46 protein-coding genes and 3 tRNA genes (1 of these 49 running past the window's edge) are annotated in these 52,708 nt (G+C 49.1%); 18 read left to right on the forward strand and 31 right to left on the reverse strand.

Annotated features, from left to right (window positions below; all coding sequences use genetic code 11):
* The 4 genes from wecB to GC097_RS30710 form a co-directional block, all read left to right on the forward strand.
* Positions 1-105 carry the final stretch of a non-hydrolyzing UDP-N-acetylglucosamine 2-epimerase gene (gene wecB, locus GC097_RS30695; protein WP_171687065.1) on the forward strand. It extends 990 nt beyond the left edge of the window, so 105 of the gene's 1,095 nt are visible here — the last part of the coding sequence; its start codon lies off the left edge, out of view; the stop codon is at positions 103-105.
* Positions 95-1,084: a polysaccharide biosynthesis protein gene (locus GC097_RS30700; RefSeq protein ID WP_171687066.1), complete on the forward strand. Its 990-nt coding sequence runs from the start codon at positions 95-97 to the stop codon at positions 1,082-1,084. Before wecB ends, GC097_RS30700 begins: the two co-directional genes overlap by 11 nt.
* On the forward strand, positions 1,081-1,923 hold the full coding sequence (locus GC097_RS30705; RefSeq protein ID WP_171687067.1) for a dTDP-4-dehydrorhamnose reductase family protein: 843 nt from the start codon (positions 1,081-1,083) through the stop codon (positions 1,921-1,923). Before GC097_RS30700 ends, GC097_RS30705 begins: the two co-directional genes overlap by 4 nt.
* Positions 1,924-2,011: 88 nt before the next feature.
* Positions 2,012-3,070 (forward strand): hypothetical protein, encoded by a 1,059-nt coding sequence (locus GC097_RS30710; protein WP_171687068.1) that lies wholly within the window; start codon positions 2,012-2,014, stop codon positions 3,068-3,070.
* 39 nt (positions 3,071-3,109) lie between these two features.
* Here GC097_RS30710 and GC097_RS30715 read toward each other — a convergent pair whose 3' ends face one another.
* Genes GC097_RS30715 through GC097_RS30740 form a run of 6 tightly spaced genes read right to left on the reverse strand, consistent with a single transcriptional unit; the run spans position 3,110 to position 10,456 of the window.
* Positions 3,110-4,126, reverse strand: coding sequence for a CotS family spore coat protein (locus tag GC097_RS30715; protein ID WP_171687069.1), 1,017 nt, complete (start codon positions 4,124-4,126; stop codon positions 3,110-3,112).
* Positions 4,116-5,165, reverse strand: a complete 1,050-nt coding sequence (locus GC097_RS30720) for a CotS family spore coat protein (RefSeq protein ID WP_171687070.1) — start codon at positions 5,163-5,165, stop codon at positions 4,116-4,118. Before GC097_RS30720 ends, GC097_RS30715 begins: the two co-directional genes overlap by 11 nt.
* A 32-nt stretch (positions 5,166-5,197) precedes the next feature.
* Entirely contained in the window at positions 5,198-6,352 is a 1,155-nt protein-coding gene (locus tag GC097_RS30725; protein WP_171687071.1) for a glycosyltransferase family 4 protein, read from the reverse strand.
* A 31-nt stretch (positions 6,353-6,383) separates the two neighbouring features.
* The gene (locus GC097_RS30730; RefSeq protein ID WP_171687072.1) at positions 6,384-8,192 is read right to left on the reverse strand and encodes a hypothetical protein; all 1,809 of its coding nucleotides are present in this window, start codon (positions 8,190-8,192) and stop codon (positions 6,384-6,386) included.
* Positions 8,193-8,220: 28 nt separating this feature from the next.
* Positions 8,221-9,087, reverse strand: a complete 867-nt coding sequence (galU, locus tag GC097_RS30735; RefSeq protein WP_171687073.1) for a UTP--glucose-1-phosphate uridylyltransferase GalU — start codon at positions 9,085-9,087, stop codon at positions 8,221-8,223.
* A gap of 43 nt (positions 9,088-9,130) precedes the next feature.
* Positions 9,131-10,456 (reverse strand): UDP-glucose dehydrogenase family protein, encoded by a 1,326-nt coding sequence (locus tag GC097_RS30740; protein ID WP_171687074.1) that lies wholly within the window; start codon positions 10,454-10,456, stop codon positions 9,131-9,133.
* Between the two features lie 261 nt (positions 10,457-10,717).
* Here GC097_RS30740 and GC097_RS30745 point away from each other — a divergent pair, with 261 nt between their 5' ends.
* From GC097_RS30745 to GC097_RS30770, 6 genes are read left to right on the forward strand one after another with little or no spacing between them, the layout of a single operon-like run.
* On the forward strand, positions 10,718-11,485 hold the full coding sequence (locus GC097_RS30745) for a glycosyltransferase family 8 protein (RefSeq protein WP_171687075.1): 768 nt from the start codon (positions 10,718-10,720) through the stop codon (positions 11,483-11,485).
* Between the two features lie 43 nt (positions 11,486-11,528).
* Positions 11,529-12,650, forward strand: a complete 1,122-nt coding sequence (gene glf / locus GC097_RS30750; RefSeq protein WP_171687076.1) for a UDP-galactopyranose mutase — start codon at positions 11,529-11,531, stop codon at positions 12,648-12,650.
* Between the two features lie 27 nt (positions 12,651-12,677).
* The gene (locus tag GC097_RS30755) at positions 12,678-13,454 is read left to right on the forward strand and encodes a hypothetical protein (protein WP_171687077.1); all 777 of its coding nucleotides are present in this window, start codon (positions 12,678-12,680) and stop codon (positions 13,452-13,454) included.
* An 11-nt stretch (positions 13,455-13,465) separates the two neighbouring features.
* Entirely contained in the window at positions 13,466-14,245 is a 780-nt protein-coding gene (locus tag GC097_RS30760) for a hypothetical protein (RefSeq protein ID WP_171687078.1), read from the forward strand.
* Between the two features lie 13 nt (positions 14,246-14,258).
* Positions 14,259-15,029 (forward strand): hypothetical protein, encoded by a 771-nt coding sequence (locus tag GC097_RS30765; protein WP_171687079.1) that lies wholly within the window; start codon positions 14,259-14,261, stop codon positions 15,027-15,029.
* Positions 15,030-15,054: 25 nt separating this feature from the next.
* Positions 15,055-16,023 carry a GDP-mannose 4,6-dehydratase gene (locus GC097_RS30770; protein WP_171687080.1) on the forward strand — a complete coding sequence of 323 codons (969 nt, stop codon included), beginning with the start codon at positions 15,055-15,057 and terminating at the stop codon, positions 16,021-16,023.
* A 471-nt stretch (positions 16,024-16,494) separates the two neighbouring features.
* On the opposite strand, the gene GC097_RS30775 is transcribed toward GC097_RS30770, so the two are convergent.
* The 4 genes from GC097_RS30775 to GC097_RS30790 all read right to left on the reverse strand — a co-directional run bounded on the left by GC097_RS30775 (position 16,495) and on the right by GC097_RS30790 (position 26,633).
* Positions 16,495-17,637, reverse strand: coding sequence for a glycosyltransferase family 4 protein (locus GC097_RS30775; RefSeq protein WP_312875751.1), 1,143 nt, complete (start codon positions 17,635-17,637; stop codon positions 16,495-16,497).
* Between the two features lie 25 nt (positions 17,638-17,662).
* On the reverse strand, positions 17,663-18,796 hold the full coding sequence (locus GC097_RS30780; protein WP_171687081.1) for a glycosyltransferase family 4 protein: 1,134 nt from the start codon (positions 18,794-18,796) through the stop codon (positions 17,663-17,665).
* A gap of 170 nt (positions 18,797-18,966) precedes the next feature.
* On the reverse strand, positions 18,967-25,362 hold the full coding sequence (locus tag GC097_RS30785; RefSeq protein ID WP_171687082.1) for a WIAG-tail domain: 6,396 nt from the start codon (positions 25,360-25,362) through the stop codon (positions 18,967-18,969).
* Positions 25,363-25,466: 104 nt separating this feature from the next.
* A complete protein-coding gene (locus tag GC097_RS30790; protein ID WP_312875752.1) occupies positions 25,467-26,633 on the reverse strand; it encodes a glycosyltransferase family 4 protein in 1,167 nt (388 codons plus the stop codon).
* A gap of 224 nt (positions 26,634-26,857) precedes the next feature.
* Between GC097_RS30790 and GC097_RS30795 the strand changes: the two genes are divergently transcribed.
* A complete protein-coding gene (locus tag GC097_RS30795; RefSeq protein WP_171687083.1) occupies positions 26,858-27,958 on the forward strand; it encodes a YheC/YheD family endospore coat-associated protein in 1,101 nt (366 codons plus the stop codon).
* A 98-nt stretch (positions 27,959-28,056) separates the two neighbouring features.
* Here GC097_RS30795 and nagZ read toward each other — a convergent pair whose 3' ends face one another.
* Complete coding sequence (nagZ, locus tag GC097_RS30800) at positions 28,057-29,064, reverse strand: beta-N-acetylhexosaminidase (RefSeq protein WP_171687084.1); 1,008 nt, start codon at positions 29,062-29,064, stop codon at positions 28,057-28,059.
* Between nagZ and GC097_RS30805 the strand changes: the two genes are divergently transcribed.
* Complete coding sequence (locus tag GC097_RS30805; protein WP_171687085.1) at positions 29,063-29,383, forward strand: hypothetical protein; 321 nt, start codon at positions 29,063-29,065, stop codon at positions 29,381-29,383. The genes nagZ and GC097_RS30805 overlap by 2 nt on opposite strands.
* A gap of 16 nt (positions 29,384-29,399) precedes the next feature.
* On the opposite strand, the gene GC097_RS30810 is transcribed toward GC097_RS30805, so the two are convergent.
* Positions 29,400-29,696, reverse strand: coding sequence for a transposase (locus GC097_RS30810; protein WP_171687086.1), 297 nt, complete (start codon positions 29,694-29,696; stop codon positions 29,400-29,402).
* A gap of 195 nt (positions 29,697-29,891) precedes the next feature.
* Here GC097_RS30810 and asd point away from each other — a divergent pair, with 195 nt between their 5' ends.
* Positions 29,892-30,680, forward strand: coding sequence for an archaetidylserine decarboxylase (gene asd, locus GC097_RS30815; RefSeq protein ID WP_171687087.1), 789 nt, complete (start codon positions 29,892-29,894; stop codon positions 30,678-30,680).
* Between the two features lie 29 nt (positions 30,681-30,709).
* Positions 30,710-31,963, forward strand: coding sequence for an MFS transporter (locus tag GC097_RS30820; RefSeq protein ID WP_171687088.1), 1,254 nt, complete (start codon positions 30,710-30,712; stop codon positions 31,961-31,963).
* Between the two features lie 234 nt (positions 31,964-32,197).
* Here the strand turns inward: GC097_RS30820 and GC097_RS30825 are convergent, their stop codons facing one another.
* Together GC097_RS30825 and pdxR are read right to left on the reverse strand one after the other, a co-directional pair.
* Positions 32,198-33,637 carry an NAD-dependent malic enzyme gene (locus GC097_RS30825; RefSeq protein ID WP_171687089.1) on the reverse strand — a complete coding sequence of 480 codons (1,440 nt, stop codon included), beginning with the start codon at positions 33,635-33,637 and terminating at the stop codon, positions 32,198-32,200.
* A gap of 77 nt (positions 33,638-33,714) precedes the next feature.
* Positions 33,715-35,217: a MocR-like pyridoxine biosynthesis transcription factor PdxR gene (gene pdxR, locus GC097_RS30830; RefSeq protein WP_171687090.1), complete on the reverse strand. Its 1,503-nt coding sequence runs from the start codon at positions 35,215-35,217 to the stop codon at positions 33,715-33,717.
* Positions 35,218-35,348: 131 nt separating this feature from the next.
* Between pdxR and GC097_RS30835 the strand changes: the two genes are divergently transcribed.
* Positions 35,349-35,939: a GNAT family N-acetyltransferase gene (locus GC097_RS30835; RefSeq protein WP_171687091.1), complete on the forward strand. Its 591-nt coding sequence runs from the start codon at positions 35,349-35,351 to the stop codon at positions 35,937-35,939.
* 114 nt (positions 35,940-36,053) lie between these two features.
* Positions 36,054-37,364: an aminotransferase class I/II-fold pyridoxal phosphate-dependent enzyme gene (locus GC097_RS30840; protein ID WP_171687115.1), complete on the forward strand. Its 1,311-nt coding sequence runs from the start codon at positions 36,054-36,056 to the stop codon at positions 37,362-37,364.
* 92 nt (positions 37,365-37,456) lie between these two features.
* On the opposite strand, the gene GC097_RS30845 is transcribed toward GC097_RS30840, so the two are convergent.
* Entirely contained in the window at positions 37,457-37,660 is a 204-nt protein-coding gene (locus GC097_RS30845; protein WP_171687092.1) for a hypothetical protein, read from the reverse strand.
* Between the two features lie 276 nt (positions 37,661-37,936).
* Between GC097_RS30845 and GC097_RS30850 the strand changes: the two genes are divergently transcribed.
* Complete coding sequence (locus GC097_RS30850; RefSeq protein ID WP_171687093.1) at positions 37,937-38,344, forward strand: cytochrome-c oxidase; 408 nt, start codon at positions 37,937-37,939, stop codon at positions 38,342-38,344.
* Positions 38,345-38,369: 25 nt separating this feature from the next.
* Here the strand turns inward: GC097_RS30850 and GC097_RS35115 are convergent, their stop codons facing one another.
* From GC097_RS35115 to GC097_RS30880, 6 genes are all read right to left on the reverse strand, one after another.
* A complete protein-coding gene (locus GC097_RS35115) occupies positions 38,370-39,866 on the reverse strand; it encodes a sensor histidine kinase (protein WP_171687094.1) in 1,497 nt (498 codons plus the stop codon).
* Between the two features lie 153 nt (positions 39,867-40,019).
* Positions 40,020-40,241 carry a hypothetical protein gene (locus GC097_RS30860; RefSeq protein WP_171687095.1) on the reverse strand — a complete coding sequence of 74 codons (222 nt, stop codon included), beginning with the start codon at positions 40,239-40,241 and terminating at the stop codon, positions 40,020-40,022.
* Between the two features lie 427 nt (positions 40,242-40,668).
* Positions 40,669-40,866 (reverse strand): twin-arginine translocase TatA/TatE family subunit, encoded by a 198-nt coding sequence (gene tatA, locus GC097_RS30865; protein ID WP_171687096.1) that lies wholly within the window; start codon positions 40,864-40,866, stop codon positions 40,669-40,671.
* A gap of 76 nt (positions 40,867-40,942) precedes the next feature.
* Entirely contained in the window at positions 40,943-41,674 is a 732-nt protein-coding gene (tatC, locus tag GC097_RS30870) for a twin-arginine translocase subunit TatC (protein ID WP_171687097.1), read from the reverse strand.
* A 39-nt stretch (positions 41,675-41,713) separates the two neighbouring features.
* Complete coding sequence (locus GC097_RS30875; RefSeq protein WP_171687098.1) at positions 41,714-43,435, reverse strand: GMC family oxidoreductase; 1,722 nt, start codon at positions 43,433-43,435, stop codon at positions 41,714-41,716.
* Between the two features lie 34 nt (positions 43,436-43,469).
* A complete protein-coding gene (locus GC097_RS30880; RefSeq protein WP_171687099.1) occupies positions 43,470-44,243 on the reverse strand; it encodes a gluconate 2-dehydrogenase subunit 3 family protein in 774 nt (257 codons plus the stop codon).
* 203 nt (positions 44,244-44,446) lie between these two features.
* Between GC097_RS30880 and GC097_RS30885 the strand changes: the two genes are divergently transcribed.
* The gene (locus GC097_RS30885) at positions 44,447-44,815 is read left to right on the forward strand and encodes a c-type cytochrome (RefSeq protein WP_171687100.1); all 369 of its coding nucleotides are present in this window, start codon (positions 44,447-44,449) and stop codon (positions 44,813-44,815) included.
* Positions 44,816-44,858: 43 nt separating this feature from the next.
* Here GC097_RS30885 and GC097_RS30890 read toward each other — a convergent pair whose 3' ends face one another.
* The 10 genes from GC097_RS30890 to GC097_RS30935 all read right to left on the reverse strand — a co-directional run bounded on the left by GC097_RS30890 (position 44,859) and on the right by GC097_RS30935 (position 52,640).
* The gene (locus tag GC097_RS30890) at positions 44,859-46,565 is read right to left on the reverse strand and encodes an adenine deaminase (protein ID WP_171687101.1); all 1,707 of its coding nucleotides are present in this window, start codon (positions 46,563-46,565) and stop codon (positions 44,859-44,861) included.
* A 21-nt stretch (positions 46,566-46,586) separates the two neighbouring features.
* Complete coding sequence (locus GC097_RS30895) at positions 46,587-47,648, reverse strand: ABC transporter ATP-binding protein (protein ID WP_171687102.1); 1,062 nt, start codon at positions 47,646-47,648, stop codon at positions 46,587-46,589.
* Positions 47,649-47,663: 15 nt separating this feature from the next.
* The gene (locus GC097_RS30900) at positions 47,664-48,452 is read right to left on the reverse strand and encodes an ABC transporter permease (RefSeq protein WP_171687103.1); all 789 of its coding nucleotides are present in this window, start codon (positions 48,450-48,452) and stop codon (positions 47,664-47,666) included.
* 4 nt (positions 48,453-48,456) lie between these two features.
* Positions 48,457-49,278, reverse strand: a complete 822-nt coding sequence (locus GC097_RS30905) for an ABC transporter permease (RefSeq protein ID WP_171687104.1) — start codon at positions 49,276-49,278, stop codon at positions 48,457-48,459.
* A gap of 27 nt (positions 49,279-49,305) precedes the next feature.
* Positions 49,306-50,238 (reverse strand): nucleoside hydrolase, encoded by a 933-nt coding sequence (locus tag GC097_RS30910; protein WP_171687105.1) that lies wholly within the window; start codon positions 50,236-50,238, stop codon positions 49,306-49,308.
* 73 nt (positions 50,239-50,311) lie between these two features.
* The gene (locus GC097_RS30915; protein ID WP_171687106.1) at positions 50,312-51,406 is read right to left on the reverse strand and encodes an ABC transporter substrate-binding protein; all 1,095 of its coding nucleotides are present in this window, start codon (positions 51,404-51,406) and stop codon (positions 50,312-50,314) included.
* A gap of 258 nt (positions 51,407-51,664) precedes the next feature.
* Entirely contained in the window at positions 51,665-52,015 is a 351-nt protein-coding gene (locus GC097_RS30920) for a DUF2294 domain-containing protein (protein WP_167067937.1), read from the reverse strand.
* A 366-nt stretch (positions 52,016-52,381) separates the two neighbouring features.
* Positions 52,382-52,463, reverse strand: a tRNA-Leu gene (locus GC097_RS30925).
* 15 nt (positions 52,464-52,478) lie between these two features.
* Positions 52,479-52,550, reverse strand: a tRNA-Gln gene (locus GC097_RS30930).
* 17 nt (positions 52,551-52,567) lie between these two features.
* A tRNA-His gene (locus tag GC097_RS30935) sits at positions 52,568-52,640 on the reverse strand.
* Positions 52,641-52,708: the final 68 nt, after the last annotated feature.

Below are 52,708 nucleotides of genomic sequence, written 5' to 3' on the forward strand. Positions count from 1 at the left end.
CTGCAGCCTCACCCTGCATGGCAGTGCCCGGAAGGCTATCTGGATCCGAACGTATCGAGCAAAGTTGTCAAAATTGTACTAGGAGGACAGAGCTATGTTTCATAATCAAACCATCCTCATCACGGGAGGAACCGGATCTTGGGGGCAAGAACTTACCCGCAGTCTCCTGCAAGAGATGCCTAAGGAAATTCGTATTTTTTCCCGCAACGAATTTTCGCAAGTGAAGATGCAGCGCGACTTTTCTTTCCATCCTTCCCTCACTTTTATGATCGGTGATGTCCGTGACCAGGAAGCCGTTGAGGACGCCTGCCGGAACGTGGATTATGTGTTTCATCTGGCTGCCCTCAAACACGTACCCATCTGTGAGGCACAGCCGGATGAAGCATTGAAAACGAACGTAAAAGGAACTGAAAATGTAATCAGAGCCAGTATTCGAAACGAGGTCAAAAAGGTTATCGACGTCTCCACGGATAAAGCCGTAGATCCGATCAACTTTTACGGCATGACGAAAGCGCTGGGAGAGAAGCTGATGGTTCGGGCGAACGATCTCAGCTCCACGACCCAGTTTGTCTGCATTCGAGGCGGCAATGTGCTGGGCACCAACGGCAGCGTCGTCCCTTTCTTCAAGAACCGCATCTTGCAAGGAGAAGATCTCCCGCTTACCCACGAGGACATGACCCGCTTCTTCCTGACGCTTCCTGAAGCGATCGGGCTTCTGTTAAGTGCGGCCAAAGCGGCCGTAGGCGGAGAAACTTTTGTTATGAAAATGAATGCCTGCCGCATTCTCGACTTGGCTCAGGTGATGATGAAACAGCTGTCAGACCAACCTCTGCCTGTGAGGGATGTCGGCATCCGCCCTGGAGAGAAGCTGCACGAAGTGCTGATTTCCACACATGAAATTCCCTTTACCTATCAATATGATGAAAAATATTTTGTTATCCTGCCGGCGAATGCGGCCTCCTCCCTGTATAACTTCTACAGCCATCTGCCTAAATCCACCTTTACGCAATATGCCTCCAACGATTCACTCATGACGTCGGAAGAAATTTTAGAGATGCTGCTTAAAGGAGGATTCCTTCCTTGAAATTACTTATTATCGGCGGTCATGGCATGGCCGGCCACATGTTAAGGGACTATTTCGCCCGGCAGCATGACTATGAAGTCTGGACTACCGTGCGGTCGGCTGATCCGTCGGATACCGGGGCCCTATCGCTCGACGTGAGAAACGATGAGCATCTGCGGCACCTGCTCAATCAGATAAAGCCGGATGCCGTCATCAATGCGGCCGGCTTGCTGAATGAAGAAGCCCGCACGAGGCAAGCGGAAGCCATTTATGTCAACAGCTTGTTTCCTCATCAACTCGCTATGTATGCGGAGCAGTATCTCTTCCGTCTGTTCCACATCAGCACGGACTGTGTTTTTTCCGGCTCGCGCGGGGATTACACCGAATGGGATCCTACGGATGCTTTATCCGTTTATGGGAAAAGCAAGAGTCTCGGCGAAGTTTACAGCCCTAACGCCGTAACGATCCGCACTTCCATCATCGGGCCTGAGTTGAAACAGAGCGGCATCGGGCTTTTTCATTGGTTTATGCAGCAAAAGGGCGACATTCAAGGATATCGCCGAGTGTTCTGGAACGGGGTTACGACACTCGAATTAGCCAAGGCCATCGAATGGTGCTTCCATCATCCCATTCATGGCCTTGTACACCTTGCCGGTCAGCCTAAGCTGTCCAAATACGAGCTGCTCCTGATGCTTCAGCAGCAATTTCATCATGACGCCATCACCATTCACTATAACGACGACATGAAGTCAGACAAGAGCCTGGTCTCTACGCGAGCCGATTTCACGTACCCGGTTTCTTCCTATCCGCAAATGATTGCCGACTTGCACGCTTGGATGAATCAACATCAACCTCACTAGCCTCACACACTTTGCCGGCTCCGGAATATGATAAGTACAACTGCTGTTGCAACGAACAAATCATAAGGCGGTGTGTGTCGCAATGGATATGACCCCTACCCACATAGAAGAGCTAATCCACAAAAGATTCATCGTCGTAGTGATTGCTCATGAGAACGAGCATGTATTGGCGGCACAAATCGAAAATATCCATTTTTTTAATCCTGAAGCCGGCATCCTTCTCTACAACGGCGGACACAACCCCGATTTTGGAAAAAACGTGAACGTTTGGTCCTTTCCGCACAACCATCCCTTAAGAGCCGGAATTATCGTCCCCGGCATGTGGGACATCATGAAATGGTTGGAAGAGATCGGCGCAGGCTATGAATATCTGATGTCGATGGATCATGATATGCTGTTTGTTAAGCATGGCTTTCAGTCCTTCTTGGATGAAGCTATGGCGGAGTCCGACAGCATGGGTTGGAGGCTTGAAAACGATCGGGATCATCCGTACTCGCTTCCCGTGCAGAACATGAGGAACGAATGGCATTTATGGCAGCCCGTCTTCCGGACGGACGGCTTTCTGACTTACTTTAACCCCGGTCAGATCTATAAGCACGATATTGTCAGGCGTATGCTCGCTCATGTGGATCATGCCGCCGTGGATCACCTGCTTGGCATCTCGGAAGCTGCCGCCTTGGAAGAAGTCTTTTTTGTCACGCTGGCGAGTGCCTGCGGAGGCAGGGTCCGGGAATACCCCGAAGGAAGCAAGTATAATGACATGGTTCGCTGGGGCGAAAACATTACCTTCGAAAGCGTGCAGCAGCATAGAGCGCATCCCTACTATTATTGGATTCATCCGGTAAAAGGAGATAAACTGCTGGAAATGAACCAGCAGTTGCTCCCTAGGCCGGAAGTGCCGCCTGCCAACCAACCCCCTGCTGTAAGGGGCGTGCCCGCTTCCCGCCGCACAGCACTCAGAAAGAGGAAAAGACTCAAACGTAAGTCCCGCCTGAGACGAGGCTATCTTCGAAAACGGACGAAACGGCGCATCCTTAGGAAGCGAAGCCGCAAAAAAACGAACAAGTTCGCCAAAAGGCACCTGCGTCCCAAGTCTGCGGCTAAACGAACTTCTACCAAACCCAAAAAAAGGACGAAGCTGGGATAGTCTCCCGCTTCGTCCTTTTATCTGTTTGACCCTCTCACCTTACATTCCTTTGATCAGCTTCTTGAGGACAGGCAGCTTCTCCATTTCAAACGCTACGATGTTCTGCAGCTTCTTTTCGTCCCCTGGCACGCCTTTCTTGAAAGGTGTTTTCACATACCCATAAAGCTTATGCGGGAAAAGCAAATCAATATAAAGCACCTGCATTTGCTCCGGTGTAAACGGAAGAATCGCTTCATAATAGCTCATACACTTTTTCAGCTCATTGGCATCCCATCGTCCCAATTGTTCCATGCGTTTCAATAGGAGTTTGCGGATATCGCGCAGCGGAATGTCATAAGTCAAATTATCCAAATCCAGCACACAAACGCCCCCGGACGTTTGAAGGGCATTGCCTTTGCCGTAATCCTGATGACACATGTAACCGTACTTGCCGATGTCGGCTACCCATTGCCCGTAACAGGAAGCTTCCAGCAATTTGACGGCACGATCAGCCATCTCAATCATTGCGTCCCCATTCTTCACATAAGAGAGATGGAATGGCGATTTTTCCTGCATGGCTTGCTCCTTCCACAGGATAAACTCATCGCGCATGCCGCTAAAATGTTTGCCCCATACTCCCATCCGGTCATAGATGTCACAATCTTCAGGAGGGATAAATCCCAGAGTGTCTTTATGGAACTGTGCGAGACCCTTCAGCCCCGTATACAGATGCTCAGGAACCCGATCCATCTCCAGATCGCTGCCTTGCACCCAGGCATAGAGGACGAGCGCATACCCTTCATGGACAAAAAACAGCCGTTTATCCTTCGTCGGAATAATCTTCGCAACAATGGCCCCTTTTTTGAACAAATAATCTTGCGCCGCCGTCGTGAACTTCACGATCCCAATGGACTTTCGGATCCGTTTCAGGCAAACGGTTCCTGCGGATGTCTCCAGCTTCCAGACCGTTTTAACGCCTCCGCTTTGAATGACCCGGATGTTCTTGACCGCGATCTGCGGGTAATTGGCGGCCATGAGACGCTTGCCTAATTTCAGCTCTTCCTGATTAAGATCCACGTTTCACCACCTCATCCAAACGTCCGAGGAACGACTTGAGCACATTATTTTTACTAAGCTCGGTGGAGATCATGTCTTTTAAACGGGCAATATGCTTATTGACGGGCCATGAATCCTCTCGGTTTTCATAGTATTTGGACACTTGTCCATAGAACAAATGCGGAAACTGAATATCTGCCCCCAGCACCAAATACTGATCTTTCGTTAAGGGATTGACCTGCTGGTAAGCTTTCATCATCTTGAGCATGGTCGGAAGACTCCAGCTGCCTCCCTTCTTCATGACCTTATTTAATATTTTTCTCAGATCCCGCACCGGAAGATCTACCGTCAGCGAATCCATATCGTAAACATACAGCTTCCCATCTCTGCCTACAACGAGATTGCCTGCCGCAAAATCTTGATGGCACAGCGTTTTGGTGGCCTCGGTTTCCTTCACCCACTGTACAAAGCAAGGCTGATTCAGCGTCGTAAGCGCTGCTCGGGCTTGCTGCAGGAAAGTATCCACATTGGCCAAAAACAAACGGTCAAACTCGTTTTTATTTTTAACCTGCTGGCGCTGTTCTTTCCAGGTCGCCAGGCGCTCCATTCTTGTCTGCAAGTCTGATTTCCATTTCGTCAAAAGATAGGAAGGGTAGAATCCATTGGGAGATTCGATCCCTCTCGATGCCCGGTGGAAGTTCGCCATTCCTTTTAGAATAAGGGATAAGTCACTGTCGTTCTCATATTCCGGCGATCGTCCGTATACGGTTTCAAATAAGACGAAGTACTCTCCGTCCAGCTTCACATAGCCTTGGCCCGAGCCGGTTTTGAGCACATCCGGGGTGTTGACGCCATTTCCTCTAAGATACCGAATCGCATGGAGCATGAAATCAATATGCGTTTCATCAAAAGGAACTTTTTTCATGATCAGTTCGCCCTTGTCGGTTTGGATGGACCAGACTGCTTTTTTTCCTTTATCGGATAACAGGGAGATCGACTTCACTTTCAAAGGATATTGCGAGACCACCTTCTTCAAGATGTCCGAGAAAGTAGTATCCATGCTGACACCTCCGTCATGATATGGCTTTAAGGTCATTTTTTGTTTTCCGGGGCGTACAGGCTCTCAAGCCGTTTCGCCACATGCTCGAAGCCGAAGTTGCCTTCAACAGCCGCTCTGGCTGCTTTTCCTAACCGCAACGCCTCGCCAGGGTTGTTTAACATAAACGTTATGGCCTTAACAAAGGCTCCAGGATTGCTGTAATCCTCGATTACCATTCCGTTGGCATTCTGCTTAATAATTTCCGCATTTCCCCCGCGGTTGGTCGTAATAATCGGAAGTCCTGCGCCCATAGCTTCAAAATGAACTCTGGCCAGAGGCTCCTGCCACTGGGACGAACAGACGAAAATATCTCCCAGCAAATAATGGGCCGGGATTTCGCTAGGGGGAACAAAGCCTGTGAAGACGACTCGCTCGCCGAGCGCTTTGGCAAGCCGGCGTAGGCTTGCTCCGTACTCATCCAACTGCTCATTATGGAACCATTTGCTGCCGATGATGACGAGAACGACATCTTTATGGGTTTTGCTGATTTGCTCGACGGCTTTGATCAGCACGTCCGGCCCTTTGTTTTTGCTTAAACGTCCTACGAAAAGCACGACTTTTTTATTCTCGAGTCCGAATTTTTTCCGGAGTTCCTTCCTGACGGCTTGCGCTTCCGGCGTCCAGATCGGTTTATAATGCTGCAAATGGATGCCCGAATACACGGTCTTCACCTTGCCTTTAGCGGAAGGGAAACGCGTAGTGATCGTTTGGCCGATATAATTGGAGATCGACATGATCCTATCCACCGTTCGAATCACGGAGTTTCCCGTTTCCATCGATATTTTCCCGTCCTTGAACATCTCGTTATGGCAGCTGACAACAAAGCGGGAGTTCGGCATAGCAGCTTTATACGCTGGAACGGTTTTCGGACGGTTAAACACATGGATGACATCGTACTTTTTATTGCCGGCATGGAGCTTTGCGAGTTCTTTGGCAACACCGTTCACATAATCTTCGGGCGGAACCCGAATATACTTGACGCCACCTACCACTTCCCGATCAGGAAGCTCCCGGTCCGTAATGCAAAAAATAGTGAGATCATGCCTACTGCCAATATGCGGTGTCACGCCATTGATTAAAATTTGAATGGCGCCCCCTCGAATCGGCGGAACGGTAAGCTTTTCAGTGCAAATAAATGCAATCTTCATCGTTACCACTCCAATCGTATTTCTATACGAACTACGCCGCATTTTTAGTTTTACGTGCCAGCTTCTTGCCAAACCTGCTCCATACATTCACTCTCGGTTTGGACCGTTTTTTCCCTTTTTTGAGTCTGTTAGAAAGGGACATTTTCAATCTCTTCCTGATCGGCGTTTTTCTTGTTTTCAGCACTCTCTTTCCTCTACCAGGCGCTCCCTTCAGCATCGGCTTCTTCTTACGAAGCAGCCGTTTCTTAGAAACCATGCGCTTGACCCGCCTTGCCCGCGGATGCTTCACATGCGCCAAGGGACTCGGCTGCAGCTGCGGCGGATTCGGATCCACATAAGGGATGTCTCCGGACATCAACTGTTCGTGCAGGTTAAGAAGGCGATCGCCTTTGACGGGATGAATCGTGTGATACATATAATGATGCATGGCGGCGTGCGCCTCGTTCTGCTCAATCTCATGCTCATGCCGCATCACATTCAACCGGTCGTCGCGCGGGAACTCCCGGCATTTTCCACCTAATGCAGCAGCGAATGTAACAAAGAAAAATTCTTCCAATGCAACCACATTGCTTTCAGAGAGCCACCCATCAACCAGCGAAACGTCCGCTTCTTCAAGCATCTTCTTGACGATGCCGCGCCGGTAAACTTGTGTCGGATTAAAATAGCGAATGAAGTGGTTCATTTGGAACAAGGATCCCCAACGTCCCCATTCCTGCCACATCGACCGCTTATTGATCGTATCCGCATCTTTGACGCTGCGGCAGATCTGCATATCCCACCCCATACAGTCGTAACCCTGCATCGTTTGATCCAGATATGCCTCAAAACCTGGCTTCACAAAGAGCACATCATCATCGAGATTGACCAAATACTCGTATTCAACCTGATGCTCATCCAGCCACTTCATCACATCCCACAGGAATGGTGCCAAGTGTCCCCAAATGAGATGCCGGCTGTACTCGCAAGTAGCCGCATTCATGCCTCTGCCGAAACCGCTCTCGTCTCCCCCGTTATACAGCACAATGCCGGCTTCCGGGTTGAATTTGCGAATATTTTCAATCTGTGCGGCAAGCACATGCTCATCTTTGTGGGCCAGCAGCGCGAACATGAGCCGTTTGCCCTTCGGTATGCCGCCGTAATGGTTCATTCTGAAGTTAACGGGAGCATCATACTCAGCTGTAATGCGATACAAATCGTCCCACTGTGAACCCGATATATTTTTATAGAGTTCGCCGCCTCCGACGCGTCTTGTATGTTTGACGGCCACCTCGTCGATGACTCCTAATTTTTGATAGGGATAGCCCAGCACCTTAGGCCAGACAAAATCGAGTCCCCAGCCCGATTCGCTCTTTTCAAATGTAGGCAGCAGCTTTTGGAATGTCTCTCTGGTATACAGAGGAACCATAGGCTCGACAAAGTGGGAATATCGCAAATAATAATTGCTGTTTTGCAGGGTAATTCCATGCCCGTAGTAAGAGTCTCGCGTTAAACTCGGCTGGGCCAGTTCGAGACCCTGCTCCATGAAAATCTCAAACATGCGATGAATGTCACGGGCACTCGCGCTTATATCGTCATCCGGCATCCAGATGGCATCATAGTGAAGGATGTCATCTCCGAATGCTGCAATCGTATCCTTCACTGTGGGCCATTTCAGCCCCGGGATCTCATGATAAAAGTCACAATCATTCACATACTTTTGTGGCGTATTACCGAAATAACTAAGACAAAGATCGAAGTTTTTATACTCCGCAGGCTGCAGCCATTGTTGATGGATTGAGGTATCGCCCACTCTGCCGATTACAAGAAACCTCTTGTCACCTTTGACTTGAAATGACGTCATTTCGCTCGCTCCTTTTTCTAACCACTCGTTATTTCCTTTCCATGAATCGGATATATTCCAAAATAGGCTGCCTCAAATCTTCCCGCTGCACGGATATGTCCAGAATCGCTTTCACATAGCCCAGATGATCCCCAACGTCGTGCCACACACCGTCAATCTCGCATGCGTGAACCGCCTCTTCCTCATTAAGCTTCGAGATCGCGTCGGTCAGCTGAATTTCTTGCCCGACACCCGGCTCCTGCTTCTCCAAAATTCCGAAAATAGCGGGCGTCAATATATACCGGCCGATCATGGCAAGGTTGGACGGAGCGTCCTGCGGCCTCGGCTTCTCCACAAGCTTCGTAATATTGTAAAAGCGGTCGAACAACAGCTGGGCATCGATAATGCCGTAGCTCGAAACATCCTTCGGATTGACAGGCTGCACCCCGATAATCGACGTTTTGTACCGGTCGAAATAGTCCATCATCTGCTTTAAGCACGGAACGTCAGACTGGACGAACGTATCGCCAAGCAGCACAGCAAAGGGTTCGTCATTAATAAACTTTCTTGCGCACCAGATCGCATGACCCAAGCCTTTCGGCTCTTTTTGACGAATGTAGTGGATATCGATGAGCTGAGCAGGCTCCTGCACCTTCTCCAGCATTCTCAGCTTCCCTTTTTGCTGCAAATGATGTTCAAGCTCAAAGGCGTTGTCGAAATGATCCTCCAACGCACGTTTGCCTTTTCCCGTCACAATAATGATATCCTCAATGCCTGATGCAACAGCTTCCTCCACGATAAATTGAATCGTCGGTTTATCAATGATCGGCAGCAACTCTTTTGGCATCGCTTTGGTTGCCGGCAAGAACCGGGTCCCCAGACCTGCTGCGGGAATGATTGCTTTCCGAACTTTCATAGCGATCATCATCCTTCTGTATGAATTGTGACAGGAAGAACGATCACTTCATCCTGCCAATGCTTTGATAGACGAATCCCTCTTTTTTCATCTTTTCGGGATCGAATAAATTCCTTCCGTCAAAAAGAACCGGATTCTTCAGCAAGCTCTTGATTCGGCTGAGATCCGCCGACCGGTACTGCTTCCACTCTGTAAAGATCAACAAGGCATCCGCATCCATCAGAGCCGGATAGAGCCCCGTGAAATACTGGATGTTCTCCTCTCCCAGAGCCTGGTACGCATTCTGCAGAGCGACCGGATCGTGCACATGAATCTGAGCGCCGCGATTTCTGAGTTGTTCGATGGTCTCGATGGACGGCGCTTCACGAATATCATCGGTTTCCGGTTTAAAGGACAATCCCCATACCGCCAGCTTGCGTCCGGTCAAATCTTCTCCGAAATAGCCGACGACCATCTCCAGCAATTTTTTCTTCTGCTTGTGGTTGACTTTATCGACGGCTTCTAAGATGTGCGTTGGAATATTCCGCTCCGTGGCGCTTTGGATAATAGCCCGTACATCCTTAGGGAAACAAGAACCGCCGTACCCAACCCCGGCCGATAAAAAGTAACTGCCGATCCGATGGTCCAATTCCATTCCCTGCCGCACACGCTCAATATCTGCACCGACCGACTCACAGATACCGGCAATTTCGTTCATGAAGCTTATGCGTGTCGCCAACATCGCATTGGAGGCATACTTGGCAAGCTCAGCGGAAGCAATGTCCATGTGAATCAGAGGGAATCCCTTGCTCGTAAGCGGCAAATACAGCTTCTCCATGTAAGCCAAAGCCCGGTCGTTGCTACTGCCGACCACGATCCGGTTCGGGTTCAAAAAGTCATTAATGGCAGAGCCTTCCCTTAGAAACTCCGGATTCGACACAATATCGAATTCCAAATCCGCGAGCCCCCGGATCGTTAACTGTTCCTCGATCATGCCGCGTATGCGTTCGCTGCTGCCGATAGGAACCGTTGATTTCGTAATCACAATGGCATAATCTTGCATGCTTTCGCCGATTTGCTGTACGGCTTTCATCACGTAAGTAAGATCGGCGGAGCCATCTTCGGCCGGAGGCGTTCCGACAGCGATGAAAATAAATTGACTCTGCGCAACAGCTTGGCTGATGTCCAGCGAGAAATTTAACCGTCCCTCCTGCACATTTCGTTCAACCATCCGCGTAAGTCCAGGTTCGTAAATGGGTACTTGTCCGTTAGTCAATGCGGATACTTTGGCCGGATTGTTATCCACGCAAATGACTCCATGCCCCATTTCCGCCAAACATGCCCCAACCACGAGTCCTACATAACCAGTTCCAATCATGCAAATCTTCATGGCCGCTCTCCCTCGTCGTGTAGAGTTCATTGCTGCTAACCGCAACCGCTGGTAGACATTAATCACTGTCATCTTAAAGTGTATGCGCCTTGTCTTACTAGAAACTCGGACGGATAACTACGCACTGGGAAAAATCAACTTTTACCTACGCGGATCAGCTTTATTCTGTTTTTGAGGACAAACGTACAATCCACCCTTTCATTCCGGTAATACAAATATCTAGACGGGTAAAAACCAATGTGTTACGAAGGAGGACTACGCTTGGAGAGAATTCATATCGTCGTAGCTGCAAACAACAATTACGTGAAACACTTAGCGGTGATGCTTACTTCCTTATTCGAACATAAATCAGAGAATCGGCCCGCTTCGATCTATGTGATCGACGGCAATCTGTCTAAGGAGAATAAACAGAAACTTCTTCATGCCCTGAAAGCATTTCAAAAGGAGCTTGTATTCTTAACGGTGGATGATTCTTTATTCCGGGATGTCGTCGTTCGTTATCATTTGAGCAAGGAAACCTACTACCGCATTGCGATTCCGGCCCTTTTGCCAAACGATATACGAAAAGCGCTCTATTTGGATTGCGACCTCATTGTGAAAGAGGATATTGCGAAGCTATGGGATGTCGATATCGAGAAATATCAACTCGGCGCCGTACAAATTCCCGGCAAAGTCCTCCGTTACGAGGAGCTCGGTATTCCGGAAAGTTCCGGCTATTTTAACGCAGGCGTGCTGCTCCTTAACTTGAAAAAGTGGAGAGACAACCAGACCTCCGAGAAAGTTTTACATTATATGAAAAAAAATCCGGAGAAGCTCAAATACATGGATCAGGACGCTTTAAACGCAGTTCTCCAAAACAAATGGCTAAAGCTGGACCCCAAATGGAACTATCAAGTGCACCGCTCCCATCATCAGCGTTTCGAGCCGGCCATCATACATTACACAACCGACAAAAAACCTTGGAACAGCCATCACAATCCGAAATTTAAAGATGAGTATCTCAAATATGCGCGTAAAACCATCTGGTAGCCAGGCGAGCAGCGCAAATTTCAAACGATCAGGAGGTCATGGAATGAAAACAGATTGGTTAATCATCGGCGCAGGCTTTACAGGCGCAACGCTGGCCGAGCGAATTGCCTCCCAACTGGGGCAGAAAGTTCTGATTGTCGACAAAAGAGATCATATTGGCGGAAACTCGTATGATTGCTATGACGAACACGGCATTCTGATTCATAAGTACGGCTCACATACGTTCCATACCAACTCCAGCATGGTTTGGAACTACCTTTCCCAATTCACGTCGTGGCGTCCCTACTTTCATGAAGTCCGTGTGGTCATTGACGGCAAGAAGGTGCCTGTCCCTTTTAATCTCAATTCCATCTATGCCTTGTTTCCTCCCAAATATGCCGAAAAGCTGGAAGCGCTGCTGATCGACCACTTCGGTTATGGCGTTAAAGTCCCGATCTTGAAGCTTCGTGAAAGCGCAAGCGGCGAACTAAGCGACTTGGCCGATTTTATATATCAAAATGTGTTCTATAAATACACCCTTAAGCATTGGGAATTAGACCCGGAACAGCTCGCTCCTTCTGTGACTGCAAGAGTTCCCGTTTACATTTCCCGGGATAATCGCTACTTTCAAGACACTTATCAGGGCCTTCCTAAACACGGCTATACGCCTATGTTTAATAAGATGCTCAAACATCCCAACATCAAAGTGCTGCTGAATACCGATTACCAAGAGATCATCCAGGAGATCGATTGCAAGCGGATGGTCTATACCGGTCCGATCGACGAATACTTCAACTATATGCACGGACAGCTTCCGTACCGCAGCATGCGCTTTGAATTCGATACCCTCGATACGGAATACCATCAGGAAGTCGGGACGGTCAACTACCCGCACGAATACGACTACACCCGGGTGCTGGAGCAGAAGCATTTGACCGGCCAGCAATCCCCCAAAACAACCATTTCTTACGTGTACCCTGAAACCTATACCATTGGAAAAAATGAGCCGTACTATCCGATTCCGCGCGACGAGAACAAAGAACGCTACAGGCTGTACCAAGCGGAAGCAGACAAAATCAAGGATAAAGTGCTGTTTGCGGGAAGATTGGCCGATTACAAATACTACAATATGGATCAGGCCGTAGCTCGTGCGCTAACGCTATTCCATAACGAGATTCACAAATAAGGCGTATAGGCAGAGGAGGCTGCATTCATGATTTGTATGGCTTTGTTAGCCCACGAGGACGAACATGCATTGCGGAATCAAATCCGAAATATTCGCAAATATAACCCTCAGGACGTCCAAATCGTCTTCTACAATGGCGGACAGGATGCGAATTTCGGCAAAAAGATTTGTGAAGAAGAAAAAGTCATGTACTGCCCCTACAGCCGTCCTTTGCAGCAGCGGACCAGCGGCCGGTTTTTCTACGATGTCATGAGATATCTCGAGGATAAAAAGGTTGAATATGAATACCTGGTCTATATGGAATACGACATCATGTTTGTCAACTCGGGGTTTCGGGAGTACCTGCTGGGCAAAATGGAAGGCTGCGATTGCCTTATCAAAATGATCCGCAAAGAAGTCGATCCGAACCAAGCCTCGTGGCCTCCGGCTAAAGACATGTGGAAAGACTGGGAACGGTGGAAGACGATTTTCAACTCCGATTCCTTCTACCGCACCTCCTCCCCGATGTCGGTCTTCCGGCATGGCATTATTAAACAGATGCTCGCCGGACTCAATAAGAAGCGGCTGGAGCGGCTGTTCGATTCGTCGAATATTCCTTGTCTCGGGGAAATGCTGTACATTACCTTAGCTAAAAAATACGGCGGCAAATGTAAAATTTACGGGGATAATACCAAACGGTTCCTCCGGTTCAGACCGGCCATCACGCTGAAAGAAATCAAAGAAGCCAAAAAACGGCCGGAGGTTATGTTCGTCCATCCTGTGAAGGACGCCGGAGTGCGTGAGTGGATTTTCAACCAATCCTAGGAGGCGGAAACATGCTTTGTTTTGCACTATTAGCGCATGCCGACGAAAACGCCCTTCGCCAGCAAATCCGGAACATTCGCAGATATAATCCGAATAACGTGCTCATTGTTTTGTACAACGGCGGACAGGATGCGAACTTCGGCAAAGCCCTTTGCAGAAAAATGAAGGTCATGTACTGCCCGTACAGCAGGCCGCTGCAGAAAGGAAAGACCGGACGTTTCTACTACGACGTGATGCGGTGGCTGGAGGATAGTAACGTCAACTACGACTATTTGGTCTATACGGAGTATGACGTGATGTTCGTCAATTACGGGTTTGAACAAATGGTCGAGAGTGAACTCAAGGATCATGACGGCCTGGTGAAATTAATTCGGCACGAAAAGAGCGCGAGGCGCAACTGGTGGATTCCCGGCAAAACGATGTGGAAGGAATGGAGCCGCTGGAAGCCCTTCTTCAAGCGGGAAGATTTCTACGGCACCTTCAATCCGATGCAAGTGTACCGGCGTTCCATCCTGAAGCAAATGCTATCCGTCATTGACAAAGGGATGCTGGAAGAGCTGTTCACCCATACGAATGTGTATGCCTTGGGTGAGATGCTCTACATTACGCTGGCCAAAAATTGCGGCGGCCGCATGAAGGCTTATCCTAAGCCGAGCGTCGAATACCTCCGCGTGTACCATCGTATTCGCTTGGAGGATGCCAAAGAGGCCAGCTTGAAGCCTGAAGTCATGTTCGTTCATCCGGTCAAAGACGCCGAAGTGCGCGACTGGATTTTCAACCTAAAAAAATAGAGGAGGAAGCCGCATGATTTGTTTCGCTCTGTTAGCACACGAGAACGAACCTGCGCTTCGCCAACAAATTAGAAATCTTCGCAGGTTTAACCCGAATGCCTTTATCGTGCTGTATAACGGCGGCAGTGACCGGAGCTTCGGCAAAGAGGTGTGCCAGAGCGAACACGTCCTCTACTGTCCCTACAGCAGGCCTTTGCGAAGAGGACGAACCGGAAGATTCTTCTATGACGTCATGAGATGGCTGGAAGATATGCGAATTCCGTATGAGTACCTGGTTTATACCGAGTATGACGTGATGTTCATTCACGACGGCTTTGAAGCCTTTTTGAACCATCACATGGAGGGTTACGATTGTTTAGTGGAGGCTTTGAAGACAGAGAAGACGCCTCACAAAAGCAATTGGACAACCGCTTTGGGCATGTGGAAGGAATGGGGGCTTTGGCAGCCGTTTTTTCAAAGCCATCACTTCTACGGCACGTTCAACCCGATGCAGGTTTACCGCCATAGCCTTGTGCGGAGCATGATCGCGAGGGTTAACAAGCCGATGCTGGAAGAAATCCTGGCCAAGACGGATGTCTTTGCTCTGGGGGAAATCTTATACATGACGCTTGCCATGCAGTGCGGCGCCAGATGCCAGGAGTACCCCAGCAAGAACAGGCAGTGCTTCCGCTACCGGCCCAATATCGCCCTGCAAGAAATTCAACATGCCTCACAGAAATCAGAAGTCATGTTCGCCCATCCGGTCAAAGACGAATCCGTACGCGCCTGGATAAGCGCATTATGATCTGGAGGCCTAGGAGGAAACCATGATGAAACAAAGGATTCTGGTTACTGGAGGGGCAGGGTTCATCGGAAGCCACCTGGTGGACTCTCTCCTCTTGGACGGCAACTGCGAAGTGCTTGTGATCGATAATTTTGACGACTACTACGATCGCAAAGTGAAGGAGAACAACATCCGGCAGCACTTGCGCTCGCCCGGATACGAGTTAGTGGAAGCCGATATTCGGGACAGAGCCGGCATGGACCGGATTTTCGGCTCCTGGAAACCGGACGCAGTCGTCCATCTGGCAGCCAAAGCAGGCGTCCGTCCCTCGCTCGAAATCCCGAGCATATATGTCGACGTCAATCTTGCAGGCACGGTCAACCTGCTCGATGCGTCGGTCAAATACGGCGTCTCCAAGTTTGTTTTTGGATCGTCGAGTTCTGTATACGGCCTGAATGACAAGGTGCCGTTCTCCGAAGCCGATCCCACCCTGCTCATCGCCTCGCCGTACGGCGCCACCAAAGCTTCAGGCGAAGCCTTATGCCGAAGCTACAGCCATTGTTTCGGCCTGCCGATCGTCGCGCTGCGCTTCTTCACCGTCTTCGGTCCCCGGCAGCGGCCGGACCTCGCGATTCATCTGTTTGCCAAAAAGATGGCGATGGGGAAGCCGATCTCCTTATTTGGAGACGGCACAACGAGTCGCGATTATACGTATGTAGCCGATATCGTAAACGGCATTCGTAGATCCATCGATTTCGACCATCCCGGCTACGAAGTATTCAACCTTGGGAACGACCATCCGACCAGCTTGCTGGACCTTATCACGGTGCTGGAGAACGCGATGAACAAGAAAGCGATCATTGAGTGGAAGCCGATGCAGATCGGGGACGTCCCCCGGACATGGGCCAACTTCGAGAAAGCGCATCGTCTCCTCGGCTACACGCCGTCTACGAGCTTGGAGGAGGGCATTGGCCGATTTGTGAAGTGGCTGGAGGAAAGCCAGCCGCTGGCATAAAAGCCGAACACTCGCATATGCCGGCTGTTCCCGCTGCATGCTAAACACTGGCACAAGCTCACGGCTACCACTGCTTGCCGAGGCAAAGGGCTGTTATGCTTCTTTGGTCAAAATAAAGGAAAAAATCCCCTCTAATTTGACTGCAGAAGCTCGTAAGATGCATTTAGCCGGAAAAACTCCCTCTATTTGCACCGATTTCGTGAGAGTCTACGAAATCCGGTCAAATTAACGGGAGTTTTTTCCTTTTATTTTCCTGCGAGGCCATCTTTCGAGCGGTTTAGGGGGAGATTTTCCAGTTATCTTCCTACCGTCGCCCAGGGAAGGGAATCCCCTTCCCACATTTAAGCTTGTTTTAACAGCGCTAACTTCAACCTTTTGCCCTCTCCGCCTACTTTTACGCTGAAAAACGACGTCTCAGCACCTAACATCGGGGATTTTTCAGCGATCGCTTTATCTCCTTCTATCCGCAAGCTATACATACAATTCCAGCAAACGCTTGGCGACATGCTGGAACCCATAATTGCCTTCCACAAATTTGCGGCCGGCCCTGCCTAGTTCATTCGCTTTCGAAGGGTGCGTGAAGATGTGGCTGATCGAATTGGCAAAAGCCCACGGATCCGTATAGGCACTGATGACAATACCGTTCTTGTGGTTCGATATGATCTCGGCATTTCCCCCGCGATTCGTCGTAATGATCGGAAGGCCTGCGCCCATGGCCTCATAATGCACTCTCGCCAGCGGCTCCTGCCACTGCGAGCTGCAAACGAACACATCCCCCAACAGGTAGATGGAAGGGATTTTGCTCGGAGGCACAAAGTTTGTGAAGACGACTCTGTCTGTGCCCAGCGAATTGCCTAGCTTTCGCAGACTGGAAATATACCCGGTTACGCGATTATCGCTGAACCATTTGCTTCCGACAATGACCAGCACGGCATCCTCATGCTTTTGGATAACCCTCTGCATCGCCCGCAGCAATACATCAGCCCCTTTGTTAGCGGATAGCCTTCCAACGAACAGCACAACCTTTTTATTCTCGACGCCGTATTTCTTGCGCAGTGCCGTTCGTTCCGCTTGCGCGTCTTCTCTCCAAATCGGTTTGTACCGATCCAAATTAATGCCGGAATAGACCGTTTTCACCTTGCTTGCAGCCTCAGGGAAACGATTCACGATTGTGCTTCCGATATAGTTAGAAATGGACATGATGTTGTGGGCTATTTCTACAACACGGCGCCCCTTGTCATCCGGCAGCTTTTCTTTGCGAAACATCTCGTTATGACAACTCAAAACAATCCGGCTTCCAGGCATAGCTTCCTTGATGACGGGCACGTTTAGTGGCCGGTTAAACACATGAATGACGTCAAAAGTCCGGTTGCCTGCCGTTAGCTTTTTCAGCTCTCTGGCTACATTCATTAAGTAGTTGTTCTTCTCAACCCGAATGTAGGTTACGCCTTTTACAACCTCACGATCGCGAAGGGCGTTGTCTTTTATGCAAAATACCGTTACTTCATGGTTCGCACTTAAATAAGGAATGACACCATCGATGAAGATTTGAATAGCTCCTCCTCTTATCGAAGGAACAGTCAGCATTTCCGTACAAATCAAGGCAATCCTCACCCTGTTCACTCCAATCCTATACGGTTCATTTGGCTTCGTACAGCTCCGATAAACAGCAGGCGTATTTTTCAAAATTGTACCGCTCTGCGATCAGCTTCCTATTCTCGCGGCCTATTTTGTCACACTTCGCTTTGCTGCTTAACAACGTGCTAATGGCCTGGGCATATGCCTCCGGTGTGTTATAAAGATCGATAATGTAACCGTTTTTCTCGTTTTGAACAACTTCCGGATTTCCTCCGCGGTTTGAACTGACGACCGGTATTCCTGCAGCCATAGCTTCGTATTGCACCCTGGCTAACGGCTCCTGCCATTGGGAAGGACAAACAAGCAGATCGCTCATCGTATAATAGCTGGGAAGCCTGTCTACCGGCATGAAATTGGTAAAATAGATAGATGCGGACACGGCCTGAGCCCTTCTTTGGAGACTCGTCACATAATTGCTGACGGTCCGGTCACCATACCATTTACTTCCGACAATGACCAAGGCGGTTTTGGGATGCTTTTTGATAACGGTCTTCATCGCCTCGATCAGATGGTGGCACCCTTTTTTAGGCAGCAGTCTGCCGACAAAGAGGACAACGTGGAAATCAGCAGGAATACCCAATTCATGCTTTAGCTTCTCCGCGATCTTTTTACCTTTCTTGCTGAAATGAGGCGTAAACCGCTTGGGGTCTTCCCCCGTGTATAGGGTCGAAATTTTGCTTGCGACTGTAGGAATTACCTTGAGAATATCCTGTTCAACGAATTGACTGACAGTTAGGATATGATCGGCTAATTGGAAGGCGTTCAGAAGCGTTTGATCATCGCTTTGGCGCTTAAGCAACAAGTTGTGAAGCGATAAAAAAACACGGGCATCCGGCGCTGCTCTCTTCATGTCTTCAACCCAATTCGGTTTGTTAAATAATTGAATAATGTCAAATGAGTGCGTGCTGCAGTAGCTCTGCACTTCCTTGAAGTATTGGGCTTTGCGAAAACGAATAAATCTGACGCCATTTATCCACTCATCATTATCAAAGGAAGAATCCTGAATAGAAAAAACCGTAACCGAGTGACCTAGCTTGGTTAAGTTTGGAGCTATCCGGTCGATCAATAATTCAATGGCTCCGCTTTTGATCGGTGGACAAGGCAGAGAATCCGGGCAGATTAAGGCAATTTTCATGAAAGTCCTCCTCTCATCGCGGATAAATGTTTTACAGCGTTTCTCTATTCTATTCGTCAAGACACATAAATGTTTGTACAAAATCAAAATCTGCTCCGCTAAACACGACCTCACTCAAAGAGAAAGGTCAAAAAAAGGACCATGCATAAAGGCATGATCCTTCGAAGAAGTTAAGCTTTTGATCCTACGGAAATCCAGTTAATGATGCCGTACGCATCCGGCGAAAAGCGGGATCGCACAATGTTCAACTGCGCAGTGTTCGTTTGTTTTTGCTTAATAACCGCGTAACAGGCAGGGTGGCTGGTTGTCGCAGTCAGAACATAATTGACATCGGCATACGGTTCGTCAAAGAGGATCGATATTTCCACAATTTCATCCTGAACTTTTAATTCAAAAGGAACGAGCCCGAATTGCTGAACGACAGCTTTCTTAACCGGAGGAACCTGTATGGCATGGAAGCTAAGCTTGCTCTCATCCACGCTGCCTGCTGCCAGCTTCGTTCTGTCTACGGCCCCTTCAGTCAGATGTTCCCCGCTGACCGTGCCGGCAGCTAATTTACTGCCGTCTACACTGTTCGGGGACAGATGGAAGCTGGTGATCGCCTCGTACACCAACTTGCTGCCATCGATACTTTGGGCCCTGATCTTAGAGCCGTCCAAGACACCGTCGGCAAGGTGCTCGTTGCCTACCGAATCGGCTGCCAGCTTGCTGCCGTCGACGCTGCCCTCGGATAAGTGCCAGCCGCTGATCGCACCTCTCGCTAGCTTACTGCCGTCTATGCTGCTTTCCGCCAGCTTCGCGCCATACAATGTGCCGTCCGCCACATGATCTCCCGTCACCGCTCCCGGGGACAATTTGCTGCCGTCCACACTGCCAACTGCCAGCTTGCTGCCATCGATGCTGCTCTCGGTTAAGTGATACCCGCTGATCGCACCTGACGCTAACTTACTGCCGTCTATGCTGCCTTCCGCCAGCTTCGCGCCAAATAATGCGCCGTCAGCCACATGTTCCCCCGTCACCGCTCCCGGGGACAATTTGCTGCCGTCCACGCTGCCAACTGCCAGCTTGCTGCCGTCTACAGCTCCGTCAGCAAGATGATTGCCGCTCACAGCACGATCGGTCAGCTTGCTGCCATCGATGCTGCTTGCTTGGATCTTAGCGCCGTCCAAAGCTCCTTCGGCAAGATGCTCGGCGCTGACCGCACCGGCTGCCAGCTTGCTGCCGTCGACGCTGCCCTCGGATAAGTGCCAGCCGCTGATCGCACCCGCCGCTAACTTACTGCCGTCTATGCTGCCTTCTGCCAGCTTCGCGCCAAACAATGTGCCGTCAGCCACATGATCTCCCGTCACCGCTCCCGGGGACAATTTGCTGCCGTCCACGCTGCCAACTGCCAGCTTGCTTCCGTCTACGCTGCTCTCGGTTAAGTGATACCCGCTGATCGCACCTGCGGCTAACTTACTGCCTTCTATGCTGCCTTCCGCCAGCTTCGCGCCAAACAATGCGCCGTCAGCCACATGTTCCCCCGTCACCGCTCCCGGGGACAATTTGCTGCCGTCCACGCTGCCAACTGCCAGCTTGCTGCCGTCTACAGCTCCGTCAGCAAGATGATTGCTGCTCACAGCACGATCGGTCAGCTTGCTGCCATCGATGCTGCTTGCTTGGATCTTAGCGCCGTCCAAAGCTCCCTCGGCAAGATGCTCGGCGCTTACCGAACCTGCTGCCAGCTTGCTGCCGTCCACGCTGCCTTCGGATATGTGATAGCCGCTGATCGCACCTCTCGCTAGCTTACTGCCGTCTATGCTGCTTTCCGCCAGCTTCGCGCCAAACAATGCGCCATCAGCCAAATGATCCCCCGTCACCGCTCCCGGGGACAACTTGCTGCTGTCTACGCTATTCGCTGCCAATTTGCTGTTGTCAATCGCACCGTCCGCGATATGACTGCCGCTCACTGCGCCGGAGATCAACTTACTGCCGTCTACGCTATTCGCTGCCAGCTTGCTGCCGTCGACACTGCCTTCGGATAAGTGATGGCCGCTGATCGCACCTGACGCTAACTTGCTGCCGTCTATGCTGCCTTCCGCCAGCTTCGCGCCAAACAATGCGCCGTCCGCCACATGATCCCCTGTCACCGCTCCCGGAGACAATTTGCTGCCGTCCACACTGCCAACTGCCAGCTTGCTGTTGTCAATCGCACCATCCGCGATATGACTGCCGCTCACTGCGCCGAAGATCAACTTGCTGCCGTCTATGCTGCCGTCCGCCAACTTCGCGCCAAATAACGCGCCATCGGCCACGTGATCCCCCGTCACCGCTCCCGGGGTCAGCTTGCTGCTGTCTACGCTGCCAGCCGCCAGCTTACTGCCGTCTACAGCTCCTTCAGCAAGATGATCGCCGCTCACAGCACGATCGGCCAGCTTGCTGCCATCGATGCTGCCCGCCGCCAGCTTAGCGCCGTCCAAAGCCCCCTCGGCAAGATGCTCGGCGCTTACCGAACCGGCTGCCAGCTTACTGCCGTCCACAGCTCCCTCCGCAAGATGATTGCCGCTTACCGCGCCGGAGGCCAGCTTCGTGCCGTCTACGCTTTCGTTTGCCAACTTGCCGGCATTGACACTGCCCGGAGCCAGCTTGCTGCCGTCCACGCTGCCAGCGGTTAAGTGATAGCCGCTGATTGCGCCGGAGGCCAGCTTGCTTCCATCAATGCTGCCTGCCGCCAGCTTGGCGCCAAACAACGCGCCGTCCGCCAAGTGGTCCCCCGTCACCGCTCCCGGGGACAATTTACTGCTGTCAACGCTGTTTGCTGCCAGCTTGCTGCTATCTATCGCTCCATCCGCGATATGGCTGCCGCTCACCGAGCTTGCTGTCAACTTGCTGCCGTCGACACTGCCAGCCGCTAGCTTCGCAGCATCCACCACGCCGTCTGCGAGGTGATAGTTGCTTACAGCGCCGGATACCAGCTTGCTTCCATCTACGCTGTCCGGCGCCAGTTTCGCGCCCGTCACGGCGCCGGCGCTGATGTGCTCGCTGCTCACGGCGTTATCCACGAGCTTGCTTCCGTCAACGCTGCCAGCCGCCAGCTTGCTTCCGTCTACGACGCCTGGCACGATATGCTCGCCGGCAACAGCGCCGGATACCAGCTTGCTGCCATCCACGCTGCCCGGCGCCAGCTTCGCTCCGCTGATCGCTCCGTCGATCAAGTGCTCCGTTGTTACCGCGCCGTCCGCCAGTTTGGAGCTAATTACGCTGTTATCCGCGAGCTTTGACACATCGATGACTCCTGCGGCCAGATGGTTTCGATGCACAGCCCCTTCAGCCAACTTGGCGGAATCAACGGCGCTGTCTGCAAGATGCTCCCGCCCAATTGCGTTTGGAACCACTTTGCTGCCATCCACGCTGCCTTTCGCCAGCTTACTCCCGTCAATGGCTCTGTCCACGATGTGCTCATGATGCACGCTGCCTGCCGTCAGCTTGCTGCTGTCCACGCTGCCTGTCGCCAATTTCGCGCCATACACGGAACTATCCGCAAGGTGGTAGTTGCTGATTGCGCCTAGCGTCAGTTTGGTGCCATCCACGGAATTCGCCGCCAAGTTGCTGTTCTCGACCGCTCCCGCAGCCAGATGTTCATTGGCGATAACGCCAATTCCCAGCTTTGCTCCGCTGACCGAGCCGTCCGCCAGTTTATCGCCGGTTACCGCACCTGCAGTCAGCTTCGAGCTGTCGACAGTTTCTTTCGCAAGCTTGGCGCCGGTGACAGCCCCATCGGCGATATGCTCGCTGCTGATGGCCCGCGCAGCCAGCTTCGCGCTGCTGATCGCGCCATCGGCGATATGCCTTGAACTCAGCGCGCCGGCAACCAGTTTGCTGCCATGGATGCTCTCGTTAGCCAGCTTCGCCGCAGTGACAGCACCGTCTGCGATATGCTCGCTATGCACGGATTTGCCGGAGATTTTGCGGCCCGTTACACTGGCGTCGGCTAACTTAGCTTCTGTAACGGCATTATCGCCTAGTTTGCCTGCCGTTACGGCTTGCTCCTGCAAGCTCCGGGCCGAGACCGCTCCGGGCTGCAGATGCTGCGGGCCAACTGCGCCGCTCGCCAGTTTATCTTCTGTCACCGCTCCTTGGGCAAGGGTTTCACCTGTAATGGACTGCTCAATCAGCTTCGTTCCGTCTAAGCTCCGATCAGCAAAAATATTAAGCGTAATCGAGCCGTCCGCGAGGTGCTGGGACGAAATCGACCCAGGCTTAAGATGACTGCCGTCGATACTATTTTCTTGCAGATGGCGGGAGTCGATGGACATGGAAGCTATTTTGGTGCCTGTCACAGCTTCCTCCGCAATTTTGCTTGTCGTGATCGTTTGATCCTGCAAATGCTGAGTCGTTACGGCCTCCTCGGCAAGGTGATCGCGATGAATCGCCGAATACCCGATTTGCTCTTCGCCAATTACGCCATTCCCGATATGCTCGGAGCGAATTGCCCCTAAGCCCAGTTTCTCACTCGTAATGACGCCAGGTTGCAAATGCGCCGTTCCAATCGTCCCCGGCGAAACGTGTTTGCCAAGCACCGCTCCATCTGTTAAATGCTCGCTGCCAATAATGCTTTGCTGCAGGTGTTCCGTCGTGATTGCATTTGCAGCAAGCTTATCGGATGTCACGCTTTGTTCCTTCAGCTTCGATGTATCCACGCTGCCTGCCGCCAACAGGTCGTTCGTCACAGCTCCTTCTTCCAGCTTGGAAGAAGAAATAATGCGTTCGGCCAAATGAAACTGCGAAATGGCTCCTTCGCTAATATGTCTTTCTTCAATTATTTTCTCCGTTAAATGGCTTGATCCGATGGACTGGCTTTGGATTTTCGAGCCGGAGATGATGCTGTCAGCCAAATGCCAGCTTTGAATCGCCTGCTGCCGGATATGTTTGCCTTCAATCGAACTTTCAACCAGCTTCGAGGAAGTGATCGATTCATCCTGCAGCTTCGTGTTTGAAATGATATGATCTGCGAGATGTCCGCTCTGAATCGCCTGCTGCCAGATATGTTTGCCTTCGATTGAGCCTTCCGCCAGCTTCGAGGAAGTGATCGATTCATCCTGCAGCTTTGCGTTTGAAATGCTGTCGTCTGCGAGATGTCCGCTCTGAATCGCCTGCTGCCGGATATGCTTGCCTTCAATTGAACTTTCAGCCAGCTTCGACGAAGTAATCGATTCATCCTGCAGCTTCACGTTTGAAATGATATCGTCTGCGAGATGCCCGCTCTGTACCGCTTTCGGAAGAATATGCCTATCTTCGATCGTATTTGGAGCCAGTTTGGCCGATGTAACAGAGCCATCCTGAATCAGCTTGGCGTGCACGGAGCCTTCGGCCAGATGCCCGGCTTGTATCGCGCCGGGAGCAAGATGCGAAGCCTGGACGGAACCGTCTGCAAGATGCTCCGTTCGGATCGAAGCGCTGACGATATGCTTGGATTCGATGGATTGAGGGGCGATTTTCTGATTCGTAACCGCTTGATTGGCAAGCTTTTCCTCGGTGACCGACGCTTGCGCCAGTTTATCCTCCGTAATCACATGACTTTCCAGATGATAACCTTCAATTGCGGCATCCGCGATATGAATAGATCCAATTTGTCCCGGCGCAATACTGTGGCTCTGGATGCTGCCATCCGCCAAATGCTCGTTGAAAATAACTTTATGTTGGAAATGAACGGAGCAGATGCTCTCATTCGCAATTTTTTCTTCCGTAACCGCTTGATCCCTTAGCTTATCCGTTGTGATCGCAGCATCCATCAGTTTGGCGGTGTCAATGCTGTAATTGGATAAATGTTTCGCCTGAACGGCGCCGCTGCGTATTTTGTCCGCTGAAATCGATTGGTCGTCAATCAACTCATTCGTTATCACAAGCTCGGATAAATGCTGAGATAAAATAGAACCGTCCGCCAGCTTAAAGGAATCAATCGTTTGATCGGCGAGTTTATCCGCTGTAATGCTGTTATCCAGCAGCTTGCTGCCCGGAATCGATTGATCCTGTATTTTCTCGCCGGAGATGCTGTGCGGAGCCACATGTTCATCGTGAATGCTGTGACCCGCGATCTTATCTCGCGTCACACTCGCTTGCGCCAGCTTCGATTGATCGACCGCGAAATCCTTAATCACTTTCGTGCCGATGCTTTGCGGCTTGATTTTACTTTCGTCCACCGAACGATTAGCGATTTTCTCCCATGTTACCGCCTCTTCCACGATATCATCCGTGTACACGACCGGATTTACGAACTTGCCCGTTTTACGCTCAGAGAGCATAAGCAGCGGTGGGGCGGGCACTGAAGTGTGAGATACGTTGACCTGTGAAGCAGGTAGTTTGTATCCTTTGCCCGTCTCAACAATCGTTCCTTTCGCTGTCGACGCCTTGGCGATGTTCGGCTCAGCGAGAGGAATCGCTTTGGGGGTTGCTTCCAATTTCTCCTGCTTAACCGGAGCAGGTGAAGGCGGTTCACTTTCGTCGAGCCATTTCAGCTCATTCGTTCGGGAGTTCACTTTTTGCACATAAGGCCTCTCTCTGTTGCTGCTGCTCTTACGCTTACTCATAGACTCCTCTCCATTTCCACATAAATTGGTCTTTTGTAACATATTCAAGCTGAATAATAGATGTACGTTAGCCCGTAAAAATGTGCGGACACCCAGATAAATAGTTACCTCCCCAATTTGTCCTTATATAAGTCATGCCGCTGCTCGGCTGCTTTATCCCACGTGAACAATTGCTGGGTGCGCTGAATGCCTTGCTCCCCCATGGCTCGACGCAGCTCTCCATCTGCCAAAAGACGCAGTAAATAACGCGGAAGGTCCGATTCCACTTTATCTAAATCAACTAAATATCCGACAGTCCCGCTCTTAATAACCTCACCAATACCGCCTGAGTTTGTCGCTACGACGGGGACTCCGGAAGCCATCGCTTCGATGTTCACAAGTCCAAAAGCTTCCCCTTCTCCGGAAGGAACGACGACAACGTCTGCAAGTTGGAACCATTTCGGGATATCGGCATGCGACATGTAGGGGATAAACTTCACATTCTGTGGCATCTTGCTCCCTTCCCGATACAGGCTTTTCACATATTCCGTCAACCTCTTGGATCCATAGAAGGCGCCGCCGACTAGAATTAAAACCGCATCCGGTTCCTTTTCGATCACGGTTTTCATCGCTTTCATGAGATGATGCACGCCTTTTCTCGGGATAAGCCGTCCTACATAGAGGATAATTTTGCGGTTCTCGTAGCCTAGCTCCTGAAGCTTTTTGATGCGAGATTCGCTTCCCTCCGGGGACCATCTTGACGTAAATTTGGAAACGTCCACACCCAGATGCTGCGTGACAATTTTATGTGCGGCAGACGGCGCCTTCTCCTGCACCGCCTGTTTCATATAATCGCTGTTAACGATAACGACATCTGCTGCGGCTAAACATGCTCTTAAGAATTTCTTTGAGATGTACGGCTTGGAAATAAATATTTTGGAATGCAGCACCAGACTAATCATGCTTCTTGGATAACGCTTGCGCAAAATGTGGACGAAGTGCGGCCGGTTTTCAACCTGAATAATGCCGGGCTTCAGCTTGGCAATTTGTTGAGATACGGCGGAAATATAGGAACGAGAACCCCTATATGGCACTCTGATATAGCGGCATCCTCCCCGTACTTCACTCTTTGGTTGATACGCCGTTCTTCTCCCCAGTACATAAACGGGCATGAATTTCACGAGCTTCTCGGCAGTTTTCTCGACAACTTGCTCAACGGAAGAGCTTTTTCCTGAGGGAATGGGAAAAGCACCTGGCGTAACAATGACAACACGCATAGGTCTCTGGCTCACATGTAACTCCCCCTTCCTTCTTCTATACATATGCGGATATAGAAGCAAAGTTTGGGCATCTGCCCCCACCGTGTCAAAAGTATCGGCATCCGTACAAACAAGCTGCACAGCTTTTCCATAAGCTGTATTGGAGCCGTTAGCGTATGTCGCCGCGTTGGCACAATGCAGATTAATAGGCTCTCGATGCCAGTTTTTCTGGCGAAGACCGCTAAGGAGTGAAGCTGATGGTTAATCCCTATGTGGGTATATTAATTAACGATTCCTTGTACGCAGGCATTCCCCTAGGGAACACAAAATATGAAGCCATTCATTTCTACAGTGACGCCGGCAAACAATTTGGCATTACCCCCTGCTACTTCCGCATGCAAGACGTTCACATCCATACGATGAGAGTTCATGCCTATGTGCAAAGAGGAATTCACTATATTCGGGAATGGATTGACATGCCGAAAGTGATTCATAACCGGGCCGTTTATTTGGACCCTGGTTCGGATCAGGAGCTGGAAAGCTGGACACAGCACGGCATTCACGTTTTTAACCGTTGGAATCGGTACAGCAAGCTGCAAATTCACGAAATACTGCTCCAGGATGAAGTCATTAGACCCCATTTGCCGGCCACCTTCCCCGCTACCCTCAAAAATATGAAAGTCATGATGAGCGCCTATGACTCTATCATTATTAAACCTACAAACTCTAGCATCGGGCGCGGCGTTATGAAAATGGATCGGACTCCCGCCGGCTGGCAGCTTATTTATCCCGCAACACTCAAAATCAACAATAAAATTTGGCGGGAGGTCCGCTTTCGCAAACAATTGCCCCTCACCCTGCTGCGCAAAATCCAAAGCCGCGCCTATCTCGTGCAGCAGCGCTTGCCTCTGGCTACCTACGACCGCCGTCCTTTCGATCTGCGCATAGCGGTGCAGCGCGGGGCCTCCGGCGATTGGGGCGTGACGGGGATCGTCGCCAAAGTCGCTTCCCACAAGCTTTTCTTGACCAATGTCGCACAGGGTGGCGAAGTGAAGACATTGACCGATATTTTGGCAGCCGAGTATCCGTCTCTTGACCCGTCTGCCGTGTTTGAGCAAATTACAGCGTTCGCCCTCCGGGTAGCGAAGTTTTTGAGCATGCATCTGCCGCATTTGGCGGATCTTGGCCTGGATGTCGGGATTACCACCGCAGGCTATCCGTTATTCATTGAATGCAACGGCAAGGATCAGCGTTATAGCTTCCGGGAAGGAAATATGCTGGAAGCATGGAAAGCAACCTACTATAATCCGATGGCTTATGCCAAATTTTTGTTGGGCGGCGGCACGCCTGTGTATTAGCCCCCTTCACGAACTCAGAGCAAAAATTGCACAATCAAAAAGAGGTGTCCCACTAGTCAAAACATGACTAAGGGGTACCCCTTTTAATGGATGGTATGCTATTTCGTATTCAGCACTTGCTGTACAGCCTTATTGAGAGCAGCGGTATCGACCGGCCCTGCGCTCTCGTCCTTCAGCTTGTATTTTTGCTTCAGTTTCTGAATCCTCGCCACACTCTGATCAATCGTTTCCTGCGGAATTCGCTTGTCCTGAACCGCTTTACGGAGCGCCTCGATAACCGTGACGACTTTATTGTAATCGTGGCCGACCATGATCACATCCGCTCCTGCCAACACCGATTTCACGGCGGAAGCGCCGAGATCATAGTTTTTTTCGATGGCGCCCATCGTCATATCGTCGGTCATGATCACTCCTTGGAAGCCCATCTCCTTGCGCAGCAAGTCCGTCATGATTTTCTTCGACATCGATGCCGGGTTCTGGCCATCCACCTTTGGCAGCAAAATATGGGCAACCATCACGGCATCTGCATCTTGTTTAACAGCTTCCGCGAATGGAAGCAATTCGAATTTGCGCAGCCTGTTCAAATCGTTCTGAACAACAGGCAGCCCCACATGCGAGTCGACAGATGTATCCCCATGGCCCGGAAAATGCTTGACGACGGATGCGATCTGCTGATCCCGAAGTCCTTTCATCATTTGCATGCCCAGCGTATTCACGAGGGAAGCGCTCGCGCCAAAAGAACGGTCGCCGATCACCGGATTTTTCGGATTGCTGTTGATATCCAGAACCGGAGCGAAATCGACATTTAACCCATACGCGCGAAGCTCAGAACCTATCAAGCTGCCAACATTATAGGCAAACTGCTTGTTATTTTTCTTGCCGATCTCTTGATTCGTTGGCGTTTTCTTAATCTCGTCCGGCAGGCGTGTCACCCTGCCCCCTTCTTCGTCCACGCCGATCCAGAGCGGCAGCTTATTCGTTGCATTCTTTTGCTTCAGTTCATTCACCAGCGAAGTCAATTGGCTTGAATCTTTTATATTCGGCTTGTATAAAATAATGCCGCCCACGCGGCGCGTTGCAAGCAGCGCTTGGGTATTTGCATTCATGCCGTATCCATCTATGCCTGCGAAGATCATCTGCCCGATTTTCTCGTCCAACGACATCGTCATATTGCTAGTTCGTACCGGAGTCGGTGTCGGTGTTGATGCCGGTGTTGGGACAGTCGTAGCCGCTGAAGATGGCGCCAGCGAAGCAGATCCGGCTGGCGGAGCATTATCTTTTGGATGGGACGTGCATCCGATCACAAGCAAAGATAACGCAGCCGCGCACACCGTACTGTTGATTAATCTAGAACTCATACGTTTCACGTTCGCTCCTGCCTCTTTTTTTCCGTCATACTTAATAGACGATCCGAAAATGAAATAGTTACCGCGGTCACGGGCTACTCGCTCCTAAGCTCCCGAAACAGCCATATCCACAGCGTGTAGATCCCATAGCTTCCTAAATAAGCTCCGCTCATCAGAAATAACCGATTCTTGAAAACAGCATGAATATTCGTCATAAATACCGTATCGTCCCGCAAAATCTCATACACCGCCAATGCGGTAATGATACCAAACGCATACGCGCTCACCACTGCCAACAAATGAAACAAAATACGGCAGGTCGCAAAAAGCCAAGCACCAATTAACATACAAGCCGGGATCAAACATATTAACAGCACGATCATGAAAGACATTGTGCAAGTTCACCTCATTAATAGCATTGACAAGCATATTTCACCTCAAACAGCCTTCAGGCTGTTTTTTTAGCCACCTACCTTGCCGTTCCTTCTCCATTCGACAATTGATTCTTTTACCTTTCTGTGGCAAGATTAGCGAAGAACCATATATAGGGATCTTTGCCTAACCACGAATGAACAGGAGTTAATTTAATGTCAAAACCGTTTTTTAAATTGCTAACCGAGCTCTCCTCACGCAAATGGGTATCCCAAGTGACAGGAGCTTTTGCCAGGTCCAAAGCAAGCAGGATGTTCATTCCTCGTTTTGCCCAAACCTACGGTATACGTATTGAAGATGCTGAGAAGCATGTAAAGGATTATAAATCCTTGAATGATTTCTTTACTCGCCGCTTAAAACCGGGATTACGCCCGATTCACGAAGACCAAACCCGCGTCGTCAGTCCGGTTGATGCCATGATTACAGGGATCGGCGACATTAAAGAAGGCTTGATCGTCAATGTCAAAGGTCAAGACTATACGATTGAGGAGCTGCTGAATCGCTCGCCCCGTACGGTCAATTACAAAAACGGATTCTATTTCGTCCTGTACTTAAGCCCAACGGATTATCACCGCATTCATTCGCCGGTAACGGGAGACATCCTTGAGAAAGAGCATGTACTCGGTAAAGTGTATCCCGTGAACGAATTCGGCCTTCGCCATATGAAGCGGGTACTAAGCCGAAATGAGCGATTAATCACATTCATTCAGCATAATGCGGGTGAAGTTGCGGTCGTAAAGGTCGGGGCGCTGAATGTAAGCTCGATTCAATACGTTAAGCCTCTCCCCAAAACATTGGAGCGCGGTCAAGAACTAGCCTATTTCGAATTCGGCTCAACCGTCGTGCTCCTTTTTGAAGATGATATGTTTGAACCTCGCCCTGACTTGAAACTTGGATCCAAAGTGAAAATGGGAGAAGACCTCGGTCGTTTCCTGGATAAATAGAGGATTCGCTATCACGAGAGGAGCGCATCATGGCTGCCACTACAACACCGTCTTCCGGCTCCAAAAGCTTGCAGGGCACCGGAGATATTAAACCGACTGTGTACCGAATTTTATTTGCAATCGGCCTTGTCCATTTGCTGAACGACTCGATTCAATCTGTTATTCCTGCGATCTTCCCGATCCTGAAAAGCGAGATGGGCTTAAGCTATTCCCAGGTTGGATGGGTACAGTTCGCTATCAATTTCACGGCTTCCATCATGCAGCCCGTTGTCGGACTATATACGGACCGCAAGCCGTCTCCCTATATGCTGCCGATCGGCATGGCATCTACATTAACGGGGATGCTGCTGCTGGCTTTCGCTCATTCGTATTGGGTCGTCCTGCTGTCCGTATGCTTTGTCGGGCTGGGCTCAGCCGCTTTCCATCCGGAAGGCTCCCGGGTGTCGCATATGGCTGCCGGGGGGCGCAAAGGTCTCGCGCAGTCGATCTTCCAGGTCGGCGGCAACTTCGGCCAGTCCTTGGCGCCGGTCATGACCAAGTGGATTTTCATCCCGCTTGGACTCTTCGGGTCCATCTGGTTCACCGGCGTTGCAGCGGTCGCGATTGCCGTACAGCTGTATATTGCCCGCTGGTACAAATCCGTGCTGGTCACTGCTCCGGTCAAAGCCAAGTCCGCCGTGAAACGGACCGTCAATCCCGTACACCGCAAACGCGTGATGTTCGCTATTTACGTATTGATCTTTCTTGTTTTCATTCGGTCTTGGTACGGCGCAGCAATGAGCGGCTACTTCGCTTTCTTCCTGCAGGATACCTACGGCATGTCAATTAACCGTGCGCAGGACTTCATCTTCTTGTTCCTCGCGGCTGGCGCGGTGGGAACTTTTTTTGGCGGCCCGCTCGCAGACCGATTCGGTAAGCGCAACGTCATTTTCTTTTCCATGCTGGGCTCAGCGCCTTTCGCCTTGATGCTGCCGCATGTCGGCATGACTTGGTCTTATATTTTACTCGTCGTCATTGGTGTAATTCTGTTATCCAGCTTCTCTGTCACCGTTGTTTACGCCCAAATGCTGTTCCCTGGAAAAGTAGGGACCGTATCCGGACTGATTACCGGATTAGCCTTCGGACTGGGCGGTATCGGCAGTGTAGTGCTTGGAAATCTCTGCGACGCGATCGGAACGACGAAAGTGATGGAATTATGCGCGTATCTGCCACTCCTCGGCATTCTAACCTTCCTGCTTCCGTCTGATCGCAAGTTAAGAGAATGGACAGAGGAAGAGATTTAAAAAAACCTTGCTCAGCAGGCTCGAAATAGCTGCTTGGGCAAGGCTGTGAAGCACACGCCGCTTTTCTTGATCCAGCATTGACTGCTGAATCTAGGGGAGCGGCTTATTTTATGCAGATTGCTACGCACTGGGGGAGCAGGGAATCACGGTCGGGGAGCGGGGCTGTCCCCAAACAGCAAAAAAAGCCCGGTGCGCTCTTCTAAGAGCTGCACCGGACTGCTATGTTCATCACGTCTATTCGTGGTGGGAATCTTGCGTCTCACGCTGACTGCGGCGGCGGGCCACACCTGATTCATAGGCGGCTTCCATTACCGCTTCGCGCACTTTTTCAACGACTGCATGGTTGAATACGCTCGGAATAATGTAATATTCATTCAGCTCATCTTCATTTACCACAGAAGCAATCGCTTTAGCAGCGGCAAGCTTCATTTCCTGCGTGATACGGGAAGCACGGCAATCCAACACGCCGCGGAAAATCCCCGGGAAGCAAAGCACATTATTAATTTGGTTCGGATAATCCGAGCGGCCTGTCGCCATTACGCGTACATATGGCTCCGCCTCTTCCGGCGTAATTTCTGGTGTCGGGTTAGCCATGGCGAAAACGATCGGATCAACAGCCATTCTCTTCACATCGTCGGCTTTAAGCACGCCCGGGCCCGAAAGACCGATAAAAATATCAGCATCGGCAATCACATCAGACAAGGTGCCTTTTTGTGAAAAAGGATTCGTATTGTTCGCATACCAGTCCCAAGCAGAATTCGTATAGCTTTCTCCGCGGACAATCGCGCCTTGACGATCTACGCCTACAACGTTGGTGACGCCAGCAGCAAGCAGCATTTTGGTACAAGCAATTCCTGCCGCACCGATACCCGTGATGACTACTTTACAATCCTCCAGCTTCTTGCCTACCAACTTGACTGCGTTAAGCAAGCCTGCAAGAATAACGACCGCAGTTCCGTGCTGGTCATCATGGAATACAGGAATATCCAACTCATTAATTAATCGTTCTTCAATCTCAAAACAACGCGGCGAGGAGATATCCTCCAGATTAATGCCGCCGAACGCAGGTGCGATTGCTTTCACGGTACGGATAATCTCTTCTGTATCCTGTGTATCGAGACAGATCGGGAACGCATCAACGCCCGCCATTTGCTTGAACAGCATGGCTTTCCCTTCCATTACAGGCATCGCCGCTTCCGGTCCGATGTTGCCCAGCCCAAGTACCGCGGTCCCGTCGGATACGACAGCAACCGTATTTCGTTTAATCGTTAACGAGTGCGCTTTAGCCGGATCTTCATGAATCGCCATACAAACACGGGCGACTCCCGGCGTATATACACGGGACAGATCGTCCCGATTTTTAATCGGCATTTTCGGAGTGACTTCAATTTTGCCGCCCAAATGCATAAGGAACGTTTGGTCGGAGACATTAATTAGCCGAACACCGGGAATTCCCTTTAATACTGCAACAATAGCTTCGGTATGTTCCGGGTCGCTTACTTGAACGGTAATATCCCGTGTTGTTGTTGTTTTGCTGGCTCGCGTTACGTCAACCGCGACGATATCGCCTCCTGCATCGCCTATGGCTGTAGCAATTTTCCCAAATGTGACTGTTTCTTTATGTATTTCCAAACGCACAATCACGCTTGTGCCTCCACCATTTAATCCTGCCATTTCGGGATCACTCCTACAATAAAATGATTAATTGACCACATGTTAGATCATAGCATACTCTGACAACCATGCCAAAATCATTTTGGTGATTTTGTGACAATTTCATATGCCTCACTCAGAACGGCAACGCCGAGGCGTATCTCCTCTTCCGTGAGATGGGCAAACCCAAAGCATGCCCCGGCTTTGCCTTCGGGGATGCCGTAGGAGCCGGCATCGCTCCATGTGACGCCGGCTTTACGGCACTCAGCTGCATAAGCGGCATAAGTGCGGGCGTCTCCCCGCCACCAGCCGAACAGATGCAGCCCCGCATCACTCTCCACCCATTCGAAGAGGGTGGAGAGCCGCTCCTGCAGCAGCGCTTGCAGGAGCAAGAACTTGCTCGCGTACACCCGCCGCATGCGCCGCAGGTGCCGCTCGTAGCCGCCGCTCGCCATGAAAGCGGCGAGCGAGCGCTGTTCGAGCAGCCCCGAAGGGTGCGGCTCGTATAGCCGCTTCGCGGCCACAAAAGCGTCGTGCAGCGCCTCCGGCAGCACGACATATCCGATGCGCAGGTCCTGCAGCATCGTTTTGGAAAAGGTGCCGATGTAGACCACTCGGCCCTCCTGGTCCAGCACCTTGAGCGGCTCAATCGGCCGCCCGCGGTGCCTGAACTCGCTGTCATAGTCGTCTTCGACGATGACAGCGCCCTGCTCCGCCGCCCAGCCCAGCAGCTGCTGGCGGCGCTCCAGGCCCAGCACCGCCCCCGTAGGGAACTGGCGGCTGGGCGTCACGAAAAGCAGCCGTGCGTTCCACGGCTGCGGGACAAGCCCCTGCCCATCCACATCCGCGTGGATGGGCACCCCGCCGGCCGCCAGCACAGCGCGGCTGGCGCCTTGGTAACCCGGGCGCTCCACGATGACGGGATCGCCTTCGTTCACGAGCACCTGGGTCAGCAGCGCGATCGCTTGCATCGACCCGTTCACGATGACGATGCGCTCTGGCGGTGCATCGATGCCGCGCATCCGCCTAAGGTGCTGTGCGATCGCTTCGCGAAGCGCATAATGCCCCTCGGCGACGTAAGCCTCTTCCTGCGGCGACTCCGTCATCCGCCGCACCTGCTCATACATCCCGCGGTTCCACAGCTCCCGCTGGAACTCATCCAAGTGCGGCCGACCCATCACAAACGAAATCTCTCTCAGTTGCTCTCGCTCTTGCTCTTGCTCCTGCTCCTGCCCTAGCTCTCTCCTCTGCCCGCGCCCACGCCAATCCCGCTCCGCCTCACAAACCCGCACCCCCCAGTCTGAAAGCCGAATATCCTTCCCCTTATACGGCTGCCGTTTCTCCTGCTCCCCGCTGTAGACGACAAAAGTTCCTTTACCAACTTCAGCCTGCAAATACCCTTCAGCAATCAGCATATCGTAGACCTGATTAACCGTTCCCCGCGACAGCCCATATAGAGCAGCCAACTCGCGGCTCGATGGGAGCTTCGTATCGCAGTGCAGTTTATTCGCCAGGATGCTGTCATGCAGAGCATGATACAGAGCGGCATATTTGCCTGCATACTGATTTCGATAGGCGTGATAAGGGATGTGAAACTCCATACTTACTCCTCCTTCCTCGTTTAATTGGTATACAAAAAGACGCACAAATTGGATCTTTTTATTACTCCAATATTCTATTATGCTAACTAAAATCTCATATATCTGACACTTTGACAAGGAGAATTATGCCAATGAATTTCCAGCCTATCCTTTTAGAAGGAACACAAGTCGTTCTGCTGCCCATGCAGGAATCCCACATTAGCGGTCTTGCAGAGGCAGCCTCGGATCCCGCCATCTTTGCTTACATGACCCCGCTGCTTCACCTTTCAGCTGTTGAACAGTTTGTCCGTCAAGCACTCGATGAGCAAAAAGCAGGTCTGGGCATTCCTTACACCGTCTATGACAAACAAACCGACACCTTCGTCGGCAGCACGCGTCTATTCGATTATTCTTCCGCCAATCGCCACGTAGAGATCGGGCATACCTGGTACAACCCCCGTGTGTGGCGGACTAGAATTAATACCGAATGCAAGTATTTGCTGCTGCAGCATTGCTTCGAAACTTTAGATCTGCTGCGTGTTCAAATCAAAACAGACCTGAGAAACGAGCGCTCCCAAGCGGCAATTATGCGTTTAGGCGCCCAAAAAGAAGGCGTACTCCGCCAACATCGCGTGCTTCATGACGGCTTTGTGCGAGACACGGTCATGTTCAGCATCATTGCTTGCGAATGGCCGGATGTGAAGCTGCGGTTAGAGGGATTTTTAAATCAGGTGCGGGTCTAGATTAAGAAGCAATCATTTCCAAAAATAATTGTTTCACGCCGTGACGTACGTAAGCATAAGTGGTATAATAACTGCAAAAAATGAATAGCTCATTGGAAGGAATGACCCATGCTTATGAATCCTCTGGCAAGACAGTTAAACGAGACCCTGGAACGTGAAAATTCTCACGTATTTGACATGCTTTCTGCATTAGGTAAATCGATTTACTTCCCGAAAGAAGGCATTCTCAGCCAATCTGCTGAAGCTAAGGCAAAAGCCAAGAAATACAATGCGACAATCGGCATTGCCATCGAGAACGGTCAGCCGATGCATTTGAAGGTCATTCAAGATACTCTCTCCACCTACGCACCAAAAGATATATACGAATACGCGCCGCCAGCCGGCAAGCCCGAGCTTCGAACGGCATGGCGCAAAAAGATGCTCGAAGAAAACCCTGAAATCGGCAGCAAACTGATCGGCAACCCGATCGTAACGAATGCATTGACGCACGGCCTCAGCATTGCCGCTGACCTGTTCGCAGATGTTGGGGACGCCGTGATTATTCCGGACAAAAACTGGGAAAATTACGAGCTCACATTCGAAATCCGCCGCGGCGCGAAAATTGTGAACTACCCGCTATACAACGAGGATCAAAGATTTAATGCCGCCGGCCTCCGCGATGCGCTGCTCGCTCAGCAATCCAAAGGCAAAGCGATCGTTGTCTTGAACTTCCCGAACAATCCAACGGGCTACACGCCTGGGGCTGAAGAAGGCAATGAAATTGCAGCTGCCATCAAAGAAGCTGCTGAAGCCGGAATCAACGTCGTGGTGCTGACAGACGATGCTTACTTCGGACTTTTCTTCGAAGGCTCGCTGCACGAGTCTTTGTTCGGTAAATTAGCGGACATTCACCCGCGCGTGCTTGCGGTCAAAATCGACGGAGCTACCAAAGAAGAGTACGTCTGGGGCTTCCGCGTCGGTTTCGTCACGTATGCCGGCCAAAGCGAAGCGCTGCTTAGCGCTCTGGAACAAAAAACGATGGGCATCATCCGGGCAACGATCTCCAGCGGCCCTCACCCATCCCAAACGTTCGTGCTTCATGCGCTTAACTCCCCTGAGTTCAATCAGCAGAAGCAAGAGAAGTATGAGATTATGAAAGGCCGCGCTAACCGTACGAAGTCCATTTTGGACTCCGGCAAGTTCGATGATGCATGGGGCTACTACCCATTCAACTCCGGATATTTCATGTGCTTAAAGCTCAAAACCGTTGATGCCGAAACATTGCGTGTGCACTTGCTGAACCAGCATGGCGTTGGCACCATCGCGCTAGGAACGACCGACCTCCGCGTCGCTTTCTCTTGTATCGAAGAAGGCAGCCTGGAAGAGCTGTTCAACCTCATTTATCAAAGCGTTAAAGAAATAGAAACCGTCTCGGCCAGCAAATAACCGAACGACAAAAGGCTGTCTCAATGGGTCTGAAATGACCTATGAGCAGCCTTTTTTTCGTATGCTGTTATTCAACATCTTGCGATCGTCATTTAACCTGCTTCCGGATCAAGATGAAAATAATAAAGTTCTAATGCTACAGGTGATAGAGGATAGAAAGCTGTTTCGCCATACTCGTCGTGTTCTGTTCGTTCCTGCCGGTTCGCCATAACTTTCTGAAAGTCGTAAGGACGTTGGCGTGAAAAATGTTTAAAATTTTTTCTCTCGAACTCCATCGAAGATGCCAAACTGCTCATTACCGTCTCTCCCTTCACTCTTGCCAATGTATTATTACATTCATTAATATATTATATATTGTATAACAAAATAATTACACTGTGCAATAATAAAATGTGAAATTTTTAATTATTATATAACATTAAACTTCCGACTTCGCTGCCATTCTTCCGTTTTATTCTGTGCAGACATCCTTTAAAAAAATGTTACATCTATTTTGTTACCTGGCACCTTGCATTTAGTCGTATTTAACTTACAATAAATGACGAAGCAAAAATTTGGGAGGTGTACGCCACATGGCCAAAACATTTTTAAAAATTGCTGCGATTTATATCACGCTAGGTGTTCTGCTGGGAATGACGATGGGTATCATTCAAGATTTCAGACTCGCCTCGGTCCATGCGCACGTGAATTTGTTGGGTTGGGTATCCATGGCGATATTCGGTCTCATCTATCACTTTTATCCGCACGCCGCAGAAACACGATTAGCTAAGCTTCATTTCTGGTTGCACAACATAGGCCTGCCTGTTATGCAGGGCGGACTCGCAATCGAGCTTATTTCCGGCAATTCAGCCATGCTCCCTATCGTCATTGTCAGTTCCTTGGTCGTCGTTATCGGCATTATCCTCTTTACCATTAACTTGTTCCTGCAGCTTGGAAGCGCCAATGTGAAACAAGCAAAGGCAAAAGATGTGACCATATAAACATCTTCATACACACAAAACCTCGTCATTCTCTTCCGGAATGACGAGGTTTTTTTATACTAGTTTCAATATAAATAGGCAACCATATCTTAAAGACAGAGCCTCTACCTTTATAACTAGTGACTTCAACGGTTCCGTCATGCTCATCTAATATCCATTTTGCAATCGATAACCCTAATCCGGTTCCTGGGGTTTTTCCTCTAGAAGAGTCTGCGCGGTAAAATCTATCAAAAATGTGGATTAATTCGTCACTATCCATTCCTATGCCGGTATCCTTAATAATTAATCCTATCCTGTTCCCATTTCTTTCAAATTCCATTTTTACATACCCTTGATACGTAAACTTAAAAGCATTATCGATAAAAATGAATAATAACTGTTGCATATAATCCCTGTAGGCTAAGATGTATACCCCCAGCAATGATTCTATATTTTCTACTGTCCAATCAACTGTTTTTGGAATAAACTCAGACTTTCTTACCACTGTTTCAACAATAGGTTGTAATTCATAAACTTCTTTGTTTATCTGAAGACCTCCATCAGCTCTCGCCAGTGACAAAAGATCGTTCACAAGTCTCCCCATTCTTCTTGACTCGTCTGTAATATCATTCAGTGCTTCTAAAGAAATTTCGATTTCTTCTCTTTCAGGTAGATCACACAGTTTTTCATGCAAAGATTTCATCAGTTTAATAAGAAATTCAGCATTTCCATTAATAGTTGTAAGTGGTGTCCTAAGCTCATGGGAGGCATCGGCAACAAACTTTCTTTGAGTGGCTGATGATTGTTCCAATTCACCATAAATTGAGTCTATACGTTGAAGCATGCTATTCATCGTTTCACTTAGTAATCCAATTTCATCCTGTGGACCTTTATAATTTATCCTTGTTGAAAAGTCTTCACTATTTTTAATGTTTTTTGTTGCATTTATTAAAAAATACATTGGTTTTAAGGCTCTTTTAGAAAAAAGCCACCCCATAAACATAGCAAGCAGCACCACAAAAACTGATAACATACAAAGTATCCATTGCAAACTAGAAAGGAAATTCCTTATAACACCGACGTTATACGCAGCCTGTAGAACACCAACTAACTTTCCATTTAAGATCAGCGGATGATTGTATATTAAAAAAGGAGAGTTATGAATACTTACCGAGGAATAAAAACCCTCTTTCTTCTTTTGTAAATCCTCCGTTGAAAATGGTAGATCAACATTCCATAAATTAGATGATTTTGTCTTGTAGCCACTAGTGATATTAGTTATCTGCATAAAAATACCCGAGCCAACTGTATCAAAATCATCAAGTCGGATAAATAAATTCCACCCATTAGGGGAAAGTTCTAATTGATAGGCTACATTCTTTTGTATAAGATCAGTCTGGTTCCTTAGTGATTTTTTTAAATCATTAAATATATAAAATTGTAAAAAAAAGTAGAGTGCTATGCCAAAAACCAATAAGGCAAATCCCAAAATAGTTGAATAAAGCAAGGTTAGTCTTAAACGAATAGTCACTTGTTTTACCACATCCAGATTACGACTTATTCCTTAATTATCCATATTTTGATTAATTTAATATTAATATAAAATGAATTTTTCCAGAATCGGGAGGATTATTTCTTTTTAAAATAAAAAAAGCCCCTTTTTTGGGGAACACTTCTGAGGATCGAATTGTTATATTCAAAACATCATCTGGCACTGCGGCGGCAAAGTCACGACAAATATCGATTGACTGCGGGAAAATCGTTGGCTGCCCACTTGAACCTCATTATCGTTGTATGCCTCCACAAGTCCCCCACCGGTCATTATGCCGTCCGTCAAGACCATCACGTATTGGCAAAACAACATGGCGTTATCAAACTCACAATCCAGATGAATCGCCCTCATGTGAATATCCCACATCCCGTTACGCCCCTCCCGCACGATCCCATATTTACGTATAAACTCCTATATTTTTCAATAGTTAAAGTATACCATCGGGCGAGTTACATAAAGGTTACAATCATTTTAAAAAACCTTAAAAAAACCATCAGGCAAGTTTCCCCCTGACGGTCCTTTTAAGATTGACGTATACCCGCTTCGAGGATTTCCGCTTCATTTGCTGCCATCTCAACTTGAGATTCAACTGATGGGAACTCCATTCCCTTATTTCGGCGAAAAGCGTAATTTCGGGCACTCGAGGGGAAGTACAGGATCCTATTTCACATCAATCATCTAACTATCTGCTCGAAGTGGTAAAATAGCGGACTCTAGTTCCCTTCCCCTTGTCCAAAGGGCTGTTTCTAGCAAAATAGCGCCCTGTAGTTCCCCATCTGCTTAGGTTCGCGCCTTAAAACGGCTTCTTACCCTCGTTCTCAATCAAATTCTCCCGATCGCCTTCATCAATGATACTACGCGTAGAGTTACGGAACTCTCGCAGGGTATCTCCGAACGCTCTACCTAGCTGCGGCAGTTTGGAAGGACCGAAGACGATTAAAGCGATCGCCAGAATCAGGATTAAACCTGACACACCAATATTGTTAAACATGAGTATTCTCCTTTTATACAAACTTATGTTATTAATCTTAGCTCTTCCTCTTAGCTCTTCATCCTATCCATTCACCCTAACCATTGCTCGGACTGCTCTGCCTCATCGCCCGCCATTGCCAGTTGGATGCCAATGCGCTGATTTCAAACAACAGAAGCAAAGGAACCGTAACCGATAGATGCGAAACCATATCCGGAGGCGAAATGCATGATCCTGTAATCGTTAACGCGATGTAGGCATACTTCCTGGACATTTTCAACCGCTCTGGGGTGAGCAAGCCAATTTTAGTCAAAAAGAGAAGTATCACAGGCAGCTCAAACGCGATCGCCATCGGAAATACAATTTGAAAGAGAAACCCGAAATACCGGTCAATCCCATAGGTCTCCACTGCACCGATCGTTTGATTCATCCGCATCATAAAGCGAACCATCATGGGGAACACGACCCAGTAGCTGAACGCTACCCCGATAATGAACAGCGCAAAAGCCACAGGGATGTACGGAAGGGCGCTTCTAGACTCCGCTTCTGTAAGCCCGGGCCGGACAAAAGCCCATAATTGATAGAGCAGCACCGGCACTGTAAACAACAAAGCAAAGAGGAAAGCGCACTTCATATAGATCATCAGCCCATCCGTAAACGAAAACACATTCCACTTAATTTCACCGATCATGGGCTGCGATTTCAAATACAGCAAGATGTCACTTGAGACATACAGTCCGGCGCAAAGCACAACCACAAACCAAGCCAAAACAATAATCAACCGCTTGCGCACTTCGGTCAGATGCACAATCCAATCTTCTTGCCCCATGCCATCCCTCCCATCTATAGGCTCATGTCCGCGACTGAATTAAACGACCATACCGCCTTGTTTCAAATATTTCGCGATCCCCTCAACGGCTCTATAGGCTAGCGCTCCAACCGTACCTGTCGGGTTGTAGCCACTGTTATGAGCGAAAGCCGACGCTCCGACGACGAACACATTTTCGGCATCCCACATTTGTAAATAGGAATTTACAGCAGAGGTAGACGGGTCCGCACCCATTATAACGCCGCCGGTATTATGCGTCGATTGATACGGCACGATGTTGTAAGGCCCCAGCTGGTCGGACGAGCCAATGGTGGTGGGATTCATCTCCTTCATAATCTCTGCCGCTTTCCCGCTCACGAATTTGATCATCTGCCGGTCCTGCTCTTCGAAATCAAACGTGATACGCGGCAATGGGAGCCCATACGCATCTTTATAGGTGGGATCCAGGTCTACATAATGATGCTTCCACGGTAAGCTTGAGCCTTGAGGGGATACGGCCAAAACACTGTTCGCATATTTAAGCGATTTCTGCTTAAAATCTTTTCCCCATGCAGGTGTGCCTTTAGGTACCGAGTTGGTGGCAATCGGTCTTTGTCCGGTTTGCGAGATCCGAATGCCAGCTCCGTGAAGGAAATTGAGATTGCTATGATCGAAATTGTCACCGTTAAAATCAGGAATCTCCATCCCAAGCGATCCGGCGCCGGCAAACAAATTGAACGCTTTGTCATCAAAAAAGCCGGTAGCGGAGCCTCCGTTCGTTTGATAGCAGTAGTTTTTGCCGATTACGCCTTTTCCGGAAGCCGGGTCATAGGGTTTACCCAATTTGGAGGTGAGCAGAAGCTTAATGTTGTTGAACACATAGCTGGCCATAATCACAACATCAGCAGGCTGCTCAAATTGTTCGCCTGTAACCGTGTTGACATAAACCACTCCGCTAGCCTTTTTGCCGTCATTTAACACTTGAATGACATTGGAGTAAGACCGCAGTTCGAAATTGCCCGACTTTTCAGCGACTGGGAGCACCGTAACCACAGCATCGGCCTTCGCTCCATACTCACAACCAAAACGTTCGCAATATCCGCAATACTGGCAAGCCGCTCTGGTTATGCCATCCGGGTTCGTATACTGCTCCGACAAATTCGCCGATGGCATCATATAGGGGTGATAGCCTAGTTTTTTCGTTGCATCCTCAAAAAGCTTCAAAATCGGCGTTTTCACCATGGCCTTCGTCGGGAAGGGATTCGAGCGCTTGCCGACCATCGGATTCTGATCCGGATCACCCGATATGCCGGCTAACTTTTCAAACTTGTCGAAATAGGGCTCCAATTGATCGTAGGTAATGCCCCAATCCTGGATGGTCATGCCATCCGGTATTTTTTGCTTCCCGTACCTCTCAACCGTTTTACTATAAATTTCAAAATCGTAAGGAAGGAACCGGTACGTTTGTCCGTTCCAGTGGATACTCGCTCCTCCAAGCCCCTCGCCGAGCAGAAATGAACCGTACTCACGCATCGGGACAGCCGCTACTTTATCCGTATTACGGAACGTTACGGTTTCCTTGGAAAGATCCTGCATCAGATCGTATCTGGATGCATAGCGCAGCTCGTCGTGCACCATGTAGTAGTCCTGTGTGCTCCTTGGTTTCCCGCGCTCCAACCCAACCACCTTTACTCCTTGCTTCGTCAGCTCGGCGGCGATGATGCCCCCTACCCATCCCATGCCAACAATTACTACCGGAACTTTCGGCATTTTAGTAGCCATACGCTTTATTCCTTTCCCTCATTGGATTTCATTCTTAATGAACAAAATGATCATGCAAGCTACGCGGTTCCATAGCGGCAAATTGATCCTTGTCGATGATTGTTACATAACTCATCTGATTGCCCGGATATTTCCGCATTTTCCAACCCTGCATATCCTTGTTCCCCCCGTAAAGCGGGTCCGCATATACGCCTTCCATCACGAGTACGCGGAATTGATTGAAGAAGGTTTTGCCTGTTACGCCATTTACAACGTTAATTTCGCCTTTCTCCATGGAGGTAAGAATGGCATCCTGCTCCTCGGGAGCCAACTCTACGAAGGATTTCGTATACTTCGCCTTGCTCGCATCCTCCATGCTCTGCAATCCCATCGTAATCAACTCGTGGCGCTCAATACTTAAGTAATCCCCTTGTGTAGCTTCACCTTTAACAAAAGGACCCGTCCGATACGTGCGGGCATTCACTCCCCAAGGACTTGCCAACTGATGGTCAATGTAAAAAGCAACCCCCAGCTCACTAGCGCCCGGTCCGTTATCATCTTTTGGAAAAATACGTTCGGCAGCAGCTTCCGTCATCTGCAGCTGCGCTTGATTGAAAAACATCGGGGCTCTGTTATAGTCCATTCCTGCTTGCACTTGCGGAGATGCGGATGGTGAAGGGCTAGGCGTTGTCGACTTTTTCGTAAATCCACCAGAAATTGCGCTGCCGATTACTCCTCCTACAACCGCTCCGCCTATAGCAGTTCCGGTATACTTCAAGAAACTGCGTCGCGACGGGTCAGGGGAATTTCCCACATTTTTCTCAGCCATATTGATGCCTCCTTGGATTTTTATGAACAATAGGTTAGTTATGGTAGTTATGGATATCATGAGCCTCAGCTATTTTTCTTATTCATGTTTTGCATGAAAATTAGAAATACGGGCAATGTAAAGTTACAGACATTAGCGCAGAATTTTACATGCTATCAATGGCTGTCTTGTTCTTGAACCTACTCATATGAGGAGAAGTCCACATGAAGAAAACCTTATTAGTTCTTACTCTGCTGCTGGCCGGATCTCTAGCTGCTTGCGGCAAGAGCCCAACTACACCACAGGCAAGTCCGTCCGCATCAACAAGCCCAACAGCGACTCAAAGCTCAGGAGGGACAAGTACAACAAAAGTCGACGCACAAGCTGTGTTCAAAGCCAATTGTGTAAGCTGTCATGGCGTCAACTTGGAAGGTGCCGTAGGGCCTAATCTACAAAAAGTAGGAAGTAAACTGTCCAAGGATCAAGTTTCTACAACCATTACGAACGGAAAAGGGGCCATGCCTAGTTTCAAAGGCAAGCTTTCAGACGATGAAGTTTCTTCCCTCGCTACTTGGCTTGCCGACAAGAAATAGACGCAAAAAATCCCGCCTCTTAAATGAGTGCGGGATTTTTATATTAGATGATCAGCGGTACAACTTTGCCGCTATTCACATCGATTAAACCATGGTCTGTAATTTTCAAGGCAGGACTAACAGGTAAAGAATGCGTGCTAATAGACATGATAGGATTATAATGGCAGTAGCCTAACGACTCCATCGCCTTACGCAGCTGTTCTACTTCCTTGGCTACTTGCTCGAGGGGAGCTTCCGTTAAAATTCCCCCGACAGGCAGCCTAAGCGAAGCAATAACCTTACTGTCTTCTACAACGCTAAAGCCGCCTTGATTGCGAATCACTTCATTAGCGGCGATTACCATATCTAGCGGATTGCGACCGACAACAAGCAAGTTATGATTGTCATGGGAATACGTCGTCGCTATCGCTCCGCGCTTAATCGTATCGCCGTCAATTAGACCATAAGCCCGATTTCCATTTTTGCCATAGCGTTCGAAAGTAGCAATAAGCCCTTTACCGCTTTCCTGCCACATAAGCTCCCCGGAACGAACTTGAACCTCAGCCCGATGCTCTTCTGTGAATGTAGAGCCGTTCTTGACCATCATCACGCGGCAGTCATAACGGCCATCCATGATTTCCGTTTTGACTGAGAAATCCGCTTCCGTTAATGGCGGCATCTGGACACTTTGATAGTAATGCGCCGGAAAAGCAGGTGATTTTGTAATCGGGGCATACGCCTCTTGAGCATCATAAACTTTTCGTCCGTGCTTGAACACTTGGTCGATCGTCAGTTCTTCCAGGTTGGAAATTAACTGAAAATCGCCAATTTTGCCCGGAGCAATAACGCCGCGATCATACATCCGCATTCTTTTGGCCGGAGAAAGGGTACTCGCATAAATCGCATGCTCAGGCTTCATGCCCATTTCAATGGCTTTACGCACAATATGATTCAAGTGACCTCGCCGCTCGAAAGAGTCAGCCATCACATCATCGGTCACAAAGCAAAAGTGCTCAGACACTTCTTGCTCCACCAAATACGCCATCACTTCAGGCGTCATGGATTTTTCCTGAATTTCAATAAACATGCCTGCAGCGATCCTGGCCTCCATGCCCTCAATCGTCTGATGCGTGTGATCGGAATCCACCCCGCTGTATATCATCCTATGCAAATCCAAATCCAGCAGTTTCGGTACATGCCCCTCAATAATAAGATGAGGATAGTTCGTGCGGATATGATGGATGATGCGATTCGTTTTGCAATCGGGATCCGTTATGACGTCAACGTAGTTCATGATTTCGCCTAAACAAATAATCCGTTCGGTTCGCAAAAGCTCGTCCAAGTCCTCGATTTCAATCGAGCCGCCGGACGTTTCCATCGATGTGGCAGGAACCGAGCTGGGAATGGCATAGAACATGTCCGCCACACATTGGCGGCTTGCTTTGATGAATTCCTTTACCCCGTCTAGCCCAAAAACATTGGCGATTTCATGAGGCTCTGGAACGATCGTCGTAACACCATTGCGAATGAGGCCGTAGGAGAACGTTTCCGGCGTGACCATCGTGCTTTCAATGTGCAGATGGATATCGATGAGGCCGGGGATCATGTAGCGCCCTTTTCCGTCCAAGCGCTCTGCGGCTGCAAAGCTTTCCGCGCCTTTTTTTCCGATATATAGAAACTTGCCGTCTAGAACGGCTGCGTTGCCTTCAATGAATGTTTTAAAATAACTATTATAAATCCGTACATTTTCGATCAGTAAATCAACCTGCATCTGCCTTTACCTCCAAGTCCGCTACTCTACTAAAACTAATTTTTCGCTTGGAAAAAGAAGCCGAACCTCTTGACCGCTCGGATACGAAAATTCCATTTCTTTATTAACGGTAATGTCTCCGAGCATTGTCTCAACGACGTATTGATAGCTTCTCCCTAAGAAGGTGCTCACCTTAACGCGTCCCGTCAATCGATTTGGCCCTTCCTCAATTTCGCCCGGCATACCGATAACCACATCATCCGGACGAATAGCTCCTTGCATACCGGGCTGTTCTCCCTTGCTGGCATGTTTGGTTACGGTAAACATTTGGTCCTTTACTTTCAGCGTGATCAACTCGTTGTCATCATGCCTTGTATCGAAGGCGATAAAATTCGTGAAACCAATAAACCGAGCGACAAACTCCGTTTTCGGATATTTGAAAATCGTTGCCGGGGCTCCGAGCTGCTCAATAATCCCTTTGTTCATAATGGCTACCTGATCCGATATCGAGAAGCACTCTTCCTGATCATGGGATACATAGACCGTAGTGATCCCGAGCTCCTGCTGGATACGGCGAATCTCAACCCGCATGTTGATGCGCAGATTGGCGTCCAGATTGCTTAGCGGCTCGTCAAAGAGCAGCAGTTCAGGCTCAATCACGAGAGCCCGCGCAATAGCTACCCGTTGTCTTTGGCCTCCTGACAGTTCTTTCGGATAACGCTTCTCGAAGCCGGACAAGCTTACCGTATCCAGAATGTTCCGGACGCGTCGGTCCAGCTCAGCCCCGCTCACCTTCCGCAGACGAAGGCCGAAGGCTACATTATCGTAAATCGATAAGTGCGGGAACAAAGCATAACTCTGAAACACGAATCCGAAGTTGCGCTTGCTAACGGGAATCCGTGTGTAATCTTTACCGTTTAATGCGAACTTGCCTGCCTTAGCTTCTAAAAACCCGGCGATAAGCCGTAAAGTCGTCGTTTTCCCGCATCCGCTTGGACCGAGAAGAGATATCAAGTTTCCTTTTTCTACACTTAAATTGAAGTCCTTCAGAATATATTGCTGGTCGTAGGCAACCGAAATATTTTCCAGAGTTAGCAATGCCATGGATGAAAGCCTCCGTTATCGTTTGGTGAAGTAGGATAATCCCATCAACCGTTCAATGATGAACATAAGTACCGCGGTAAAGATCATAAGCAAAACAGAAATAGCAGCAATCGTAGGATCAAAATGGTTCTCCACATACGTCAGCATCTGAATTGGCAGCGTACTGACCCCAGGGCCTGTCATAAAGACCGAGATATCGACATTATTAAATGATTCCAAAAAGGCAATAAGAATGGCCGCAATAATACCGGATTTGATGTTCGGCAGGACCACTTTAAAAAAGGTTTTCAGCTGGCCCGAACCAAGACTTAATGCAGCTTCCTCAACCGCAAAATCGAAATTCGATAAGCTGGATGCGATGACGCGAATGATGAAAGGCAGCATAATCACGGTATGTCCAATCAGCAAAGCAGCATAGATCGGAAGGTGATACATCACGATAAGGTACTTCAGCATCGTAAATCCAAGCACGATACCTGGAATCAGCACGGGGGAAATAAAAACGGCATTTAGCGCCTCTTTCCCCTTAAACGTAAACCGGCTTAACGCATACGCCGCCGGAACGCCGAGCAGCAGTGCAAACAGATTGCCGATCAGCGATACCATGATTGAGGTGCCCGCGGTCGTCATGAACATCTTCACATCCAAAATGTTGCGGTACCATTTCAACGAAAATCCTGTCGGTGGGAATTTCAATACACTCCCTGGCTCAAATGAAGCAAACGCAATAATGACGAGCGGCCCGAGCAAGAATATATAGACAAGGAGGGTAAAAAAGGCCAGTCCCCGGTTCTTTTCCCGCATACTTCTACCCCTTCGGATTTAATTTAGTAGCCAGTTTATTCATAAGCGCAATGACGACGAATGTGATCACGATCATAATCACGGCAATAACAGAGGCGAGATACCAGTCGTTAAGAGTGATCGCATTCTGATAGAGAAATGTGGAGATAACCCGCTGCTTGCCTCCGAGCAATGCCGGCGTCGTATAAGCCGTTAAGCTTCCGACAAAAACAAGGATACTGCCTATGATTAATCCAGGAACGCTGAGAGGCACAATGACCTTCACAAAAGCCGTAAATCGGTTTGCTCCTAAGCTCTCCGCCGCTTTGATCAGATCCGGATCTATATTCTCAAGAACGCCGACCAATGTAATCAGAATGAGCGGCAAAAACAGATGGATGAGTCCAATCATCATGGCCGCTGGCGTGTACAAAATATCCAGCGGTTCCTTGATGAGACCGATCGCGATCAGGGCATTATTGAGCAACCCTTTTTTCCCTAAAATAATCATCCAACTGAACGACCTCACGACAGAGCTCGTCAGCAGCGGAAATATCGCTAGAGCAAGCAGAATTGCCTTCTGTCTAGGACTCTGTTTGGAGATAAAATAGGCTACCGGAAAGCCAAGCACTATACAAATAAGGGTGGTTACCAAGCTGACGCGCAGCGTCGTCCACACAATTTTGAGAAAGTACGGGTCCTTGAAGAAATTGAAATACCCTGCAAAAGTAAATGTTCCTTTATCGAAAAAGGTCGAACCTATCGTTAGAAGAATCGGAACTACCATGAAAACCGTCAGGAACAATACGCCTGGCAGCAATAATAAAAATAAATACTTTCTTTTCATGCAGCTTTACTCCTGTTCCTAGGTTCGCTATGCTCGCAGCGTGCGGATAAAAAGTTCGAGAAAATCGTCAGCCGAAACTTCGGTACACACATGAACGTTAGCCGCTTTGGACAAGCGGTTTTGAAAATCGCATACCGTTTGCCCATCGCACAGCTCACTCTTCGTTTCTACATCGACGTAATAGTGATGGGTAGTGACCAGCTGTTTATTCAGAGCAACTCCGACAGCAAGAGGATCGTGAAGCGCGCAGGCTCTTACGCCATTGCGTTCGTAGTAACGCTGCATATATTCCGCTGTGCTCTCCTTCACATATCGGCCTATAGGCGAGTCTCCGAGTGCCTGGATATGGTCATCTGTCAGAAGCGCTTTACGGGTTACGTCCAAGCCTACGAGCGTCAGGTTTGGAAAGCCCGCTTGGAATACAATCTTTGCCGCTTCCGGGTCGACGTACATGTTAAACTCCGCTGTAGGTGTCACATTGCCGAAGCCTTGAACGACGCCTCCCATTACAATCACTTCTTTTACCTGATGAATCAGATCAGGATACTTCATAACGGCTAAGGCTAAATTCGTCAGCGGCGCCGTCATGACTAAAGTGACTTCCCCTTGGTGCCGCCTCACTTGCTCCACGATGAAATCGGAGGCATGTCCCTCAAGCACCTTCGTATGAACGGGCATGTCTTTTAAAGCTCCGCCAAGCCCATCCTTGCCGTGAACGCGATGCTCAAAAAAAGTTGGGCGCATCAAAGGCTTGTTCGCGCCCTTAACGACCGGGATCTCATTCTCCATCTGTAACAGTTGGAGGATCTTGCATGTATTCAAAGTTGCTTGATGGAGCGATACGTTTCCATTCACCGTAGTGATGCCGAGGACATCCATTTCCCCGCTGCGTACGGCAAGCAGGATTCCCAGCGCATCGTCTATGCCCGTATCCACATCGAGGATGACCTTCTTTTTCATAAACAAACCCCCTTTAGTCCTGTTGAAGAAAACAAAGGTATACACACGAGCATATACCCTTGTAAGATTTCAATTATTGAGCAACTTCCTTGTTCCAGCGGTCGATCCAAGATTTAAGATTCTGATTGACGAATTTCATATCCATTTTGATCAGTTTGTTTACGACATCGGCACCGTAAGTAATCCCTTGCGCTTCATCAGCTGAAAGTTGAAGCGTGGTGTTAACAGGCGAATCTACTTTTGCTTTAGCTGATTTCTCCTGCACTTCTTTGCTCAAATGCCAGTTGATAAAATCTTCGGCTAGCTGCTTGTTTTTGCTTCCTTTGATGACGTTCACCGTATTCATAACGGCATAGGCCCCTTCTTGCGGGGAAATGAACTTCGTCTCCGGCACAGCCGCTCTCAGATCCTTCACATACATTTCCATGATAGGTCCTGCAGCAATTTCCCCTTGCGAGAACATATTTACGAATTCAGAGGTTTGACCATAATATTTCACGACGCCTTTGTTCAGCTCTTTCACTTTTGCGAAAGCTTGATCCGCATTGAATGTAGTGTTCCCGGCTACTAGTGACGCTGCATCTAAAATCATCGGACCCGTCGTAGACGTAATGTTAGGCAAAGTCAGCTTCTTGGAGAGCTCAAGACTCCACAAGTCGCTCCACGATTTGATCTCCTTACCTGTTGCTTTCGGATTATAGGCAATTCCAAATCGGCCAATCGTATAGGCTGGACCGTAATCTTCGCCAAGCGGCGCCTTAGCGATATCGTAGATGTCTTTTAAATTCGGAATACGGCTGCGGTCGATCTTGTCGAACAGTCCTGCTTCAATCCCTTGTTGTGCATAATAATCTGATAAGTAGATAAGATCGACTTTTGAACTTCCTTGTTTCACTTTGTTTAAACGTTCTGAGTTATTACCTATTTCCAAAACAATCTTAACATTATGCTCTTTCTCAAAAGGTGCGTATACTTCTTTCTTAAAGAAATCGTCTGAAAAACCCCAAGTGGAAATAACCAATTGCGTAGGTTCGCCTTTTGATGCTTCCGCAGGCGAAGTTGTTGCCGAATTCGTATTGCCCTCTTTCGTTGGCGAGGCTCCACAGCCTGTCAATGCCAGTCCTACTACAGATAAAGAAATCAAACCGCGAAGCATTCTTTGTTTCATTTTCAAACATCCTCCCAAGTTTCATATATAGGTTGAAGCGTAAATCCGTTTGTCAAATTTTCACTAGTATTCTACACGGGATCACAAATATATGCCGAGCCCGCCCTTGCTAAGGCTAAATAAATAAAAAAGTGCCCTTGATAGAAGATACCTTCTAACAAGAGCACTTTTCATCGTAAACAATGTAAAGAGACATCAAGTGTTATACAATCGGGTAAACTCTTAAGATAGATCAAAAGAGAAACACCGTGGTCTTGACTATTTAGTTGGTTTAAGAATAATGTTCGTTATCGCCCATTGCGTCGGTGGATCATAGTCTCTTAATACGGCATCCATAGATAGCCCCAGTTCTTGCTCCAGCTTTTCCCGGATTCTCTTCTTGTAAATCGAGGACATGTAGAAATCGACCTCGTGTTTCAACGTAGGAGCCTCTCCTTCTAACGCCGTTGAGCGGGGGGATCGACGATGCTTAGCATGAAAAGTAATGATATTCTGATCCAATGATACCTTCAGCAATGTTGTACCAAATCCGAATAACTCTTTGGAAATCTCGTTATACAGGTGACACAGCTTCTTCTTGTATTCATTAGAATCATCCGGTAAGGACATTAAATCACCTTCATGAGGAATAATTATTCTGTATTTTTCGAGCTATCCTAATAATACATAGGATTTCTGAATTAATCAAGGTAATCGTTCGTGATTTTATATGGAAATAAACTATATCGACCCTCAATTGTTTATAAAATCGCCTTTTTTCCGAATGTAGTTCTTCGAAAAGGATAGTTTCCGGTTAATGACGGGTGCAGGCACATCGCCACCACAGCTTTCATGCTGCTGCGATGTCAGTATAGGACAAAAAAACTTAGCCTGCGGCTAGGTTCTATAATATTCATCCGGTTTTCCGCTGCACTTCTTTCGTTGTGTCAAAACAAAAAAGACCTTACTATGTAAGGTCTTTTTGTAAATCTGGGATGCGGTCGGAGGGATTTGAACCCTCACGCCTTGTGAGCGCCACCCCCTCAAGATGGTGTGTCTGCCGTTCCACCACGACCGCTTAAAAGGTAATAAACTGGGGATCTAGGATTCGAACCTAGGCATGACGGAGTCAAAGTCCGTTGCCTTACCGCTTGGCTAATCCCCAATAATAAAAGGGAAAAGGGCGACCGATGGGACTTGAACCCACGAATGCTGGATCCACAAACCAGTGCGTTAACCCCTTCGCCACGATCGCCACAGTAGGGATTTATTCCCTGAAGACTAGATACGAAATTTGCGTAAAGTTGAATGCTTAGGTTTAAA

Origin of the sequence: Paenibacillus planticolens, from assembly GCF_013141725.1 — a bacterium.
GTDB classification, from domain to species: Bacteria; Bacillota; Bacilli; order Paenibacillales; family NBRC-103111; genus Paenibacillus_E; species Paenibacillus_E planticolens.

Excerpts from the sequence above, each read along its gene's own strand:
- GC097_RS30700 (WP_171687066.1), top strand. The coding sequence starts at position 95 with ATGTTTCATAATCAAACCATCCTCATCACGGGAGGAACCGGATCTTGG.
- GC097_RS30710 (WP_171687068.1), top strand. The coding sequence starts at position 2,012 with ATGACCCCTACCCACATAGAAGAGCTAATCCACAAAAGATTCATCGTC.
- GC097_RS30720 (WP_171687070.1), bottom strand. The coding sequence starts at position 5,165 with ATGGATACTACTTTCTCGGACATCTTGAAGAAGGTGGTCTCGCAATAT.
- GC097_RS30725 (WP_171687071.1), bottom strand. The coding sequence starts at position 6,352 with ATGAAGATTGCATTTATTTGCACTGAAAAGCTTACCGTTCCGCCGATT.
- GC097_RS30730 (WP_171687072.1), bottom strand. The coding sequence starts at position 8,192 with ATGACGTCATTTCAAGTCAAAGGTGACAAGAGGTTTCTTGTAATCGGC.
- galU (WP_171687073.1), bottom strand. The coding sequence starts at position 9,087 with ATGAAAGTTCGGAAAGCAATCATTCCCGCAGCAGGTCTGGGGACCCGG.
- GC097_RS30740 (WP_171687074.1), bottom strand. The coding sequence starts at position 10,456 with ATGAAGATTTGCATGATTGGAACTGGTTATGTAGGACTCGTGGTTGGG.
- glf (WP_171687076.1), top strand. The coding sequence starts at position 11,529 with ATGAAAACAGATTGGTTAATCATCGGCGCAGGCTTTACAGGCGCAACG.
- GC097_RS30755 (WP_171687077.1), top strand. The coding sequence starts at position 12,678 with ATGATTTGTATGGCTTTGTTAGCCCACGAGGACGAACATGCATTGCGG.
- GC097_RS30760 (WP_171687078.1), top strand. The coding sequence starts at position 13,466 with ATGCTTTGTTTTGCACTATTAGCGCATGCCGACGAAAACGCCCTTCGC.
- GC097_RS30765 (WP_171687079.1), top strand. The coding sequence starts at position 14,259 with ATGATTTGTTTCGCTCTGTTAGCACACGAGAACGAACCTGCGCTTCGC.
- GC097_RS30770 (WP_171687080.1), top strand. The coding sequence starts at position 15,055 with ATGAAACAAAGGATTCTGGTTACTGGAGGGGCAGGGTTCATCGGAAGC.
- GC097_RS30780 (WP_171687081.1), bottom strand. The coding sequence starts at position 18,796 with ATGAAAATTGCCTTAATCTGCCCGGATTCTCTGCCTTGTCCACCGATC.
- GC097_RS30785 (WP_171687082.1), bottom strand. The coding sequence starts at position 25,362 with ATGAGTAAGCGTAAGAGCAGCAGCAACAGAGAGAGGCCTTATGTGCAA.
- GC097_RS30795 (WP_171687083.1), top strand. The coding sequence starts at position 26,858 with ATGGTTAATCCCTATGTGGGTATATTAATTAACGATTCCTTGTACGCA.
- GC097_RS30805 (WP_171687085.1), top strand. The coding sequence starts at position 29,063 with ATGCCGTATCCATCTATGCCTGCGAAGATCATCTGCCCGATTTTCTCG.
- nagZ (WP_171687084.1), bottom strand. The coding sequence starts at position 29,064 with ATGAATGCAAATACCCAAGCGCTGCTTGCAACGCGCCGCGTGGGCGGC.
- GC097_RS30810 (WP_171687086.1), bottom strand. The coding sequence starts at position 29,696 with ATGTCTTTCATGATCGTGCTGTTAATATGTTTGATCCCGGCTTGTATG.
- asd (WP_171687087.1), top strand. The coding sequence starts at position 29,892 with ATGTCAAAACCGTTTTTTAAATTGCTAACCGAGCTCTCCTCACGCAAA.
- GC097_RS30820 (WP_171687088.1), top strand. The coding sequence starts at position 30,710 with ATGGCTGCCACTACAACACCGTCTTCCGGCTCCAAAAGCTTGCAGGGC.
- GC097_RS30825 (WP_171687089.1), bottom strand. The coding sequence starts at position 33,637 with ATGGCAGGATTAAATGGTGGAGGCACAAGCGTGATTGTGCGTTTGGAA.
- pdxR (WP_171687090.1), bottom strand. The coding sequence starts at position 35,217 with ATGGAGTTTCACATCCCTTATCACGCCTATCGAAATCAGTATGCAGGC.
- GC097_RS30835 (WP_171687091.1), top strand. The coding sequence starts at position 35,349 with ATGAATTTCCAGCCTATCCTTTTAGAAGGAACACAAGTCGTTCTGCTG.
- GC097_RS30840 (WP_171687115.1), top strand. The coding sequence starts at position 36,054 with ATGAATCCTCTGGCAAGACAGTTAAACGAGACCCTGGAACGTGAAAAT.
- GC097_RS30845 (WP_171687092.1), bottom strand. The coding sequence starts at position 37,660 with ATGAGCAGTTTGGCATCTTCGATGGAGTTCGAGAGAAAAAATTTTAAA.
- GC097_RS30850 (WP_171687093.1), top strand. The coding sequence starts at position 37,937 with ATGGCCAAAACATTTTTAAAAATTGCTGCGATTTATATCACGCTAGGT.
- GC097_RS30860 (WP_171687095.1), bottom strand. The coding sequence starts at position 40,241 with ATGTGGGATATTCACATGAGGGCGATTCATCTGGATTGTGAGTTTGAT.
- tatA (WP_171687096.1), bottom strand. The coding sequence starts at position 40,866 with ATGTTTAACAATATTGGTGTGTCAGGTTTAATCCTGATTCTGGCGATC.
- tatC (WP_171687097.1), bottom strand. The coding sequence starts at position 41,674 with ATGGGGCAAGAAGATTGGATTGTGCATCTGACCGAAGTGCGCAAGCGG.
- GC097_RS30875 (WP_171687098.1), bottom strand. The coding sequence starts at position 43,435 with ATGGCTACTAAAATGCCGAAAGTTCCGGTAGTAATTGTTGGCATGGGA.
- GC097_RS30880 (WP_171687099.1), bottom strand. The coding sequence starts at position 44,243 with ATGGCTGAGAAAAATGTGGGAAATTCCCCTGACCCGTCGCGACGCAGT.
- GC097_RS30885 (WP_171687100.1), top strand. The coding sequence starts at position 44,447 with ATGAAGAAAACCTTATTAGTTCTTACTCTGCTGCTGGCCGGATCTCTA.
- GC097_RS30890 (WP_171687101.1), bottom strand. The coding sequence starts at position 46,565 with ATGCAGGTTGATTTACTGATCGAAAATGTACGGATTTATAATAGTTAT.
- GC097_RS30895 (WP_171687102.1), bottom strand. The coding sequence starts at position 47,648 with ATGGCATTGCTAACTCTGGAAAATATTTCGGTTGCCTACGACCAGCAA.
- GC097_RS30900 (WP_171687103.1), bottom strand. The coding sequence starts at position 48,452 with ATGCGGGAAAAGAACCGGGGACTGGCCTTTTTTACCCTCCTTGTCTAT.
- GC097_RS30905 (WP_171687104.1), bottom strand. The coding sequence starts at position 49,278 with ATGAAAAGAAAGTATTTATTTTTATTATTGCTGCCAGGCGTATTGTTC.
- GC097_RS30910 (WP_171687105.1), bottom strand. The coding sequence starts at position 50,238 with ATGAAAAAGAAGGTCATCCTCGATGTGGATACGGGCATAGACGATGCG.
- GC097_RS30915 (WP_171687106.1), bottom strand. The coding sequence starts at position 51,406 with ATGAAACAAAGAATGCTTCGCGGTTTGATTTCTTTATCTGTAGTAGGA.
- GC097_RS30920 (WP_167067937.1), bottom strand. The coding sequence starts at position 52,015 with ATGTCCTTACCGGATGATTCTAATGAATACAAGAAGAAGCTGTGTCAC.